Source organism: Bifidobacterium thermophilum, from assembly GCF_002846655.1.
Taxonomy (GTDB): domain Bacteria; phylum Actinomycetota; class Actinomycetes; order Actinomycetales; family Bifidobacteriaceae; genus Bifidobacterium; species Bifidobacterium thermophilum.
Genome location: NZ_PCGX01000001.1, coordinates 115,344 through 173,014, shown reverse-complemented (window position 1 = coordinate 173,014; position 57,671 = coordinate 115,344). Strand labels below are relative to the sequence as shown.

The window sequence follows — 57,671 nt, the reverse complement described above, 5'->3', positions numbered from 1 at the left end:
TGGTGTTCACACTAAAAGCCGTCGCTGAGTTTTTTCTGAATACGCGCTTGATGTACGGCGCGATGGCTGTTCCAGATACGCGACGGCGGTGTCGCAACGTGCAAAAAACGTTGCGACACCGCCGTTTCTTGGGGTTATGCCGATGGGGTTCTGCGGCGCTACGCCTTCAGCTCAGCGCGTCCCGGTTCCGATCAATCCGAGATACCAGCGCGTCAGCGTGCCAACGCGCAATGCCGACCCGCCAAACTCGCCAGCATGCCAGACTGAAGACCCACCAGCGTGTCAGCCCGCTGGATCGGTCCGCCGCCCGCATCACTTCACACGCGTCACTTCACACGCGTCCACTTCGTCCGCATCACTCGGCGTGAGCGAGCGTACGCATCTGCTCAGGCTCAATGACCTTCTTGTGCTCACGGCCTTCCTTCGCGCCCTCGGAACGTTCGAACGCGTCGATACGCTTCCATCCGGCGAAATCAATCGGCTTGACACCGCGTTCGGCAAGCAGTCGGTCGATAGATTCGGGATCGCGATCCGGGGCGATGCGACCGCCCTCAGCAGCCTTCGACAGATCCTCGAGCATGTTGGTGACGATCATCAGGGCGTCAGACTTCGTGGAGCCGATCAGGCCCACCGGACCGCGCTTCGCCCAGCCGGTCGCGTACAGGCGGTCGCGCACGTCGCCGCCATCAGCCTCGGTGGTGATACGGCCGTCGCCGCCCGCGTTCGCCAGGTGCGCGTGACGCTCGTCATACGCAATACCGGGCGCGGTGGCCGGCTGATAGCCGATGGCATGGTACACGGCCTGCACAGGGTAGTCGGTGAACTCGCCGGTGCGGTGCATCACGCCGTCGGCACCGGTTTCCGTGCGTTCCACGCGAATCGCCTTGACCTTGCCGTCCTCGCCGAGCACCTCGGTCGGCGCAGAATTGAAGTGTACGTAGTACTTGCGGTCCGCCGGGTTGCCTTCGAAATCGACGTCACCGTCATCTTCCATGTCTTCGGCCATTTCGCGGATCGCGTACAGCTCCTCGACCATCTGACGGGTCAGCTTGTTCTTGCCGGCTTCCTCGATGGTGTCGTCGTCAAGTTCGAAATCGTCCTCGTTGATAATCAGCTGGACGCCCGGCAGCTTCTCCATCTCGCGCAACTCCTGCACGGAGAACTTCGCCTGCGCGACGCCACGACGGATGAACAGGTGCAGTTCGCGCGCCTTGTTGTTCTTGATGCCTTCGTACACGTTGTCGGGGATGTCGGTGCGAGCCTTGAGATCGTCGGCGTTACGCATGAGCTCGCGGGCGACGTCCATGGCCACATTGCCGCCGCCGATGACGGCGACCTGCTGCGCATCCAGCGGCCACGTGCGGGCGCCGGTGGGATAGCCATCGTACCATTCGACGAATTTTGCGGCGCCATACACGCCGTCCAGGTCTGCGCCAGGCAGATTCAGCGGTTTGTCCTTGACCGCGCCAGTCGCGAACAGCACGGCATCATAGCGATGCAGCAGATCGTCCAGCGTCACGTCCTTGCCAAACTCCACATCGCAATACAGGTGGATGTCAGGATTATCGAGGGTTTTCTCCAGCGCGTCTGCAATGAATTTGATGCTCGGATGGTCCGGGGCCACACCGTAGCGCACCAGGCCGAAAGGCACCGGAAGCTTCTCGAACAGGTCGATGCGGGCGTCTGTGCCCACGCCGAGCTTCTCGCCTTCCTTGCGCAGCTGGCGCAGGAAGATATCCGACGAGTAGACGCCTGCCGGGCCGGCGCCGATCACTGCAATCCGCAGTCCGTTCTTGTCATCATGTTGGTCAACCATGCGTTCCAGCCTAACGCAACCTCAGTAATTGCGGAAGATGTACGAGCGCCGCGCGACCAACCAATCGCACCGCGCGCCGAAAGGATGCGAAAAGGAAACCCGAACCCAGTCCACCGCCGTGTATGCCCAGATCAGAAACGACAGCCACGCCCTGGCCAACCGGGCAGGATCCGATGCCATGCCCTGCGAAATCACACAGTGACCATGCATTAGCGCCTGCGGCAAAGCGATCCGTCATTGCATGAAATTCTTCACCTGCATCACAAACGCTTGCACATTAGATGAGTAGTTCGGGTAGGCGAGTTTCAGCTGGTCAGGGTTCCGCGCATAGACAAGAACCACGTTGTCAAATGGAGCCGACCCATCATTGTTGCCGGCATTCTCAGCGTTCTGATACGCAAGGACGGCAGTATCAAGCGCATCCGAGGCATCTGCGGGAAACGCGCGCATGTTGAGGATCTGTTCAGTCCGGGAGAACTCCAAGAGATACAGTCCGGCCCCTTCAGCACGCACAGCGTCTGCCCACGATACGGGGAAAACCGTGTCATCCGACGCTTCAAGATCGTCCAGCAACGTCTCGAAGTCAGATGAAGAGCGGACTGCTTTTGCAAGCTGCGCCTCGTCCGTGCCTTTGAACTGTATCGGCATCGGCGTCCCCTCTTTCATGGCGAAAATGGCAGACGCAACACGAAGGGAGTCACGTATGCGCCTCTCCTTTTCTTCGGAACAATCCTCCTCGGGTTTCGGGGTTTTGAGGTCGAGATTGTATATTTCTCCTGCTGCTTCCACGGTCGTCGACCAGTAGTGCTGAAGCTTGGTGCGAATCTGTATCTCGACACGGTAGAGAAGAGATCTCTTCCCTTCGCCGACGCGCATTTGAACAACGTCATGGTAGCTTCGATATCCGCTGGATTCCGGGCGTTCAATGTAGTTCTTGGGCGGCTTTGCTTCCGGGAACAGGTCACGCATCCGTCGGCAGGCTTCTTCAACTTGCCGCATGTCATCAACGATAAGCCGGCAGCCTCCGATATCGTCGATCGCGCCGAGCTCAAAATCGTTGCCGCGGCGAGTCAGCTTGGCAAGGATCGACGACTGGCGTTTCAAACGGTACGTTGCCACACTCCCCGGAATTTCCTTGGAAATCTCGAGAAGCCGCCGGAAACTCTCTTGGGTCGGAACGATGTGCTGCTCTCTCCATTGGAGCATGACCGTTATCGCGTCTTGGTATTCTTGCGATTCCGGCGGGCAGTTGCGCAAAACATGTCCCGCGGCTGTCGCCTTCCTGCGGCTGACGTTCATCGTCACCTCCGATTCCACACATTGCTTTATCCACCCCGGCACGCTATGATGGATGTCCCAAAGATTCCGGATAATGGCAATCGTAACGTACGTAGCGCATCGCAGAAACGCATCGCAGAACAACAACGCAGAGAACAACACAGAGAAAAACATAAGAGGGGAGGATGCATGACAACGATAACCGACGTCGCAGCATACATACTCCAGAATAACGGCACGATGAGCACCATGAAGCTCGAGAAACTGTGCTTCTACTCCCAAGCCCAATCACTGTCCAAACGTGGTACCCCCCTGTTTAACGAAGACTTCCAGGCATGGCGCAATGGGCCGGTGTCGCCAGCGCTGTTCAATCTCCACCGTCATATGTTCCTCATCCACGCTGGCGAGCTTGACCAGTTCCTTCCTGATGGCACACCACGCCTGACGGACGAGGAGAAAACAATCATCGACGTGGTGTGTGGGCAGCTCGCGGCAAAGACCGGAAACCAGCTCAGCGAACGCACACACGCTGAAGCACCTTGGCGGGACGCACGCACTGGGCTTTCGCCGGCCGACCCCTGCAATCGGATAATCGACAAGGATTCCATCGCGCGATTCTATACAGCAAACCCTGTCGTCCGATAGGGTGCGGCACAACGCATTGGTGCCGGGGCACAACGCATTCACGCCGAGCACATCAATGATCAGCGCATTACGCTGAAAATGCTGAAAGCCGGCGGAACAACAGAAACCACGAGAGTACCTGCCCGTGGTGTGACTGGGTAGTCGCACCACGTCAAAGTATCAGCCGCCACAACCGAATTTCATGGTATATCTGGCTGTTGTGCGACCTGGAAATCACACCGCGGGCCGATACCAAGCCAAAGCAAGAGAATTCCCTGGTAACCCGCTCGCCATGCGACCAGACGGTTACACCATGGGCAGGTAGCGACAGCCCAAGCGGGATTACGATGCGAATCTGCCCGCTGCGCGGTCATCCAGTTGCACAGCGGGCAGATTCAGACAGCAGGCCTAGGCGGACTGGGCCGGCCACCAGCCTCCAGCTCCGCCCAGTCCAGCCTCAAACCCAGCAAGAAGGCCGCAACCCCGGGCTCAGCCGCGCGAAGCCCGACCCCCTACTCGCGATCGAGCAGCGCGGTCAGCGCCCACAGGATCGACACCACGTCAATCAGCTCCTGCAAGAACGCGCCAACCACCGCGGGAATCAGATTAAACGCGGCGCACACCATGCCCACAATCGCCAGCGACAAGCCGGCAATCACCGCTTGCAGCATGACGCGCTTGGTCCGCCGTGCAATCGCGATCGCCTTCGGCACGCATGCGATGTCGTCGTTCATGATGACTACTTGCGCGGATTCGGAGGCAGCGGTCGTCGTGCCATCGGTCATCGCCATGCCGATATCGGCAGCCGCGAGAACCGGAGCGTCGTTCACGCCATCGCCAACCATCATCGACACCGGGCGCGTGGTCGACTCGCCGACCAGCTTCTGGATGATGCGATCCCACCACGGCTGTGGAGCAACCTTGTCCTGTGCGGCGGAACGGACGGTATTCACCTTGTCTTCCGGCAGCAACTCGGAATGGACGTCGCTGATACCGACCTCGTCGGCGATGATACGGGCGCTAGGCTCTTTGTCGCCGGTCACCATCGTCAGACGCCCGACACCCAAATCGCGCAGACGCTGCAATGATTCCTTCGCATTCGGCCGCGGAATATCCTTCATCACGATACGAGCCGCAAGCTTGCCGTTCACCGCCACATACGTGGCCATCTCATCAGGGGCGAGACCGCCGTACCGGCTGTCCGGGAAGAAATCAAGCGGTGTAGCCGACTGAGGTTGCAAGCCGGCGTCCACCTGACCTTGCGTGACATATGCGAAACGTCCAACACTGACGTCCAGCCCATTGACAGTACCGGTAATACCCTTGCCGGCATCCTCGTGGATGTTCTTGACGACCGGGTAATCACCGCGGCGATGCCCCGGATCGGTCGCGGGTTGCGCACAGTTGCGGTTGCCCTTGTCGAAGCGGTCATGCAAACGGTCGATTGCCGCCGCCCCCGCCTTCACAATACCTTTCGCGAGGATGTGCACGGAGTAGGTTTCTACAACCCCGGCGAGCATGAGAATATGATCCTTGTCGAGGCGGGCGTGGGCGGAGCCTGCTCCCGTCCCAGCGGCATCGGCTCCCGAGCCTCCAGCGACCCCGGCAGCACCGGCATTCGCGGTAGCACCAGCGGCGTCTCCCGCCGGGCTGCCCACCATGGCGACCGTTCCGGCTTCGGTGACGTGCATCGGGATTCCGGCGCCGGCATCCGGCAGCAAATCAACGCGCACGACCTGCGGCTGCTTGACTGTCAGCGTGCCAGTCTTGTCAAAGAAGATATGTGAAACGCGGCCAAGATTCTCCAAAATATCCTGGGCTTTAATCAAAATCCCAGCCTTCGCCAAGCGACCAGTGCCTGCCATATACGCAACCGGAGCGGCGATGAGCAGCGGGCACGGCGTAGCAAGCACAAGCACCTGCGCAAACCGCGTCGGCACGCCGGACACACCCCACGCCACGCATGCGATGATCAACGAAATCACCGTGAACGGCACAGCAAGGATATCCGCGGTTTTCACGACAGTCGCACGCGAATTCTGCGCAGACGCAACAAGTTCGAGAATGCGCTGGTACTGGGAGTCGTGCGACAACTGGGTGGCGCGCATGGTGAACGCGGTCGAACCGTTGACCGCCCCCGACATGACGCGGGCGCCGGCGAATACCTCACGCGGCACCGGCTCACCGTTGATATTGCTCAAATCAAGGGTTGCCTGTCCGCTCATCAGCACGCCGTCAACAGGGACGGTCTCGCCGGGAAGCACGGTCAGCACGTCATCCAGTTTGACTTCCTCGACGGGAATCGTGCGGAAGTGCACATTGCTGTCATCGGTCGCCGGAGCCGTTGAGGTATGGGAGTCATCGGCGCGGTCGGCACTTGTCGCGTCTGCGGTCTTATGGAAGCCGTTCTCGCTATGCTGCGCCCCGCCTGCCGCCGAGCCAACACCCGGCAGTGCGGCGACATGCGCGGTCTGCGGGGCAGCCTTGATCAGCGCGGTCAGGTTGCTTTCCGCCTTGGATTGCGCGTATTCCTCAATCGCCTCGCCGCTCCAAACCATAAGCACGACAGTCCACGCCGCCCAGTACTCGCCCACGGCGACCGTGGACAGAATCGCGATCACCGCGAGAATATCGACACCGACGTGGCCGTGGCGCAAATCATCCACCATGCCGATAATCGTGTCTACGACGGTATACGCGACCAACGCGATGATGATGTACTGGCCCACTGACGGGTCAAGGGAACCGAGGGAATGGTCCCACGGCCGGAAACCCCACAGCAACGCAATCGGCAGCGCACTGATGATGGTGATTGGAAGAAGCGGTACTCGCTTGCAAAGATCGATGATGCGTCTCATCGTTTCTCCTTACGCTCGTATACGGGGCCGGATGCAAAGTGCTTGCACCCGGTTCTGCAATCACGCCTTGTTAACCCACCGACTGCGTTGTTGGTGCCGGAACTTGAATCCCGGGACAAGCGCCTCCGATACACGGCGTAAAGATGACATATTCAGTTATGAAAATCAGTTATGAAATTCAATTATCGCAACGCGCATGTGCGCGACTTCTGCCATGGTATCAGTTTGCGGACGCTACGCGAGTCAGGCGCATATGGCGTGTCGCGCCGGACGACGGCTGCGGATTGTTCGTCGGGGATCCCGCTGGAAATCGCCTGTCGCAAATCGCCCGCGGCAAGCACAATCCGCCAAAGGCAACCCGCCATGAGCTGCAGCAACGTGCCGCTTCGCTTCGACGGAATTCCGACCGCAGGCGATGACTCTCAGCTAATTCGCAGAGAAACACGGGCGTGTTCAATGACTTGCCCGGTAATATGCAAACTATCAGCGGACATCCGCTGACCGGGCGCAAACCCGATAACTCAATCCCTTCTCTTCTTCTCCCTGACCCGGCGGTTCTCTTCTCCCCGCCGGGTTTCTCTTTTCTCTTTTTGCGCAGGCGGCCCCACAGTGCGGCACACCACAATCAACCGCGGAAGCCCCTCCCCCCGAACCAGTTACGGCAAAAGGTCAGTCAACACAACCGTTTTGGGATGCACGCCAACCATAGCGGCTCAGTACCACCGAGCCCACTGCGCGCAACCAGTTCGGAAAGAGGAATCGCAATCAGCGTCAGTGCCCGTCACTCATCCGCAGGCGCAACCGTAGTGACCATGTACCGCATCAAATCGGAACGGCTGATCACACCGACCACCTGCTTGCCATCCTCACCACCGGTAACCGGGAGCTTCTTGATGCGATTGCCGGCAAGCATTTCGCACACGCGGCGGATCGTGGCATGTTCATTCACCGTGACCACACGATGCGTGCAGATCTCCATCACATTGGTCTGGCGCAAACCAGCCACGCGCTGCGTGAACTTGTCGCCCTGCACCCACAGCGCATAGACATACGCCATCGACGCCTTGTCATTCGTGTCGCCAATCAGCGTGCGCATAATATCGCCATCCGTCACGAATCCGACAGCATGATGATGCTCATCAAGCACCGGAATGCCCGTCGTGCCGTTTCTCACAATCACCACAAGCGCATCGTAAGCGCTGTCAGCGGCGGTGACAGCATACACATCACGCTTCATCGCATCAGCAAGCGACGGCTCGCCAGCATGCTCCAAATCCTGTTCGCGCGATTCGGAAGCCTCAACGCCGGCAGCCACGGTCGCCTTCGCCTTAGCCTCAACCCGAGCAAGCGCAAGCGCAGCAATAAAGCCCAACACATCCACCACGAACGCGACACGGCACGCGATATCGAAGCCCGCAGCCGTACCGACCGCAACAGACTCGCCAGACGCCTCATGAGCGGCGGACACCGCAGACAGGATCCCAACAAACACCGACGAACCCACACAACCAGCAATCTGGAAAGTCGTGGACACAATCGTCACGCCATGCGGATACATCCGGCGGTCAAGACTGGACAGCGCATACGACTGCGCAGGCCCCATCACGCAAGCACAACCGGCAATCGCAGGCGCGTAAAGCAGCACAATCCGCATGCTGGTCGTCGAACCGCCAGTAAACGACAACGCCAGCACGAAGCACGCAATCACCGCCATACCGACACTCACCAGCCAGCCCACACCGAAACGGTCGAACACCTTGCCCGCCACCGGCGACAGCACACACGACACAAGGCACGCCGGCAGCAGTGTAAGCGCCGCCTGCAACGGAGTGAAACCAAGCGCACTCTCCATAAACAGCGGCAGCAGAATATTCATCGAAAAGACCGTCATCAGCGCGGCGATCACCAGCAGCACACCCAGCACAAACGCGCGGTTGCCGAACGGCTCCAGATTCAGGAACGGCTCAGGAATACGACGCTGGCGCAACACGAAAACAACAAGCGCCACCACGCCGATAACCAGCGCGACAACAGCGGCAACCAGCTGACCGGAGAACACCGTAGACACGCCGTACAGCAGGCCGATCAAACCGATGGCGGCGAGCACCACCGACAACGCATCCATATGTGGGTGCGTCAGCTGCGCGATATCACCGACCCACAGGACCGAACACACCAAGCAGATCGCAGACAAGGCGGCGAGCGCGAAAAACAGCGTATGCCACGTGCCATGCGCCAGCAGCGCGCCTGCCACAATCGGGCCGAACGCCGGGCCAAGTGTGGTCATCGCGCCGATGATGCCCATGTAAACGCCGATCTTGTTCTTCGGCGCGACAGCGAGCGTCAGATTCATACCGACCGGCACGATCATACCGGTGCCAAGCGCCTGCACTACGCGCGCGGCGACAAGCATCGCGAAATTCGGGGCGAAACCACCGACGATGCTGCCCGCGAACAGCAGGATAAGGGACAGCGCCATCAGGCGTGACGTGCGGATTTTCTTGTACAGGAATCCGGCGACCGGGACCATCACGGCGGCGGCGAGCATGTATGCCGTCGTCACCCATTGCACAACGCCGGCGTTCACCGACATGTCCCGCATGATGGGATTCAATGCCACGTTGAGGAATGTTTCGTTGAATGTGGCAAGGAATGTGGCGAATCCAGCCACGAAAAGAACACGGCCAGGTCTGATGGTCGAAGTCACGTGTTGTCCTTTCTTCTCTTTCAGCTCTTGACGCTGCTCGTTGTTTGCTGCGTTTTGCTTCTTTGTTGTTTCTTGTTCATCGTTTCGGCACGATCGCCGGGTTTGCGCGCATGAACGCCGCATTTGCCGCGCGAGGTCGTTGCCGAAACGGGCGTGAATGCAGACAGCGAGGCCCGGACCGGGTGATCCCGAATCCGTTGATTTTCCTCGACATGCCTGCGAACGAAATGCGTGAGCCGCATCGATGAAAGGCGAAATCTACAAAAATAGCCGCAGTGTCTCGTGACACGCATCGTTCAACATAACCGAAAATCCGCGGCTTCGTAAGCGGGCGGGCGTGTCGGGCTGGCAGCGGGGCAGATGGAGGAGAGGAGAGGCGGGGGCGGCGGGAAGCAGGAGAAGCGGGGCGTGAGCGGGAGCGTAAGCGGGGAAGCGGGGCGGCAAGGTGTGAGCGAATCCTCACAAAGTCACCCTCCAGCCTGCCAATCCAACCAAACCGAGCCGCCGCAACCCCACCGTGCGAGCACATCCTCACACGGTGACACCCGCAAGCAGCCGGACACCGGCACAGTACTGCGAAACCAGTCACCGTGCGAGCCAATCCTCACACACCGGCCCTCCAGAACAGACATACCGGCCAACTCAACCAACTCAAGCCCCACCGTGTGAGCACATCCTCACACAATGTCATCCCCGTCAGCTCACACACCGGTCCGGCACCACGAAACCCGCCACCGTGTGAGCACATCCTCACAAAGTCACCTCCCACCCTGCAAAATCAGCGAATTCCAGACGCTTCCACCCCACAGTGCGAGCACATCCTCACACAATGACACCCACACCCATCCAGACACCCGCGCAGTACTGCGAAAACCCTCCACAGTGCGAGCCAATCCTCACACACCGGCCCTCCAGAACAGACATACCGGCCAACCCAACCAACTCAAGCCCCACCGTGTGAGCACATCCTCACACAATGTCATCCCCGTCAGCTCACACACCGGTCCGGCACCACGAAACCCGCCACCGTGCGAGCCAATCCTCACAAAGTCACCTCCCACCCTGCAAAATCAGCAAATTTCAGCCACCGCAACCCCACACCCAACCAATCCAATCACGAATTGGCTGGGTCACAAAATCGCGGATTGGACCGATTCCGTAATGGATTTCAAACAATCAGCCCGCCATAATGATGCGTAATCACTCATGACGGGCGAGAAAACCGCGGAAAATCGCAGATTCGCAACATTCGCGAGCGCGCGACACCGGCGGCAGCCCCCGCCCGCCCGAACCGGAAAGGATCGACATGGCCGAAGAAAACCGTGCGGAACTCAACAGGAACCTCGCCCAGATGCTCAAGGGCGGCGTCATCATGGACGTCACCACCCCGGAACAGGCGAAAATCGCCCAAGATGCCGGCGCGTGCGCGGTGATGGCGCTCGAGCGCATCCCCGCGGACATCCGTGCGGCGGGCGGTGTGAGCCGTATGAGCGACCCGGCCATGATCAAGGGCATCCAGGAAGCTGTCACCATCCCGGTCATGGCGAAAGTGCGCATCGGCCATATCGCCGAGGCGCGCATTCTGCAGGCCATCGACATCGACTACATCGATGAGTCCGAGGTCCTCTCCCCCGCCGACGACGTCTACCATATCGACAAAACCCAGTTCAAAGTGCCGTTCGTGTGCGGCGCGAAGAACCTGGGCGAGGCGTTGCGCCGCATCGCCGAAGGCGCCGCGATGATCCGCACCAAGGGCGAGCCCGGCACCGGCGATGTCATCCAGGCCGTACGCCACATGCGCACGATGAACCGGCAGATTCACGAACTGCAGGCGTTGCGCGACGACGAAATCTTCGAAGCCGCCAAGAAGCTGGAAGTTCCTTACGATCTGGCCAAGTACGTGCACGATAACGGCCGTCTGCCCGTCGTGAACTTCGCCGCCGGCGGCGTGGCGACCCCGGCCGATGCGGCGCTCATGATGGAGCTGGGCGCTGAAGGCGTGTTCGTCGGCTCCGGCATCTTCAAGTCCGGCGACCCGGCCAAGCGCGCCGCCGCCATTGTGCAGGCGACCGCCAACTGGCAGGACGCGGACCTGCTCGCCCGCCTGAGCGAAAACCTGGGCGAGGCCATGGTCGGCATCAACGAGGACGAAATCAAGACCATCATGGCTGCTCGCGGAGAGTGATCCGGGCGTAGTACGGGCCGGCGCCGACGCGCTTCGCCTGTGTCGGCCCGCAGCCGGGTGAGACACGGGCTGGCGCGACAACGGCGCGACAACGGCGCGACAAGATACGCGCTCAGAGATGCCGAAGAGAGCATGAAAGAGAGGAGGACCCTATGGTTGTAGCGGTCCAGTACATCGAAAAGGAGCAGGGCGGCGACCAGACGCACGACGTCACCGGTATCCTCGCCGTCCAGGGGGCGTTCGCCGAACATGCGGCAACCCTTGACAAACTGGGCGCATCCTGGCGTCTACTCAGGGCGGCCGAGGATTTCGACGACTCCATCAGCCGCGTGATCCTGCCCGGCGGGGAAAGCACCACGCAAGGCAAGCTGCTGCACTCGACCGGGTTGTTTGAACCGATCAAACAGCATATCGACGCAGGCAAGCCGGTGCTCGGAACGTGCGCGGGCATGATTCTGCTCGCCAGCAAACTCGACAACGACGACAACGTCTACTTCGGCGAGCTTGATGCGGTTGTGCATCGCAACGCGTACGGCCGACAGCTGGGCAGCTTCCAGACTGTCGGCTCGTTCGGGGACATCCACGACCTGCCGCTCGTGTTCATCCGCGGTCCGTATGTCGCGCATGTTGGCCCGAAAGCCACTGTCGAGACGGAAGTGGACGGGCATGTGGTCGGTCTGCGGCAAGGCAACATTCTCGCCACCGCGTTCCACCCGGAACTCACCGACGACACGCGTGTGCACGAGTTGTTCCTGTCGCTATAGGGCTGCGGGGCGCTGGGGCATATAGGAGTCAGGCTGCCGCTTCTTCCGCGCCTTCCGTCTGCTTATGTATGCGATGACATACGCAACCGGACGGAAGGCATGGGAGAACAGCGGAATCTCCCGGTATCTGTCGGCTTGCGTATGTCCAGACATACGCAACATTGCGTCGGCAGAATCACGGATTAATGAGCGCATCATCCTGTGCAACATCACACACAAACCGCCACGCTGTCACTCCGCGGCCCCACCATCGGATGCGCCATCGGATGCGCGATCGCGGCCAGCGACCACGGCACCGGCTGTACCAGTTGTGCCAAGGGCGGCAGCCGCATCAAGCGCCGCATCTACATCATCGTTCCCGACATCAGCCGCCCGTCGCGCGGTATCCACCGCCTCCCGGGTTTCGGCCTCGCCACGCGCTGCAGCGTCTCGGATTTCCGCAATCAGCGTCTCGCCGGCCTGCAGCCCGCCCATGGCAAGCCGTTCGAAGTCCGCGGCCGCCTGGTCAATCATCCTCTCGACAGGCTCGGCTTTCGCTGTCAGTTCGAGCTTCGCGCCTTTGCGCGTGAGACTGGAGTCCACGTATCCTTTCAGCGCCAAGGTCTCGGCAAGACGTGTCACCGACACGCGCCCGGCGTCGAGATAATCCTGCAAGGCCTTGAAATCAGCGGTATCACCGCCATAATGCAGGAACACGATGACCCGCACTTCGCCAAGATCCATACCGAACTGCGTAGCGATACGTTCCAAATATCGGTCCAGTATCCGAGATGCCAGATGTGCCGCGATGAAAGGATTGTCACGCATGCCATCGGGCACAATCAAGGGAAGCCGCTCCTCGCCAAGCCGCTTGGTGCTGGGCAGAGCGGGATTCGCCGAACCGTCCGACGCCCACGCGATCAGATACCGGTAGATGCTGGCCCGCTTGCGCGCGAACGTGTCCTCGTCGTACACCTGACGGAAGAACTCGGTGTAATAGTCGAACACATAGCGCTTGATCCGCACGGTTTCCGACAGTTTCATCGCATGGTTGACGAGCGACCCCTCGGTTTTCACGTAGTAGTACATCGGCACGTGAACCGGGTACACGCTCGCCGCATACACCATGTAGTCGAGGTTGAAAATGAAATCCTCGCACCAGCTGACACTCGTGTCCATACTCACCTGATGGCCACGGATGATGTCACGCCGGTACAGTTTGTTCCACAGCACCCCGAAGTAGAAATCCGCGGGATCCTTGAGCAGTTCGTCCGCATACTCCTCGCGCGAAATCACGCGGTCGATGCCCGTCAGTCCGCCCTTGCGGGACGTGCCCTCGCCGACCACACGGTAGAAATCGGCGATGACCATGTCGGCCCCGCTGTGTTCCGCGGCGCGCACCAGCAGTTTGGTGGCGTCTTCGGTGATCCAGTCGTCGGCGTCAAGGAACTGGATGTAGGTGCCGCGGGCGAGCGCCATGCCCTGGTTGCGTGTGTCGGATACGCCGCTGTTGGGCTTGTGGATGACGCGGACGCGCGGGTCTTTGGCGGCGTATTCGTCGAGGATCGCGGGCGAATCGTCATGACTGCCGTCATCGAGCGCAATGAGCTCGAAATCGCGGTATTCCTGCCCAAGGATGCTGTCGATGCAGCGTCGCAGCGCGGTGGCGGCGTTGTAGACCGGCACGATGATGCTGACGGTTGGGGCGGCTGGGGCGATAGTTCTGGTTGAGGCTGATATCCGGCTGTCGCTGCCGGTCTGCGGTTCGGTATTCGATTCGATGCGTTGTTCTGTCTGCTGTTCCGCCATCTTGCCCGTCCTTGGCCGATTCGCCGGTTGTTGAGTTTCGTCAATCGCTGATATCGCCTATTATCGCGCGTTTTCGCGACGACTTGTGTATTACAGTGAGGAAAAAGACAGGAGCCTGCGATGAAGCGATTATCTCTGCAACGGTTACCTCTGCCTTGGCGCACCGCTACTGCGGACACAGGTGCCGAGCCTGGCGGCCTCACCCCGATTCGCGGCGTGAATCTCGGCAACTGGCTGGTCCTGGAAAAGTGGATGGAGCCGGCGTTGTTCGAAGGCTACCGGGCCGAAGACGAAGACACGCTCGCGACGGTCGCCCCGAAAGACCAACTCGCACAACGCATCCGGCATCATCGCGACACGTACATCACCGAACGGGATTTCCGCGAAATCGCCGCCTGCGGCATGAACCTGGTGCGTCTGCCGGTGCCGTACACCGTGTTCGAATCCGAGCCCCCGCTGGGTGGCGCATGGCGCTATGTGGACAAAGCGATGAGATGGGCACGCACGTACCATTTGCGCGTGCTGCTCGACCTGCATACCGCGCCGGGCGGGCAGAACGGCTTCGACAGTTCCGGGCTGATAGGCGCGGTCACGTGGCATAAGAAACCGCAGAACGTGGAGAAAGCCATCACCGTGCTGGAAGGGCTCGCCCGCCGCTACGGGCATGATCCCGCCCTATTCGGCATCGAGGTCATCAACGAGCCGGTCAGCTGGCCGGTGTTCTTCTCCAACCGCAAGAAACTGGTGGCGCGCAATCCGAAAGACAAGCGGTACTCCAGCTACGTACCGATGAGTTTCCTGCGGCAGTATTACCGCGCGACCTACAAGCGATTGCGGCGCTACCTGCCGGACGATAAGGCGATCGTGTTCCACGACGGGTTCCGTTTCGGCTTGTGGCGTGATTTCTTCAAACGTAACCAGATGACGAACGTGTACGTGGACGCGCATGTGTACTTGTCGGCGGCAGAGCGGATCGCCCGGGTGCACAGTCCGTGGGCGTACCGGCTGTTCCTGCGCTGGCAGCGGCGGCGGATCCGCGGCATGCAGCGCGTGGTGCCGGTGCTGGTCGGCGAATGGTGCGTGGAGAACGAGTGGGCGAAGAACCTTGACCCCGGCGAAATGGACCTTGACCAGTTCGATGACGCGCAACGCCGCCGGTTCGCGCATGTCACGCGCATGCAGCTCGACTGTTTCGGGCAGGCCGCGGGGTGGATGTACTGGTCGTGGAAGCTGGAACCGTCGCTGCACACCGCGCCCGACGCGCTGTGGAAGGAATGCTGGGATTTCCGGCGGTGCCTGATGCACGGGTGGCTGCCGTCCCTCCGCCGTCCGCCTGCCGTTCACGCGGCACCGCACACGGCCAGTCCCAGCTAAAATGTCGCGCAAGACATCACGCCGGGAACTGGCAGCCAACAAACCAAGAGCCAGAACCCGACAACCGGAAGGGGGTCGCCGCCGATGCCAATCACACTGAACCGCCACAGCAGCGTCCCACTGTACCGGCAGTTGGTCAACGCCCTGCGTGAGGACATCGTTTCCGGCGCGCTCGCCGCGAACTACAAGCTCCCGCCCGAACGCGAGCTCGCTGAACGGCTCGGCGTCAACCGCGCGACCGTCCTGCAGGCCTACCAACAACTGAAATCAGAAGGCCTGATCGCCTCGCACGTGGGGCGCGGCACTTTCGTGTGCGCGAGCGATGACCGGCAAGGCGGCGCGCCGCCGTGGCAGATTCTGTTCAGCGATTATTCGAACCGCTTCACCTATCATGACATCGCCGCCGCCGATCAGGCACAGCAAGCGCCCGACGCCATCGATTTCGCGACCGGCTCGCAAAATCCGGCGGATATCCCCGATGATCTGCTGCGCAGCGTCAGCATTCGCGCGTTTGAATCGGCGGATTTCCACAGCACGCAGGAATCCCCCATCGAAGGGTTCCCCCAGCTGCGCGAACTGCTCGCCGACCACATGACGCAACGCGGCGTGCGTTGCGACGCCGACAACGTGATGGTGCTGTCCGGCGCCGAGCAGGGGCTGGATTTGTGTGTGCGCGCATTCGTGAACCCCGGCGACTGCGTACTGGTCGAACAATCCACGTTTTTCCCCGCGTTGCAAGCTTTCCGATCCGCGGACGCGCGGGTGATCGGTGTGCCGATCGACGAACACGGCATGCGCACCGACCTGCTCGACGGGTATTGCAAACGATTCCATCCGAAACTGATCTTCACCATTCCGACCTTCCAGAACCCGAGCGGCGCGACCATGCCGTTGCGTCGACGGCGCGAAATCGTCGAAACCGCGATGCGCTACCAATGCCTGGTCATCGAGGATGACCCGTATGGCGAACTGTGCTACAGCGGGCGCACCGACGGGATCGGCAGCATCGGCAATGCCGGGAACGCCGGCATCACAAGCATCCCCGGCAACGCGAGCGGCGCAGGCAAAGCAAGCGGCGCGCCCTCCCAGCGTCCCCGCGAGCTGACACCGCTCAAAGGCATGGAAAACGCGGGATACGTGATCTACCTGTCAACGTTCTCAAAGACAGTGACACCGGGGCTGCGAACCGGCTGGCTGGTGGCTGACAGCCATGTCATCGCGCGGATTGCAGCACTGCGGCGGATGATCGACCAGCACACGAGCTCGTCATCGCAGCTGATCTGCATGGAGCTGCTCAGCAGTGGGCGTATCGGGCGGCATATCGGGCGATTGCGCGAAATCTACGGGCATCGGCGCGACCTGATGCTCGATGCCTTGCGCCGGTACGCACCGGACGGGATGCGCTGGAACACGCCGCTGGGCGGTTACTACCTGTGGGCACGGCTGCCGGATGGCTTACGTGCCGCACGGCTGCTGGATGACGCGCGGCACGCGGGCGTGACGTTCATGCCCGGTGACATGTTCGCGGTCGACGAGGATGACAGCAGTCATATCCGGCTGAATTTTGTGCGGCCTGATTCTCGGCAGATCGCGCCGGGGATCCGGTTACTGTGCGACACAATCGCCGAGGCGGCGCAAGGCACGGATGGACGCGGCGGCGAGCGCTAGACATCACATATCCGGACAGGTACGCATGCCAAGACATACGCAACCGGCAAGATAGACAGACGACACTAGGACCACCGGAGGCATCCGGGAAGTTACGCATGCCAAGACATACGTGGCAGGCGGCATCGCAGCGCTTAGCCACTGCGTCATCACTGATTTGACGGCCTGCGTACGTCTCGGCATACGCAAACCGACAGACTTCCCAGCCCAAGCCGCAGGCTCCCCGACATCTGTCATCTTGTGCATGTCGGAACATACACAATCAGCATCGTCGCCCGCTTGTGAAACGGCCGAGCGAGGGTGATGTGAGCGAATCCTCACACGATGACGCCCGCAACCTGCCAGACACCAGCTCGGGACCATGAAACCGGTCATTGTGCGAGCCAGAACTCACACAATCACCCTCCGACGCAGCAACACAGCAGGTTCCAGCCGCCCCAAACCCCATTGTGCGAGCCAATCCTCACACGATGGTCTGTGGCCGACCGAAATCGGGCTGGGTGGGACGGAATGGGCGTCACTGTGCGAGCTAATCCTCACACAGTGACATTTGAAACCGGCGAACGGGGTGATTGCAAACGTTCCGGGCGCCACCGTGCGAGCCAGAACTCACACAGTGGCGGTCAGATCTGTCGGCGGTATTGATTCAGGTGGCTTCGTCGGCCGTTGTGCGAGCCAATCCTCACAAACAGAGGATCTGCTTCAGAGATCTGCCTCACCCACGGCACCCACGGCCAGCCCGCGGGAAACCCGCCAATCCAAAGGGCATATCCCCAGCTGCAACGCCTCACAGCAGTTCAGTCGCCGAGTCCACCCCGACCGGCCACAGCGCTCACACAACACTCGCGCTCACAACACCCACGCTCACAGCAGTTCGGTCGCCGAGTCCACGCTCGTCGTCGCGGTGAACAGCGTCCGCCCGTCGCGCACGGACCGCAGCACGTCGCAGCGCTCGTACACGGCGTTGAACACACTGTCCGCATCCAGCACCACGAAGTTCGCGGGCTTGCCGACTTCCACACCGTACGAGTCGAGCATGCCGAGCGTGGTCGCGCCGTTGACGGTGAGGAACTTCATCGCGTCATCGATTTCGGGGAAGCTCATCATCTGGGCCACGTGCAGCACGTAGTCGAGAATGATCATCATGTTGCCGTTGCCGAGCGGATACCACGGGTCTTGCATGGAATCCTGACCGAGCGACACGTTGACGCCGGCGTCGGTGAGTTCCTTGACACGCGTGATGCCGCGGCGCTTGGGGAAGGTGTCCTGCCGGCCCTGCAGGTAGAGGTTTTCGGTCGGGGCGCACGCGAAGTTGATGTGCGCAGCCTTGAGCAGCTTGGTCAGGTGGAAGAAGTACGCATTGTCGGCCGATCCCAGGGAGCACGTGTGACTCGCGGTGGTACGGGGGCCGATGCCCGCACGGTAGGCGAGCGCGCTGAGCAGTTCCACGTAGCGTGAGTTCGGGTCGTCGGTCTCGTCGCAGTGTACGTCGATGAGCTTGTCATACTTGGAGGCCAGCTCGACCACCGTGTGCATGGAGCGCTCGCCGAATTCGCGGCACTGTTCGAAATGCGGGATGCCGCCCACGCAGTCGGCGCCCATGCGCAGACCTTCTTCCACAAGGTCCGCGCCGCTTTCGCCGTTCGGTCCCTCGTAGGAGTACATGCCTTCCTGCGGGAAGGAGACAATCTGGATGGTCACCGTGTCTTTGAGCTCTTCCTTGAGTTCAAGGAGCGCTTTGAGCGAGGTGAGATTCGGGTCGGTGACGTCCGCGTGGGAGCGGATGTACTGGACGCCGTGACGCAGCTCCATGCCAATGGCCTTGCGGGCGCGTGCCTTGATTTCGTCGATGGTGAGGTCGGATTTCGTGTCGCTCCAGCGTTGGATGCCTTCGAACAAGGTGCCGCTTTCGTTGACGGCGCCGGGCTTGCGTGCGGTGAACACGTAGTCGAGGTGCAGGTGAGTGTCGCAGAACGGCGGGGTGACGAGCTTGCCGCCGAGGTCCACGGTTTCCACGCCGGTCATGTCGTAGCCTTGCGCGGGAAGGCTTGCGGCGAGGCCTTCGCCGATGGCGGCGAAACGGCCGTCTTCGACGAGGATGTCCTGGAGCGGGGCGGTCTGGGCTGCGGTGCTGCCGGGCTGTCCGGTGGCTATGTGGGCGTTGGTGAACAGGGTTCTGGTGGTCATGGTGTGCTCCTTCCTGCTGCCGTGCCGTCGTCTGCCAGTTTGCGCCGGCCGGTACGACGAATCGGGTTCGTAATGTATGTCGCCTATTGTGGGCGCGATGATGCGCGTTGCCGTAACGTGGAGGTGACGTCGCGAAGCCGAGAAATGGACAGTTTGTATGACGCTGACGATGCATGACGTGATGACGGACCCGATGTTCGCTCGTACCGATCCGACAATCGAGGCGGGAGAAGCAGGCATGGACCGCACGGTCCGTTGGGCGTACACGAATGAGCGGTACGATATCGCTTCGTTCCTGTCCGGCGGCGAACTGGTGATTATCGAAGGCAGCGCACTGCTCGGTCATATGGGCGACGACGAGGTCATCCGATATGTGGACACGTTGGTGGACGCCGGCGTAGCAGGTCTTGCCATCGAACTCGTGGAGGGCGTGCGCACCGTGCCAAAGGCGATGATTGCTCGCGCGGACGAGCGCGGCCTGCCCGTCATCGGTATGCATCGGCGCATGCCGTTCGTCGACTTGTGCCAGTCCATCAACACCTCAATCGTCAAGGATCAGCTGCTGGTGCAGGTGCGCACCGACACACTCGCCACGACGATGCGCACCCGGCTCGCCACGGCCCGCTCCGCGCAGGATGTCGCGAAAATCCTCAATGAGATTTTCGGCGAATCCGTGGCGATTTTTGATTCCGACGGCCTGGTGATCGCGCATTGCGGACCGTCGATTCGCCCGGCGGACGCCGATCATCCCGCGGAACGGACCCTGGTGCTGGACGTGCGCAAGAACGGCGGCCCGCTCGCAAGCATCGAAATCACCCAGCGCAATCGTCTCGCAGACGGAAGAATCGCAGACCGCGTCGATGAAGTGATCAAGCAGGTACTGCCCGCATTCGTGCAGACGCAGCCTCGCAACGCGATGCTTGCCCACGTGCTGCAGGGGCCAACGAACGGCTATCGGGCGGGAGAACAGGAGATCAACGATGCAGCCACCATGTTGCAGGCGATTGGCCTGAGCGACGTGAAACACCTGATTCCGTTTGCTATCGGCATGGATTCGGTTTCGTCGTCAATCGACGCCGTCTCCCGGTGCCTGTCCGGCGACGAAGAGGAGGATGCTTCAGACGAGGACACCATCGCGGATGTGCTAGAGGGGAACATGCTGTTCGGGCTGTATGCGGCGGCTGACGGCGGCGATGACAAGGGGCCCGGTTCGGACTTGGATACGGGCACGAATCCGGGCTCGGCCTCAGATGCAAATCCGGGCCCTGCCCAAGGCGGCGGTACTGGCAAGGCCGGCAATCGCGGCGACGCGGTAATGCGACTCAAACGGCGGCTCGCAGATGTGGCCGCGCTACCTGGAACATGGTGCATATACGGCAGGGCGGTGCCGAGCGTCGGCATGCTGCTTGATGAATGCGGTCTGCTGCAGTTCGCCGCGCACGATGCCGCAGGCCTGCCCGGCACCGGTACGGTGACGAATCTGTTGACCGCCGCGCCGCAACGACTGCTCGGCATCGGACACACGAGGGACGCCGCCGGCGCGTTGCAGTCACTGATGCTGGGAGACGCGCTGCCGAATCAGGAATCGCTGATACGCACTTTGGAAGCCTGTTTTGACGCAGGCGGCAATATTTCCAAGGCGTGCGAACTGCTGAGGATTCATCGTCAGACGCTGTACAACCGGCTGGCAAAAATCACCGAATTGACCGGCATCAGCAAAGAGGACAGCGTGGCTTGGCCGCTGCTGCTGTGCGCCGCGAAACTCAAAGTCGCAGAACTCCAAGCCACGGAATTTCAAGCCGTGGAGCCGGCGGACGGCGGGCAACAACCGGCGCGCTCCGCGTAATGGCGAGCCGAGACAACGGGCATGAGCACGGCAACGCGCAATCGCTGCACCAGCCAATCGCCTGGAAGCCCGCGATGGTCGCGGCCCCAGCAATAATCGCGGGCCCAACAACCGACGCACACGCATCAGTCAAGGTGCCCAGCAAACCACCGGTCCGAATCAATCAGCACGCTTCACCCACGCTCAACAACTAGACAATTTGTCCATTTGTCGTTCCGACACCGTAATCACCGGTTCACCATCGCGCAAATCACTCCGGCGATAGTACGAGGCAACGCAAACATCGCAGGTGCATAGCCAATCAAGTACAGCACCGCAATCGAGAAAGGTCCCGTCATGAGCGCTGCCACGGAATACCAGGTGATGAACACCTGGGAACGCCCACAGGACGATGAGCAACGGACCATGGTCCGCAAAGTCGCCGTTTCCTCCTTCATGGGCAACTTTATTGAATGGTTTGATTACGCCTCCTACTCCTACTTTGCCACTGTCATCGCGACCGTGTTCTTCCCCTCCTCAGATCGCACCGTCGCGCTGATGCAGACGTTCGGCGTGTTCGCCCTCTCATTCATCCTCCGGCCGATCGGGGCATTGTTCTGGGGCGCCTTTGGGGATAAGCGCGGCCGTAAAAGCGCCCTGTCTCTGTCCATCATCCTGATGAGCGGCGCATCCTTCCTCATCGGATGCTTGCCATCCTATGAGGCCATCGGCCTTGCGGCGCCAGGCTTGCTGCTGTTGCTGCGCATGGTCCAGGGATTCTCTGCCTCCGGTGAATACGCCGGAGCCGCAACATTCCTCGGCGAGTACGCACCGTCTTCCAAGCGCGGCATCTACTGCTCGCTTATTCCCGCCTCCACCGCAATCGGTCTGCTTGCCGGTTCGACGCTCGCGACTGTGATGACATCAAATCTCAACACTGTCGCCTTGTCCGGCTGGGGCTGGCGCATCCCGTTCCTGCTCGCCGGCCCGCTCGGGCTCATCGTGCACTATATCCGCACCCAGCTTGCTGACTCCCCGGTGTACGAAGAAATGACCAAGGCGCTGGAAAACAAGGAGAAGACCGCAGCCGATGGTGCGTCACCGCTCAAGGTGCTGTTCCGAGACCATCTGCGTGAATTGGTCATCAGTTTTGGTGCAAGCGTGCTCAATGCCGTGGGCTTCTATACCGTGCTGACCTACCTGCCCACGTATCTTTCCGAAACCGTGGGCATGGACGCCACCCAATCCTCCACCATCACCACCATCTGCCTCGTCCTGTATGTGCTGCTCGTGTTCGGCATGGGGCATATCTCTGATCGATTCGGCCGCAAGAAGGTCCTTATCGGCGCATGCGTCGCGTTCATCGTACTCACTGTTCCGGCTTTCGCAATCCTGAATACCGGATTGTTCTGGCCGGTACTGCTGGTCGAACTCGCCTTGTGCGCCACCCTCACTGCGAACGACGGCACCCTGTCCAGTTACCTGACTGAGACGTTCCCAACCAACGTGCGTTTCACTGGGTTTGCATTCAGCTTCAACCTCGCCAACGCACTCTTCGGCGGTACGGCACCGTTCATCGCCACTTGGCTGATCTACACGACCAAATCGACGATGTCTCCGGCATGGTACATGGTCGGCATCGCATGCATCGCACTGGTGGCAATGATCCTGTCGCACGAGAATACAGACAAGGACCTCGCTTCTATCTGACGGCGGCCTACCTGGCACGCAACGGCCCCACACGCAACAGACAACACAGAAAGGATCACCATGAGCTATCGCATGGCGGAAATGACCTGGCCGCAATTCGCGGCACGCAAGGACAAGCCGGTAATCGTCCCCATCGGCTCAACAGAGCAGCACAGCCAGCACCTACCTCTCAGCACGGACGCCATCATCGCCGGCCGTATCTCCCTCGACCTTGCCAAGGCGCTTGATGGCACGGTCATGCCGACACTCTCCTACGGATACAAGTCAAAGCCCCTGTCCGGCGGCGGCCCGCTGTTCCCGGGTACCATCGATATGAACGGCACGACGGTCATCAATCAGATGCACGATATCCTGCATGAACTCATCGATGACGGTTTCACCAAAATCGTCGTTATGAACGCCCACTTCGAGAACGAGGCGTTCATCGTGGAAGCCATCGATCTGGTAACCCGCGAGACCGGTGGGAAAGCGACCATCGTCGAATCGAATTGGTGGGACCCGCTGCCGGAAGAGGTAAACCGCCAAGTGTTCGATGGCATCGAATTCCCTGGTTGGGCCCTTGAGCACGCCGCTGTGACGGAAACCTCGCTTCTATTGCATTACGCTCCGGAGCTGGTGCACATGGACCGCGTCGTGTTCACCGGCAACGCCGAAGCGAAACCGTATGTGCGCTATCCAGTTCGTCAAGGCGACGTTCCTGATTATGGTGGGCTGGCCGATCCACGCGGAGCTACAGCCGAACGCGGCAAGCTCATTGCGGATGCCTGCGTCGCCGAGATGACGCGCATCTGCGAGCGCGAGTTTGGGGAGTGACCTTTACTCGCAAGTTCCTTCTTTCCCCTCTATGACCACCACTATGGCCGGCCCGCGCTGGGTGATTACTCGGCGTGGGCCGGCCGTTGTGTGAGCCGGGACTCGCATTGCCACCTGCAGGCAGAGCAATACGGCGGATTCCAGCCGACCCGGACCCCATTGTGTGAACGAATCCTCACACGACGACGCCCGCTACGATCCACACACCAGCCCGGAACGATAACACGGGTGACTATGCGAGCCAATCCTCACATAGTGACACCCGCAACCTGCCAGGCACCAGCTCGAGACCATGGAACCGGTCATTGTGCGAGCCAGAACTCACACAATCACCTTCTGACGCAGCAACACAGCAGATCACGGCCAGCCAGACAGTCATTGTGTGAGCCAATCCTCACACAAACACCCCTCACGACGGGAAATCAACGGATTTCAGTCGACTTGACTGCCACCATGCGAGCCAATCCTCACACAATGACGCCCAACGCCACTCGCTGGAAGGAATCGGAGCACGCCAACCGGCATCGTGCAAGTCAATCCTCACAAAGTCACGGCTCGAGCCTCTCAAAAGTGGCTGGCACAACAGCGACGACCCCAGCCGCCCAGCATCTGTCCAATCACGTATGTCTGGCCATACGCGGGACGGCGGACCTGCCAATCGAGCTGGAGTATCAGCTGACATCTAGTGTCTTGCGCGTCCCGTGATATGCGTAACCAGCCAATTGCCGGGCATCCCCGCCGCATCGACCCACATCCATCAACTTACGTATGCCCACACATACGCACGATGACAGACCCACCGTCCGGGCTGAGGCATCTCCCGGCATCTGTCACCTCGCGTATGTCCACGCACACTCACAACGACAAACCCACCGCCCGAGCCGAGATATCAGTCAATATCCGTCGACTTACGTATGCCGGAACACACACGACCCGCGCATCACTCCCGAAATTCCCCGCGACACACCCCCGCCTTCCGCCGCCGACAGAAGCCCCCGCACCGGCGTGTCGTCTGGTATGCTAAATCGACCGTCCCCAGCGATACGAATTACTTATAGCAAGCGCGAGACCGCCGCCATACCGCCGCACATCGCGCGTGCCGGTAATTTCCTCGTTATGCGAGACAGGAATACTTTGGAAAGCGCACACATCCTGCATGCAGAACAGCGCTTCGAGCGAACAGGCACAAGACACGGGAGAACAGATACGATTATGGGTCACACACTCCGCTCCGGCCGCATCAATCGGTCGACATTCGCAATATTCATCGCGGCCATCGCCGCCTTCACCCTCACGCTCGCCGGCTGCGGCTCCAGCACCGCCAAATCGTCGGGCGACCCCAACACGCTGACGGTCGCCATCTCATCGGCGGTCAGCACCCTGAGCGTCAATCAGGAGGCCGGCAGCGCGAACTACCAGCTGGCGGCCCTCTATCAGGAGGGTCTCACCGGCGTCGATGGCACGGGCAAGGTCATCCCGGCGCTCGCCACATCCTGGAAGTCCAGCGACAACAAGTCGTGGGTGTTCACGTTGCGCAAGAACGTGAAGCTGCACGACGGCAGCACGCTGACCGCCGACGACATCGTGTATGCAATCAACGTGGCCCGCGATTCGAAGAAATCACCGGGCCTGTCGGTGTATTGGCCTGATTATGTGCAGTCCGCCGAAAAGACCGGCGACAACCAGATCACCATCACCCTGTCCAGCCCGCACAGCGATTTCCCGATCCAGGTATCCAATGTGGCCGGCCTGTTCGTCACATCGAAGAAGTTCTTTGATTCGGCGGGCTCGAATTACGGCTCATCCAAGAAGCTCATCGTCGGCACCGGCCCGTACAAAGTCACCGAATTCGACCCGTCCAGCCATGTGACGCTCACGAAGTTCAAGGATTATTGGGGCAAGAACAATGGTCCGCAGACGGTCCGCATCGATTTCGTGACCGAGGATTCAACCCGCCAGCTGGCGTTCACCAGCGGCAAGGTTGACGTGTCGTTCAACGTGCCGGTGACGAGCGTCGCCCAGTGGAAGACGAACGGCGGCTCGACCACCGCGTATTCCGACCGCTCCTATTACGGCCTGACTTTCGACCCGAACGTCGCTCCGTTCAACGACATCCACGTGCGTAAGGCCGTCTCGTACGCGGTGGATAAGAAGTCCATTGTTTCCGGCATTCTCAAGGGCTACGGCGAGGTCGCCACGGGCATCGATTCCCCGGAGCAGCTCGCCGGTTGGACCGACAACGATGCGAGCAAGGCATCCAAACAGACGGCCAAGCTTCCCGCCATCAGCTACGACCTGAAGAAAGCGAAGTCCGAACTCAAGCAGTCCTCCAAGCCGAACGGCTTCACTACGACGCTCACCTACCCGACCGGCTACGCGCAGGTCGGCAAGGCGTCGCTCGCCATCGCGCAGAATCTCAAGAGTCTCGGCATTACGCTCAACGTGAAGGAAATCCCGCTTGAGCAGTGGCTGAGCGAAATCGGCAACGGCAAGCAGGGCGTCGGCTGGATGATTTACAACCCGACCACCCCACAGCCGAACGAAATCACGTCCTGGCTGCTCGCGGCGGGTGGTTCCGGCACGAACCCGGCAAACTGGAACAACGCCGAAGTCGCCGCGGAAACCGAGAAGGTCGGCACGCTGGACCAGGAGTCCGACAAGCTGGCGCTCGTGCTCAAGAGCACCACCACCGCGCTGGACGAGGACATCTACTCGCCGATTTACTGGGGCAAGTCGGTGGTCGCCACGGCAAAGGGCGTGAAGCTCGCGAAAATCGGCACGTATTGGCTCGGCACGAATTGGGCAGCGGATTTCAGCAAGAACGCGTAGCCTGATACTGGCATCCGCATCCGCAGGCCCCTGCGATTGAGCAGTCCGGCGATTGACGGCTTGTTTCCCGTGGCGGATTCCGTCGCGGGCGACAAGCCGTTCGCATCGCACCGGCATACCGGCGCTTCGGCGGGCCCAGCCCAGATGCGTATATAACGAAAGGCGGATTTGTGAAAGTCGCGAAGTTCATAGGCAGACGCCTCGCCAATCTGGTGATTCTGCTATTCGTGCTGTCGCTGGTCACGTTCGGCCTGCTGTACCTGACGAACAGCGACCCGGCACGCACATTGGCCGGCGCGAAAAAAGTCAGCGCTGCGCAGCTTGCGGCGATCCGCCACCAGTATCACCTTGACGAACCGTTGTGGAAGCAGTACATGATTTGGCTCAGCAACGCGGTTCACGGGGATTTCGGCACATCAATCCGCACGCAACTGCCGGTGTCTCAGATGATAGGGCAGCGCGCATGGGTCACGTTGACGTTGGCCTTGCTGGCTCTCGCGATTGCGCTGCTCATCGGTTTGCCACTTGGTGTGGTCGCCGCAAAACGGCATGGCACATGGCGTGACGGGCTGATCACCGCGCTGGCCGTCGTCGGGCTGAGCGCACCGAGTTTCGCTGTCGGCCTGCTGTTGCTGTACGTGTTCGCGGTCAAGCTGGGCTGGTTCCCCGTGTACGGGCTGGGCGACGGGAGTTTCGCCGACGCCTTGCCACATCTGCTGTTACCGGCGATCACGCTTGCGGTCGGCTTATTCGCCGCGGTAATCAAGGTGTCGCGCGCTTCGCTGCTCGAACAGGTGGAGTCGGATTACACGTTGTTCGCCCAGTCGCGCGGCGTTCCCCGCGGCACGATTACCCGCTGGCAGTTGCGCAATGCGGCGTTGCCGATTATGACGTCGTCGGGCTTGCTGATCGCCTCGCTGATTTCCGGCACGGTGATTGTGGAAACGACCTTCTCGATTGGCGGGTTGGGCACGTTGCTGCAGGAATCGGTGACGTTCAAGGATATTCCGGTCGTGCAGGCGGTGACGCTGCTGCTGGCGACCGTCATCTGTGTGACGACGGCAATCATCGACGCGTTGTATGCGCTGGCTGATCCACGGTTGCGTCCGAATGGCGGACACCGTAATTCCGCAGACACGCCGACGAACAAGGAAGGTGAGGCGTGATGTCCGATACGACACAAACTTCGGCACCGGGTCAAACCCCGCAGGACTCGCAGGTGTCAGCGCCTCAACCGGCATCCCTGCCCGCCGCGTCCCAGCCCGCCACGACGCAACCGAGCGCGCAGCACCACGCCGCGTCACCACAGCCGAATGCACCACAGCCGAACACACCCCAGCCCGCAACACTGCAACCCGCCACAACACCACGGCACCCGCGACTGCTACCGCTGCCCGCCCGCATCCGCCGCGCGATGAGCGGCTCGTGGGCCATGCTGATCGCCACACTGATTCTTCTGGCCACCGCTGTTATCGGCTTGATTCCATCGTTCAATTCGCAGGCGTTGAAGCAGGATATCGTGCTTGGCGCCGTTCCTGCCGGCACGGATGGCCACATATGGGGTACTGACGCGCTGGGCCGTGACGTATTCATGCTGACCATCGCCGGCGCCCGCACAGCCATCGCCGGCCCGGTAGCGATTGCGGTCGGCGCGATGGCGATCGGCCTCGTATTCGGTCTGCTTGCCGCATATACGGGCGGCTGGGTGGATTGGCTGATCTCCCGCGTAGTGGAACTCATGCTTTCCCTACCGACGCTGTTGCTCGCCATTGTGCTCGCCGGTCTGATTGGCGGCGGCTACTGGGTGAACGTACTCGTGTTCATGCTGCTGTACGCACCCTACGAAATCCGCCTGGTGCGGTCCGCCGCACTCTCGCACCTGCACGACCCGTTCCTCGATGCCGCGCGACTGTTGGAACTCAGCCCGGCGCATATCCTCGCACGCCACGTATTCCCGGTGATCCGGCCGGTGGTCGGGGCAGCCATGTTCCTCGACATGAGCAATGCGCTGGTATCGTTGTCGTCGCTGTCGTTCCTCGGCCTCGGCATCTCCCCACAGGCCGCCGATTGGGGCCGGCAGCTTTCGGATGCGCGCGACCAGCTGTTCAACAACCCGATGACCGCGATCGCACCGGGCATCGCAATCATCGTGGTCTCGGTAGCAATGAACATCGTGGGTGACTGGATCACCGCTCGTGCGGATAGAGGTGAACGATGAGCATCATGAACAACAGCCTGCAATCGACCTCGAAGCAAGGCCAGAATCCGCAGAACCCCGCCATTACGCTTCGTGGTCTTAAGGTGCGCATCGGCGACACTGAACTGTTGCACGGCGTCGATCTGGATATTCCGCGCGGCGACACCACAGCAATCGTCGGCGAATCCGGCTCGGGCAAATCGTTGACCGCGAAAGCCCTCGCCGGCCTGCTGCCGCGATATGCGACTGTACAGGGTTTATACAGCCTACTTGATGACACCGTAGATTTGGCCGGCGGCGAGCGCTCATGGCGTGCGTTGCGCGGCGGCGCAATCGTGTGGCTTCCACAGGACCCGTTCTCCTCGCTTGACCCGCTGCATACGTGCGGAACTCAGATTGCCGCCGGTATGCGTAGCGGCTCCCGTGCCGAGCGTCGCAATCGCGCGCGTCAGCTGCTGACGGATGTAGGGCTTGACGCTGGTATCGCCGACCGCTACCCGCATGAGCTGTCAGGCGGTATGCGCCAGCGTGTGGCGATCGCCGCCGCACTTGCGCCGAAACCCCAAGTCCTGATCGCCGACGAGCCGACCACCGCGTTGGACGCGCAGATGCAAAGCGGCGTCTTGGATTTGCTGGGCCGTTTACGCGATGAACGCCAGCTGACGCTTGTGCTAATCACGCATGATCTGGCGCTTGCCGCACAGCGCGCCGACCATCTGGTGGTGTTCCGCGACGGCAGGGTGGTCGAAACGGGGAGTCGCGATGACATCATCCGGCACCCGCGAACCGCGTATACGCGCGAACTGCTTGCCGCCCACGCCGGCATCGGCGAAACAGCACGTCCAGCCATCGGCAAGACCGTGGTCCGGGCCGAACATCTGGTGAAGCGTTTCGCCGGCACTCCCCGACCCGCGGTCGACGACGTTTCATTCGAGGTGCATGCCGGCGAAATCCTCGGTCTGGTGGGCGCCTCCGGTTCCGGCAAGTCCACGGTCGCGCGCTGCCTGGTCCATCTGGAACGCCCGGATTCCGGCGATGTGCGGTATGCGGACGGCAAGGGCGGCACGACCGGCTGGTCGATGCATGTGGCGCAACTCGTATTCCAGAACCCGTATCAGTCGTTGAATCCGACGATGACAGTCCGACAGACGCTTGCCGAGGCGCTGCGCGCGTCCGGGGAGACAGCCGATGACACGCATATCCGCCGGCTATTGGATGTTGTCGGGCTGGAGACCGAGTATCTGGACCGCAAACCGGGTACCTTGTCCGGCGGGCAATGCCAGCGTGTGGCCATCGCGCGCGCCCTTGCGCCGCAGCCGAAACTGCTGGTGGCCGATGAAGCGGTGACCGCGCTGGACGCGAATGTGCAACGGCATGTGCTCGAAACCCTGCTTTCGCTGCGGGAACACACAGATCTGGCGATTCTGTTCATTTCGCATGACCTTGATACCGTTCGTCGTATCGCTGACCGGATCGCGGTCATGGTCGACGGCCGGATCATCGAAGAGGGCGCCACCGCCGAAGTCATGGATCATCCGAAACACGAATACACACGCAAGCTCATCGCCTCAGTACCGCGGGCGCTGTCCGCGACCCCTACGACACAGGAACGTCAATGATAAGCGCCGAAGAGAACGCACAAAGCGCACAGAACATGCGAGAAGTCCTGTACCGCGCGATTGCCGTCCCACAATCGGTAAGCGGCCGGACGCAAGATATTCCCCGCGAAGCCGAACACATGGGCACAATCTGCGCTGTCGGCCCCAAGGCGTGTGACGATATCCGCTCGATCTATCTCAAACTGCCGGAAACCACGCGCGCCGCACTGGTCCAGGCGCAGGGCGCGCTGGAGCGCACGGTGTACATGGCGAACGACGGCCACGACACCGCATTCCTGCTGGGGTATCACCGCCCTCACACCGCCCAAGAGAAGCTGTGCGCGTTCAGCGGTTGCGAACGTCTGCGGAATGGACTTGTCGAATATGCAGCACTGCACGCGATTCATGATTCGCACACGATCACAGTCAAAACAGAGCCGGGAGTCTATGCCGAACAGGCAATGACGACATACGACGGGCGATCCTGGCGTGTGCTGGGCGAGCATGACCACTACCGCCAGACCACGGAATTCACCTGCGGTCCGGTTTCGCTGCTCAACGCGATGCACCGGCTGCATCCGCAGATGGCGGCGAACCGAGTGGACGAGCTGCATATCTGGCGCGAGGCGACGATTGCCGTGGCATGCGAACCATATGGCCTGGCATTGAGTGCGGCGAAACGTGGCGAGAATCCACGCATCGTCGTTTCCAAAACCGGGCCGGTGCTCAATCCGGCGCATGGCGCGATGGGTATGATCGATGCCGCAATGTCACGCGATGTGCAGGAGCATTTCGCAACTGAGGCGCGGAAAATAGGCGTTCCCATCAATATCACGTCGTTCACCGCAGCGAATGTCGCGCGGCGGCTGGATGGCGGGCATGTGGCACTGGTGCTGATTGACGAGCATGTCATGCACGGGGTAACCTGCCCGCATTGGGTGACTGTGACCGGCGAACTTGCCGACGGCACGCTGCTGGTCGACGACCCGTGGATTGACGAGCCCTACGGCGAAACGCTGGTGGACACCTACCAGCTGCCAATCCGACAGGCTGATTTCGATCTGATGATCCACTACGACGAGCCGGCGAGCGCCCAAGCAATGGTCATTCTGTAGTCCACTCCCAGTCCCCTCACAAACCAGTTATGCTCACACGCCTCCCAGCGTAACCAGTTTGGGTAACCACTAACCCGGTTACGGCGGGAGTACGAGCGCGCGCACCAGCACAACCCACAAACACACCGGTACAACCCGCAGACACACGCGCAAACGAAAGGCCCGGCAGGACTCGTGAGTCCATACCGGGTCTTCGTTATCCGGAGCGCCTAGTCAGCGGGTTTTCCGCAGTCAGCAGCTTTCCGCAGACCGTGGGATTTACCACAGGCCGAACGGATCGAACACGCCGCCGCCGTCATCGTTGGAACCGTTGCCGCTTCCATCGCTGCCGCTGCCGTCGCCGTTCCCGCTGTTCCCGCTATTGCCGCTATTGCCGTTGCTGCTTCCGGAACCGTTCGAGCTATTGGAGCTCGTAGCGGTTTCAGCCTGGTCGAGGGTCACGTCCACATCCATCGTCTTGCCGTCGCGCACGATGGTGAGCGTCACTTTCTCGTTCAGTGTCGCGGCCCGCACGTAGCCGAGCAAGGAGTAGCTGTTGGTCACCGCGTTGCCGTTGAAGGCGACGATGGTGTCACCAGACTTCAAGCCGGCCTTGTCCGCCGCGCTGCCGGAGGTGACTGCGGAGCTGGTTCCGGAGGAGGTGATCTCGGCGCCGCCGCGGGTCACGCCGTCGGCTTCCACGGTCGCACTCTTGACGGTCACGCCGAGTACAACGTGCGTCGCCTTGCCATCCTTGATGATTTCATCGGAGATGGTCTTAACCACGTTGGACGGGATGGCGAAGCCGATGCCGATCGAACCGCTGGAATCGGAGCTCGAGGAGCTGGAGGACGCCGTGGCGATCGAGGAGTTGATGCCGATGACCTCACCGGCCGCGTTGAAGGTCGGGCCGCCGGAGTTGCCGGGGTTGATGGCCGCGTCAATCTGCACCGCGTTGGTGACGACCTCGTTGTTATTGTCGTCGGTCACGGAGACCGGGCGATTCACAGCGGACACGATGCCGGTGGTGGCGGTGTTCTCATAGCCAAGCGGGTTGCCAATCGCCATGATGGACTCGCCGACCGCCAGCTTGTCGGAATCGGCGAACGTCACCGCGGTCAGGTCGCTTGGCGGGTTGCTGAGCTTGATGACCGCCAGATCAGTGGTGCTGTCGGTGCCGACGACCGTCGCAGAGTAGATATCCCCGTTGGCGAGGGTTACCTGGATGTCGGAAGCGCCGGAAATCACGTGGTTATTGGTGACGATATAGCCCTTGGTATCCACAATCGCACCGGAGCCCTTAGCTACTCCACCGCTGATGGTCGCCTGGATGGACACCACGGATTCCGAGACCTTCTTCTCGACCGTGGTCCAGTCAGTGCTGGTGGTCTTGCTGTTGGTGCTGCCGGAGCCGGATGTGTTCGAGGACACACCGCTGAGCGAGCTGGTGGTCGGGACTTTCACCCAACCGTTGGTGATGGCCGCATACCCGAATCCGAGGCACAGAACCGCCGCGACCAGGGCCGCGACGACGGCGACGACCACGTTATTCGCGGTCTTGTGCGCTGCCGGGCGTCCATTCGGGCCCACCGGAGGGATGGCACCCGGACCCTGCGAACGATTCGGATCTTGTGGGCCTTGCGGCGGGAACGCCGGGGCCTGCGGACCGTTGGCCTGCGGCGCGTTCGGTGCTTCGCCGTTCACAGGCGAGCCGACGGGCTGCTGGGCGTTCGCATTGTTGACGTTGTTCGCATTGTCACCGTAATACCCTCCGTAGTAGGCACCGTACGGATTCTGCTGGTGTTGCGGCGGCATCTGCTGGGTCTCCGGCGTCTGCTGGGCGGGCTGCGTTGGGACCGGGCCGTATGCTCCGTATTCCGGCGCCGGGGTGTACACCGTCGGCTGCTCATCGCTATGCTGCGCGGTATCCGCCGCGTTCTGATCCGCGTTCCAGCCCGTTCCGTTGTCTGTCGTATGGTCGGTCGGGGGCAGCGGCGCAGTCCGCTGGACGTCGTCCTGCGGCTGGTCGGCCTGGTTTTCCCAACCATTATTGGTATCAGCCATAATCACTCCTTGCCTGACTCACGGCCGGCCCCATATGGCATGTCCGGCCTTTTCACTAGTTATGAGTAAAGCCGCAGCTTCTCCACGTTTCCTGAATGTTTTTTGGAAATGGATTCAAAATTGTCCCCGGATATCCAAAAAACGCGAAAAATCAGGGATATCAGCTGATTCATCGCGGCCTTATCCACCATACGAATCAGCTGAGAGCGATGGGCGCACGTGCCCGTCACGCCGACGGCACACGTCACACCACCCCGCATCAACCCGCGACGCACAGCAGAACACCGCGTCATAGCAAGTCAATCAAGCGGTCCACCGATTCGGCGGTCGTCGCCCAGCTGGTGCAGATTCGCATCACAGTATGATCGTCGTCATACCGCTCCATGAAGCCCATACGGACCTCACGTTCCAGCCGGTCGATGGTCGCATGGTCAAGAACCACAAAAATCTGGTTGGTCGTGTTCTCGTACACCATCCGGTAGCCCTTGGCGCGCAAGGCCTCGCGGATATGGTCGGCCATCTCGTCCGCATTGCGGGCGATTCGCGTGTACAGCCCGTCGGTGAACAGCGTGTCGAATTGCAAGCCCAGCAGCCAGCCTTTCGCCATTAACGCGCCGTGCTGCTTGATACGCGTGGTGAAATGCTTGGGCATGTTGTCTTTGGTGAACACCACGGCCTCACCGAACAGCGCGCCCACTTTTGTGCCGCCGATATAGAACACGTCCGCGATCCGCGCGATATCCGGTAGCGTCACGTCAGCGCCGGATGCCACCAGCCCATAACCAAGACGGGCGCCGTCGATGAACAGCGGCATGTCATAGTCGTGGCAGACTTCCGCGATGGCTTCGAGCTGCGCCTTTGTGTACAACGTGCCGTATTCGGTGGGGTGCGAGATGTACACCATGCCGGGGAAGACCATATGTTCATGGTTGCCGTCGGCGTAGAAGGTCTCGCAATACTCGCGTAGCTCGCCGGCATCAATCAGCCCGTCGTGCTGCGGGAGGGTGAGCACCTTGTGCCCGGTCGCCTCGATCGCGCCAGCCTCATGCACGTTCACGTGGCCGGAATCTGCGGCGATCACGCCTTCGTACGGTTGAAGCATCGTGTCAATGACCAGCTGATTGGTCTGCGTGCCACCGGAGATGAAGCGGACCTGCGCCTGCGGGCAATCGCACGCCTGGCGGATCTTCTCCTGGGCGGCCTCGCAATAATGGTCGGTGCCGTAGCCCGGCAGCTGCTCCATATTCGTCTCGGCGAGACGTTTCAGGATCGCGGGATGAGCGCCCTCACTGTAATCGTTCTGGAACACGAGCATGGATACGCCTCGAATCGTAAGTAGGACAACGGCTGAATAACAGTGACATCCTATCATTGGGGCCCTGCGCACAGCGAGCGCTCGGCACGACGAATCTGTCTTGTGCAAGCCGTATGAATCCGCGAGATATCGGCACTGACACCGGCGACACGGGAGATTACGACGCAATAGCCCATATCCACGCAATCTCCTACCGCCGACGCGGGAGATTACGCGCACATCGGCCGCTCGCATGCAAAGTCCCATGTTTTCATGGGAGTTTATCGCCGATGTACAGATTCGGCGTTGTTCTCCCGGTCCCGCGCCCCGAGGCGATTTTCAAGAATCGCGGATTTCCAACGTTTCCGTTGGGAGTTCTGTTGCGAGAATCCCGAATTCCGACAAACTCCCACACCGCACACGGGAGAACTGACCCGAATCACGGAAATCTGTCATTTCTTCCACACCGACCATGAGTCGTCAGCCTGTCCAGCCTCTCTGCCTCCGCCGACACCGAGACACTCCTTGGCATTAGTAGACGGTCGAAAATTCACACGGGCAACAGCCGAAAAACAAAAAAACCGGAGCCGAAGCTCCGGTTTTGTTCGTGCGAGCGGAGGGAGTTGAACCCTCACGAGCATTCGCTCACTGCCACCTGAAGACAGCGCGTCTACCATTCCGCCACGCTCGCAGACAAATAGACAAGATACCATGATTGACCATCTGTTGCAAGCTAGCATCATCGGCGTGTCGCGAGCATAGATGCCAGCCGACTACTGTCAACACGCAGAAGGGCGCCGCGAAGCAACCATAATGAGGCGCCCCCAAAAAGCACCCGCCGGCCGGCGTTGCTCCTGTCGTCATACGCAGCATCACCAATCAGCATCAACGCCAACGCCGTCTCCAGCGTCACCAACGCAGATATCAGCAGGCTGCCGGCTTGAGGCGTCATCAGGTCACCACGCGGCCCACTCAATCGCCCGCGCGGCTAGCTCGCCCGCGCACCCAGATGCTCACCCGCGCGACCCGTTCGCATAGAATCGCGCCAGCGTCTCGTCGCGGAACTCGTCGAAATACCCACCGTCAATCGACGCGCGAATATCGTCGAGCAGCTTCACGAAGAAATGCTCGTTGTGAATCGTCGCCAGTGTGAAGCCGTTGAGCTCCCTCGCGCGCAGCAGATGGTCGACATACGCCCGCGAATAATGCGTGCACGTGTAGCAGTCGCAGCCCTGTTCGAGCGGTTCGAAATCGAACTTGTTGGCGGCGCGCTTGATGTTGTACCGTCCGTCGCGAGTGAAGATGGCGCCGTTTCGCCCGCAACGCGCGGGGGCCACGCAGTCGAAGGTGTCGCCGCCGTTTTCCACGCATGCGAAGATGTCATCCACCGCCGCGATGCCAAGCACGTGACGCGGCCGATTCTCCGGCATTGCGTCGCAGATCCACGCGCACGTGTCGCCGATAATCCGTTTCTCGATCGCGCCTCCGATACCGACGCCGTCGAAGTCCAGCGAGGCGATTTCCTCGGCCGCATGCCGCCGCAAATCCTCGTAATTCGCGCCTTGGACCACGCCATATAGCGCCTGGTACGGCTTGCCGAGCCGCTCCCGGGTGAGCCGCTCATGCTCGGCGACGCACCGCTTCGCCCACCGGAACGTGCGTTCCACCGAGCGTTCCTGATATCCGCGCGTATTCATGAGCGTGGTCAGCTCGTCGAACGCGAACATAATGTCGGCGCCGATCTTGTGCTGGATTCCCATGCTGATTTCCGCGCTGAACCGGTGTTTTGCGCCGTTGAGCGGCGATTTGAACGTCACGCCGTCCTCGTCCACGAAAGCAAGGCGCTGCTTGCCTTCGGCGATCACGTCGTCCGACTTCATGCCGGTCACGTCCATGGCGAGCGTCTTCTTGAAGCCCGCGCCCAACGACAACACTTGGAATCCGCCGGAATCCGTGAAGGTCGGGCCGTCCCAGTTCATGAACTTCGCCAGCCCGCCGGCCGCATCAAGCACATCCTCACCCGGGCGTTCGAACAGGTGGAACGCGTTCGACAGCAGGCATTGCGCGCCAAGCTGCTTCATGGATTCAGGCAGAACGGCTTTCATCGCTCCCTGCGTGGCAACCGGCACGAACGCGGGCGTATGGATGTCGCCGTGCGGGGTGTGGATGATGCCGGTGCGCCCGTACCGCGCGCCGCCACGCCCTTTGCCGTTCGCGGCATCCGGCAGACGGGTGATGGTTTCGAACCAGAACGCGCTACGGTCACCGGGTTTGCCGGGCTCGGCGCCACGGGGGTGTTCAAGCAGACTAGTCATAGCCGCTACTTTAGGCGGAACCTAGGGAAAAGGCAGTTCGCGGCAGAATTCGCGCGCTGTCCGTTCGCACGCATATGTCCCGATGATGCCCCGATAACACCCTGACGATGCCCGGCGTCCCGTCGCATGACTGCGCGGAACTTTACGCTCATAAGGGCCGTCAGCGAGTAACTTCCCGGATTTTACGGGAGTTTATGCGAGATTCCATGATTCGCGGATAAACTCCCACGCAGAACCCGGGAGTTTGACGCGATTCCTCGACACGGACGATAACCTCCCAATCAAAACGTTGGAATTCCGCGATTCAGAAAAATCGGCCTCGAAGCCTTCAGCGGGAGTTTATTCACCAAACGCAGTATCCGCGATAATCTCCCACGCAAATCCGGGAGTTCATCCGCTGGCGGGCGGTTCCGGCACAAAGTCCCGCCCACAACACAATTGACCGCGCCCGGCATATCAACCGGACGCGGTCAGATCACGTAGTGCTGAGCTGGTGTATCGCCGCCAGCCTTCTGGCTCGGCTCACAGCACCGGCACAATCGCAAGCAACCGCCAGAACCACCAGCGGCCGCTGCCAGCTACCGATGCAGTAACAGCTACTTCGCCGCCGACTCGTCGCTCGGATGCGGCTTCGGCTTCATAGCGCTCGGCAGCGGCATGTGAATCGGCTTATGCGGCTTGACCGGCGTATGCTGTGCCGGTGGCTCGTCGCTCGCGGCCTTCGCCGCCGCTTCCGCCGCCCACTTGGCGTATTCATCTAGATCGTCATCAACTGGTGATGACTCGCTCTTTGTGCCCTCGCCCGACTCATGCGCATACTGCTCTTCGACGTCGGCGAACGGATCGAACGAACCGGTACCCGGCTCCTGGGAATTGAGCTCCTTGGCGAGCTCATCGTAGTCGGTATCGGTAGTCAGGTACTTGAGCTTACGGGCTATTTTCTGCTGTTTTGCCTTCTGACGTCCGCGGCCCATCTGACCCCCTGCAATACTTATAGTTGTTGAATCATCATATAAGAGAGTACCACTTATTATGCACGTGGTGGTTGTCTGCTGAGACTTTTACGATAAAAGCAAGTTTTACTTGGGCTTTCAAGGCAAAGGAATGGTCATGGCAGATGAGCAAGTGACTGCTGTAGGCAACGAGATGAGCGCGAGTTTCCTCGCCGCGAAGAAGCGTTCGGACGAGACGCAGGCTGCGCTCAAAGAGAATCCGGGCAAGTTCACCATGCTGACCGGCGACCGGCCGACCGGACGACTGCACCTTGGCCATTACTTCGGCTCGATTCGCGAGCGTGTCGCCATGCAGAACATGGGCGTGAACACGAATATCATCATCGCTGATTATCAGGTGATCACCGACCGCGACACCACCGAGCATATTCAGGACAACGTGCTCAACCTGGTGCTTGACTATGTGGCCGCCGGCATCGACCCGAACAAGACCATGATTTACACGCACTCCGCGGTTCCGGCGGAGAACCAGCTCATGCTGCCGTTCCTGTCGCTGGTCACCGAGGCGGAGCTGCACCGCAACCCGACCGTGAAGTCCGAAATGGAGGCTTCCGGCCACGCGCTGACCGGTCTGCTGCTCACCTACCCGGTGCATCAGGCGTGCGACATCCTGTTCTGCAAGGCCAATGTGGTGCCGATCGGCAAGGACAATCTGCCGCATGTGGAGATCACGCGCACCATCGCCCGCAGGTTCAACGAGCGGTATGCGAAGAAGCACCCGGTGTTCCCCGAGCCGAGCGCGATTCTGTCCGAAGCCCCTGAAATCCCAGGTCTTGACGGCCGCAAGATGAGCAAGTCCTACGGCAATTCGATTATGCTGGGCGCCACCGCTGAGGAGACCGCGAAGCTCATCAAGAAGAGCCGCACCGATTCCGAGCGCAAGGTGACGTATGACCCGGTGAACCGTCCGGAAGTGTCCGCGCTGCTGACCACCGCCGGCCTTGTGACTGGCCGCGACCCGAAGGATATCGCCGAGGAGATCGGCGATGCCGGCGCCGGCGCCCTGAAGGCGTATGTCACCAAGTCGGTCAACGAGTTCCTCGCACCGCACCGTGAGCGTCGCGCCGAACTCGCCAAGGACATGGATTCGATCCGCGACATTCTGCACGACGGCAACAAGCGCGCCAACGAAATCGCCGAACAGACCCTGGACGAAGTCCGCGAGGCCATGGGCATGAAGTACTGACCCGGGGTCAGGTAGCTCTCGCTGCCCCTCACAAACTGGCTACGCTAAGAAGGCCCTTAGCGTAGCCAGTTTGCGTATGGCGAGCAGAGGAAGGTCTTAGCGTGAGCGTATTGCGAACCGATCGCGAGTATCACACAATAGCACTGTAGCTTCGCGCGCAATTCTCACGCACGCACGCTCAGACGAGCGGTAGTAGGCCGCTCAGATCGTCACGTTCGCCGACTGCGCTGATGCGGCCGGCCTGCTTCTCCTCGGCCCACGTAGTAATGCCGCATGCCAGACGCAGCCACACGTCCGGCTTGAGTTCAATCACATCAGGCGGCGTGAGATTATGCGGGTCAGACGCCGGTCCGTCCAGGATCTTGATGGCGCCCCACGGTGCCACGCGCACTTCGACGCCCTCCCCCGGCGCCTTGCGCTCCAACAGATACAGTGAGTACCGCACGGCCCACGCCCACACCGGACGCGGCAGATTGTTCGGGGACACGGTCAGACGCCCTGTCTCACTGTCATCCTGCGCGGCGAGCTCCCGCGCCTTGTCGCGCCACTGTTGCAGCCCGTCACGGCCTTTATCAATATCCTGTTCCCTGATTACCGGCATACCCCCATTGTGCCACGGCAGGCCCGTAACATGGCGTGGTACATGGCGTATGGGCGGTTCGAATGTGCTGTGCTGCACCGCGTATGTTCGGGCATTCGTCACACGACGGATGGAAGCGTCCCGCCCTGCCTGGAAACCATAATGCCGACATACGTATGCCACGACATACGCAAACTGCAGAACACGGACCGGCGCAGGCACGCTTCGGCTAAATCTGATTCGTTGCGCATACCGCGGCATACGTCACGCAACGGATGGGAGACGTTCCGCCCCGCATGGGAACCGAAATGCAGACTTACGTATGCCACGACATACAGGACGGACATGGAAACCAATACAGCAATCCAGACTCCCCCACGCCCACCCGGACACGCATATTCGCCGATAACGCAAGAGGCGGAAGCCCGCACCGCACATTACACATGCAGTGCAAAGCTTCCGCCTCTTTGGTCGACCGGCGTCTACCGGTCTTAGCCTACCGATTCAGGCGTTCACGCCCATACCGGCCGGTACTGGCGCTTACTTGAGGGCGCCGGTGTGCCAGATACGCTCGAGGTAGTCCTCGATGGAGCGATCGGAGCTGAAGTAGCCGGAGTTGGCCACGTTGAGCACAGCCATACGAGCCCACTTCATCGGATCGCGGTAGGTCTCCTCGATCTCGGCCTGGATGTCCATGTACGCGCGGAAGTCCGCGAGCGTCATGAAGTAATCCTTGTTCAGCCAGTCGTTGACGAGGTCCTTATAGGTGTCCTTGTCGCCGTCGGAGAAGGTGCCGTCCGCAACCATGTCGATGGCCTGCTTGAGCTGCGGATCCTTCTCGTAGTACTCGCGGGACAGGCCCTTGGTGTCGTAGCCCTTGGCGTACAGGGCGGAGACTTCCGGCTCGGTCATGCCGAAGAGGAAGAAGTTCTCAGCACCGACGCGCTCACGGATCTCGACGTTCGCACCGTCGAGCGTGCCGACGGTCAGGGCGCCGTTGAGGGCGAACTTCATGTTGCCGGTGCCGGAAGCTTCCTTGCCGGCCTGCGAGATCTGCTCGTCGAGGTCGGTGGCCGGGATGAGGTTCTGGGCCAGCTCGATGTTGTAGTTCCACGGGAAGTAGACGTGCAGCTTGCCCTTGGTGGCCGGGTCGTTGTTGATGACGCGGGCCGCATTGTTGATCAGCTGGATGGTCTGCTTGGCCAGGTAGTAACCCGGGGCAGCCTTCGCGCCGAAGAACACGGTGCGCGGAACCAGGGTGTCCGGATCAACCTTGCCGGACTTGATGTCGGCGTAGGTGGCGATGACCGCGAGGATCTTCAGGGCCTGGCGCTTGTACTCGTGCAGACGCTTGATCATCGTGTTGAACATGGTGTTCGGGTCGATGTCGAAGCCGTACTTGCGCTTGGCGAACGCAGCGAAGTCGTTCTTGTTGGCCTGCTTGACGGCGGCGAACTTCTTGACGAACTCCGGATCGTCAGCCAGCGGGATGAGGCCCTTGAGCTGCTCGAGGTCGGACAGCCACGCGTCGGTGCCCAGGCCCTCGGTGATGAGGTCGGACATGCGCGGGTTGGCGAGCTTGATGAAGCGGCGAGGAGTGACGCCGTTGGTAACGTTGGTGAACTTGTCCGGGTACACGGAGGAGAAGTCCTTGAGGGTGACGTCCTTGAGCAGCTCGGAGTGCAGCTCGGCCACACCGTTGACGTAGGAGCCGCCGTAGGTGGCGAGGTACGCCATGCGGACGGAAGCATCCTTGCCGTCGGTGTAGATGCGCATGCGCTCGATCTGATCGTCGGCGACGCCCTTGGCCTTCAGCTCGGACATGAACTGCTCGTTGATCTTCTTGATGATCTCAAGGTGACGCGGCAGCAGCTCACCGATCAGGGAGGCCGGCCACACTTCCAGAGCTTCCGGAAGCAGGGTGTGGCAGGTGTAGTTGAAGGTCTTGTTGGTGATGGACCAAGCGGTATCCCAGTCGTAGCCGTACTCGTCAATCAGGACGCGCATGAGCTCCGGGATGCCGATCACCGGGTGGGTGTCGTTGAGCTGGAACACGATCTTGTTCGGCAGCGTGGTCAGGTCAGGGTTCTTCTCGCCCGGGTAGAACACGCGGATCGCGTCGTGGATGGATGCAGAGACGAAGAAGTACTGCTGCTCGAGGCGCAGCTTCTTGCCCTGCGGGGTGGAATCCTCCGGGTAGAGGATCTTGGAGATGTTCTCAGCCTCAACCTTCGGGATCACGGCGTCGAGGTAATCGCTCTTGTTGAAGGTGAGCAGGTCGAACTCGTCGTAGGACTTCGCGGTCCACAGGCGCAGCGTGTTCACACGGCCGGACTTGTAACCCGGAACCATGTAGTCGCACGGGACGGCGCGGACAGCCCACGCCGGCTTCCACACGCGCTTGCCGTTCTCCTCGACGACTTCGCCGCCGAAGTTCACGCGCTGGTCGCGGTTGTAATCGACGTGGCCCCACGGCTCCTCGTTGACGAGCCAGTAGTCAGGGGTCTCAATCTGCTTGCCGTTCTCGTCGAACTCCTGCTTGAAGATGCCATACTGGTAGCGGATGCCGTAGCCGAAGGCCGGCACGCCGATGGAGGCGAGAGAATCGATGTAGCAGGCGGCGAGACGGCCAAGACCGCCGTTGCCCAGGCCCGGCTCGTACTCGGCGTCGATGACGTCCTTGGTGTCGAAGCCCAGCTCCTTCATGGCGCCTTCGAACTGCTCGGTCAGGCCGGCGTTCAGCAGCGCGTTCTCCAGCTGCTTGCCCATGAGGAACTCAGCGCTCAGGTACCCAACGGCCTTGGTGTCGCCGTTGACCATGTCGTGCTGGGTCTTCATCCAGGAATCCACGAGGTGGCGGCGCACGGCAGCAGCGGTGGCCACATACACATCAGCGGCAGTCGCCTGCTCCGGCGTCACGCCCTGGGTGTACTTGAGCTGCTCGCGAATCTCGTCGGTGAACTCACCGGAAGTAAGCGAAGACTTCGGTGCAGTGATTTCGGTCATTATCTGACTCCCTTTGACGGAACCTATTCCAAGAACCATTATGCCTGAAAGTCTCGGCATTGGCACGGCCTGACAAGCGCGGTGCGCCCCTTTCTGCATACGTTCTCAGAGGTTGATATTAACATCACCCCCTCAACCACGCGCAATCGCCCTGCATCAGGGAGCCGAGCCATCTTTGTCTTTACTGAATTAATCAATGCATGAAACCCATTCTCGTGCGGTTCACGCGCAGGCCGACAAGATGAAAGCAATCGTTTGCAAAAGCGACACGCCCATCATGTGACCGCCATCGTGCGACCGCGAAGAGCGCCGCTACCGGAGCGCTTTTCTTGATTCTGTCCTCATCGGTATATGCAACGACGACAGACAATACGTCATCCCGAGAGGCAGAGATTACTAAGCAAACGATTAATCACCCCACGATACGACTACTCCCGCAATGGCTCAGTCACACCATTAGCACCACGATTTTTCCGATACGCCCACTTTCCGAAGCCATCGGAAACAAACCGTGGCATATAGGAACCAAAGTTATTGCTTATCATCCCCGCAGGCGTTGTGGCCGTAAGCGTGCTGGGGCATCGGACTTGCTTCCCCACGCCTTGCCCGGCCTCAAAGGACACAATCAAGCTTGCCGTGCGGCCCGGGGAGTTGTCAATCGCGTATGCCCGGACATGCACTGCGCGCGGAAAGCAAGCATCCGGCAGCCCTGATACGCCGATAACGCGTCGTTGTGTATGCCCGGACATACACAAGCCGGCAGACGCCAAGCGATTGTATCGTTCCGCTGCGCCTTCCATCTGGTTACGTATGACACCGCATACGCAACCAGATGGAACGTCAAAAGCAATACCTTTGGTTATGCTCAGTCCTCAATAACGCAAACAGGGGCGCCCCGAACGGGACGTCCCTGTACAGTGCGGCACGCTCAAAGCATGCGGAATCCTTGATGGATGACGGTGACGGTGAGGTTGGATACGTCAATCCGCCAAAATATAGAAGGCGACGAATGCGCCAGACGAATGCTCCGAATGAATGGGCGGCAGCCGATCAGGCCTGCTCAGGCTCGGCGGCGTCATCCGCCTCGCCTTCAGCCTCGTCGTCATCCTTGTTCAGGCCCAAATCAACCGGCGAGGAGCTGTTCTCCCACGGCTCCTCCCACGGATCGTAATCCGGGTTCTGCTGCTTGTAGATGTACATACCCGCTACAGCGGCGAGCAGCGCTCCGAAAAGCAGCGCAAAGAACTTCCAACCGTTAGAAGACTTCTGCTCCATGACGGCTCCTTTCAGGTACCAGGTGACCTGCCCATCCAAGTCAACTCTAGCTACCATAGTACGGCCTCGATTGTGACGATTGAGTGGAAGAGCGGCAAGAGCCCACCTGCCAGGGGCGTATTCCCGCCGACAGTGCGCCGGCGGGCGTTACAGTGGGACCATGCGAATTGGCAGCTTTACCCTCGATCGTCGGTCCGTGACAGCTCAGTGGCGTGGCGGAGGACCTGTCGTCACCGCGGCGATTTGTGTGGTCTGCGTCATCGTGTGGCTGCTGGAGGTCCTGCTTCAGCACGTGTCCCCCAGCTTGTTCACGGCGATGCTGGGGCAGGGGATGTTCATGCCCATCGCGGCAGTGGAGCATCCGTGGACTTGGCTGACCTCGATGTTTCTGCATTCCCCATCCTTCCTGCATGTCGCGTTCAACATGATGGCGCTGTGGTCGGTAGGGCCGGTATTGGAGCGGATGTTCGGCCATTGGCAGTATCTGGCGTTCTACTTGATCTGCGGATTGGGCGGCGCCACCGCACTCACCCTGTGGTGCCGGGTGACCGGGAATTGGCTGATGGCGGCATACGGGGCATCCGGCGCGATATTCGGTCTGTTCGCAGCGCTGCTGGTGGTCTTTATGAAAAGTGGCGCCGATCTTCGATCGATGCTGGTGTGTATGGTCATCAACTTCGCGCTGCCGGTGATCATGCCGAATGTCGCATGGCAGGCGCATGTCGGCGGTTTCGTGGTCGGCGGTCTGCTGACGTGGCTGCTGGTGGACGGGGTGCCTGCGCTGCGGGGGCAATCCGCCAGTCGTCGAATGTGGATATATGGCTCGGCTGTGACGGTTGTGCTTGTGGCTGCGTTGATCTTGTGCGTGCCGCCGATTGGGCAGGTCGCGTAAACGGTTGCTGGACAGCTGACGGATTCCGGCCGGCGTGATGGCTGGCAGCGGGTGGCAGCTGCCGTATCTCGCCGCAGTGCGATTTCGCGGTCGCATGCCACGGAGATACCACCAACCAGAAGCGTTCAGCGACCGGCACCAAGCCGCGGTGCGATAGCCGTGTCACATGACAGACGGTTTGCCGCCGATTCACAGGGTGATACGACCGACATCAGGCCGCAGTGCGACAGCTGTGCTGCATATGGGCAGTTGGGCCAATATGGGAATCCCACATCCGTCGATTGCTGATTCTCAGGCTTGTGCCGCAGCGACATAACAGTGCGCGATAGTCACAAAACGGAATTACACCGGTGTAGTTTTCCACATCTGTGGACAAGACGGTGGATAACTTGGGTATAAGTGGGGTATAAGTCGTGGAAAACTGTGCAAGTTATCCACATACATATCCACAAATTGTGCATTTCCAAGGATTTTCAGGTGTGGACGATGTGCACAAATAGTTATCCACAATTTCAAAATCTATCGATATTCGATAGATTTCTCTAGTGGTCCCCCAACGCCAAGACCCCTAGATGTGGTGTTGCCCACAGATTATCCACCGAGTTGTCCACTTATCCACATTTGGTGGATAATCGCCCGCCCTCCCCGACTAATGCCAACCAGCCCACCCCAACCGTCACCGTCACAACAACCATCCGCCGTGTCACCCACGTATGATGGCGGCATGGATATCAACGAGCAGACACGACGCTTCATCGCCGCCCACCGCACAGAGCAGGTGCGTGATATCGCGCTTCACGCGCATCCCGAGGACGGAACCGACCTCGCCGTCGCGCTCGACTGCATCGAAGGCTGGCAACGCGCGCGCACCAAACTCCCACAATGGGCGGCATGCGAGGACATCATCTATCCCCCGCATCTGGCCATGGAACAATGCTCATCCCAGTCCACCGCACAATACAAGACAGACCTCGCGCAACGCCTCTCATCCGGGGCGCCGCACCCCACCACACTGATTGATATCACCGGCGGATTCGGCGTTGATTTCTCATACATGTCCCGCGTATTCGACCGCGCCGTCTACATCGAACGTCAACAGCACCTGTGTGAGCTCGCAGAACACAACATGCGTGCGCTCGGCATCGGCAACGCCAGGATCGTGAACGCCGATGCGGCCGCAATCTTAGACGAACTGCCCCCGGCCACGCTCATCATGGCGGATCCCGCCCGCCGGGACGCCCACGGCTCCCGAACCTACGCAATCGCGGATTGCACACCCAACATGCTTGCGATACTGCCGAAACTGGCCGGCATCGCGCCCACCATCATCATCAAACTCTCCCCGATGCTGGATTGGCATCAAGCCGCTCAGGACTGCAATCGCGCGCTCGACGACGCGGCGACGCCAGCCGCGGCATCAGAAATCCACATCGTCTCCGTGCACAACGAGTGCAAGGAGCTGCTGCTCGTCATCACCCGACACGGCGCTGAAGACGGCGAAACCGACACCTTCCCGCTAGTCACCTGCGTCGACGACGACACCGTATTCAGCTTCCACGCCCAAGACACAGCCGGCACAAAGGCCCAGGAACGCAAACAGCTGCGACACAACACCCAGCCGACGACCTTAGACCAGCCTGCATACCTCTACGAGCCGAACGCATCGCTGATGAAAGCCAGCTGCTTTGACCTACTCGCGCAGCGTTTCGGTGTCACGCAAATCGACAGTAACAGCCACTTGTTCGTGTCGGACAAGCAGGTTGATGCGTTCCCGGGACGAGCATTCGCCATCAACGCATATGGACCGGTCAAACACACGCTGCGCGGCATCAAGCAAGCGAATATCGCGGTACGGAATTATCCCGCGAGCGTGGCGCAGGTGCGCAAACGTTATCACATCGCGGATGGGGGAGATACTTTCGTATTTCTGACGACCATGTCAGGGAAGAAAACGGCATTCGTGTGCGTGAAAGCGTAGATAATCTGCCGTAACTGCTGTAGATAATCTCTGAGTTGGCGATTGTCCCTCGACTGCCCCATTGCACCACGCCGCCTGTCTGCCCACACTCCGGCGCGGGAGGCGGGATTGCGGCGTTCGCCGACTACGCATGTCTCTCGGCGGCCACCGCTGTGCGTTACGCGCTACGCGACGGCCACCGAGAAACCATAAGCGGTCAGTGCCACCCCATGGTCATCAGGAAGCCGATCATGATCAGCGCGCCGCCGACAGCGAGATTCCACATGCCGATGGCGGGAATCGGATACTTGCCAGTCAGGTAGTACACCACCGCCCAAACCAGGCCGATAATCATCAGCGCGCAGAACAGCGGCACGAACCAACGCGGGTTCGACTTGGTGCTCTTGATGCTTTCCTCGACGCGCTTTGTGTTCTCAGCCTGACGCTTCATCATGCGCTGCATCTGCGGAGTCATCGATGATTTGTCGGCGGTGGCATTCAGCACGGCTTCGACTTCATCCATCGGGATGCCGTAATCGTCGTCGCTCGCTCCATCATTGGACGCGGTGGCGTCCGACACGTTGTCGACCGACTGCTCGTCGGTTTCGTGCAGCTCTTCGTCAGCCATGTGCATAGTCTCCATTCGAATAGGCTAAAAAGTCATCATAGCGGCTACACTCGAAAGCAGCGAACACGGCGGAGGCGAAATGAGCAGACACACCGGAAAACATGGGGTCAAACACTCCATGCTGGGCGGCATTGCCGTGTTCGTCGTCGTCGCCCTCACCGGGTTCCTGCTCGCCACCAACATCCGCGTGAATCGCACCGCAACCGTCACCTCCGATACGGCGCAGATGGTTGAACAGCGCGTCGAACAAGCCAACAAACTGCGCAGTGAAGTCAGCAAACTCAACTCGCAGATCAACACGTTGAACAAACTCGCTGGCACGGGCAGCAGCGACTCCTCCAACAGCGAGGACGCCGGCTCAAGCACCGTCCTTCCTGCCGTTCAGGGGCCGGGCGTCACCGTCACGCTTGACGATTCGCCGTTGTGGAAAACGATGGTGAACAGCTCGGGTTCTGCTTCGAATATCAACGATTATGTGATTCATCAGCAGGATATCGAGGCGGTGGTCAACGCGCTCTGGGCCGGTGGGGCAGAGGCGATGATGATTCAGGATCAGCGCGTGTTGTTCAACTCCGCTGTGATTTGCGTCGGCAATGTCCTGATGTTGCAAGGCAAGCAGTATTCGCCGCCGTACACGATTTCCGCAATCGGGCCGACCGAGGACATGATCGACGCGCTGGCGGACTCCCAGGCCGTGCAGGTGTATCAAGAATATGTGAGTGCTTTCGGGCTCGGCTGGAATGTCGAAACGAAAGATACGCTGAAATTCCCGGAATCGCCGCTGGCGATGCAGCCACTGAAATACGCCACAGCGACCGGCAATGGGAATGCCGAGACTGAGAATTCCGGCGGTTCCAGCTCCGGTTCCGAAGGAGCCGGCACCGGCAGTTCCGAAGGCGCATCGGGCGATTCGTCCGATGCCGGAGCAAGCAGCAACAACGCAACAGGTAACAATACAAGCAACTCCGGTAATCCCGACGCCTCTGGTTCCACCGGAACGACCACGTCAAGCCCATCTTCGGCCAGCACACAAGGGGACTGACCGCATGACACCCAATTCCACCATCACCCATTAGGACAATCAATCATGAGCGACCCGACATCACCGTCATACGAATCCGCACAGCCGCGTCAGCACAACGCCGCGCCGGCACAAGCTGATGCCGATTACACCGCACAATCAGTGCCTGACGCCGCGCAATCCGGGCAGGCTCTACGCTCCAGGCGTGCCGCGCAATCCGAATCTTCCTCACAATCCAATCGCACAGCTCATTCCGAGCCTGCCAAGCGCCTCGGCATCGGCTGGCAAATTATCGGTATCATCGCAGAACTCCTCATCACCGCGGCGGTTATTTGCGCGCTGTACATCGTATGGCTGTTCTGGTGGACCGGCGTGCAATCAGAACACACCCAGGCTGAAACCCGCGAATCGACCACCAGCACGTGGACACAGCCCGCAACAAACGAATCTGGCACGGCAATCACCAAAGAACAGGCGGGCGACCCTCCAGTACAGCCGGCCAGCGCAAACGAGGGCGAGCTCGTCGCGGAAGTCTACATTCCGCGGTTCGGCAACCAATGGGTGCGCAACATTGTGCAGGGAACCAGTCTCGAACAGCTCAACAAGCATGGTATGGGGCATTACGACAACAGCCAGATGCCGGGCGCAATCGGCAATTTCGCGTTCGCGGGCCACCGCGCCGGCTACGGATCGCCGCTGGCAGACATCGATAAACTGCAGACGGGCGACGCCATCATCATCCGCACCCAAGATTACTGGTACGTGTACCGGTACACCAAGCATCTTGTCGTGCTACCGACCGAAACACAAGTGGTCGCCGCCAACCCGGAGCAGCCCGGCAGCGCGCCCGCCAAGCGCATGCTCACCATGACGACATGCACACCGCGGTATTCCACGCCGACACATCGCTGGATTGCCTACGCCGAATTCGCGTACTGGGCGAAAGTCTCCGACGGCGTCCCCGCAGAACTCGCTTCGGACGCTTCCGGGGCAGTCAGCTTCTCCAGCACGCCGACACCATCAGCGGCTTCGAAGCTCGATTCCCTCACGCCGGTTGTACAGTGGGCGCTCATTATCTACGCCGTACTGTTCATCGCAGCCGCCATCGTGTGGCGTTGGCCGGTGCTCAAAGCCATCCGCGAGGGGCGTCGACAGCGGCCGGATGCAAGCATTTACGGCACGATTCTTCGGCTTCAGCCGGGCGTGTTGCCGATTCGTATCTTGCTGATGGCATTACTCGCCGTCGCCGCGGCCGCCGCCCTGCTTCAATGGGTGTACCCGTGGGCGGCGTCCACAATCCCGATACTCCAGCAGATGTCGAACTATGTCGCTGTGTAATATGGCTTGCAATACTGGCGGCTTGCTGCTGGCTGATGACGTGCCTTCTGACACAACACAGTTGACACAACACAGTCGACACAGAACGGTAAAGGAGAGGCAATGACGGATTCAGCGCATATCCTGGTCATCGACAACTACGATTCCTTCGTCTACACGATTGTGGGGTATCTGCGCACCTTGGGCGCCACCGTGGATGTCGTGCGCAATGACGCCATCGACCCGTCGACGCCGGGTGTCACCGACGGATACGATGGCGTGCTCATCTCGCCGGGGCCGGGGACCCCGTCGGAATCCGGGGCGAGCGAAGGCATGATTCTACTGTGCGCGGCCACCGGCAAGCCGATGTTCGGGGTCTGCCTTGGATTGCAAGCACTTGCCGAGACTTTCGGGGCCACCGTAGACCATGCGCCGACCATCATGCACGGCAAAACCAGCCAGGTCGAGCATATCGACGATGAAATCTTCGCCGGTGTCGCAAACCCGATGACCGCGACCCGCTACCACTCGCTCGCCATTGAGCCAGATTCGCTGCCGGACGAGCTGGTTGTCACCGCGCGTGCGCTCGACGATCACACGATTCAGGGCATCAAGCACCGCGAACTGCCGATGTATGCCGTGCAGTTCCATCCCGAATCAGTCATGACGCAGGATGGTTACCGGCTGCTGGCGAACTGGCTCGCCGTGTGCGGACAGACGAACGCCGTGGACAAGGCTCAGGGGCGTCAACCGAAAATCATGAAGACCCGCTGATTTCTTCGCGTACCTGTGGGGTCGCGGCAGGACGCTATCGGCGCGGCGGGCGCGGTAGTCGCGGTGCATATAGGCGAGTGCGATTCGCGCGTACGTGCGATATGAGACACGCGCAGAAGGGCGAAACGGCAGTTATCAGCGGGCTCACCACAATCCCCACCCCCTCCTCAGCAGGAGACTCGTACAGAAGCGCGAAGTTCAGTTATCAGCCGCAGTCAAGGCAAGCACGCGCCGAGAGAGCCATGCTCCCGCAAACTGGTTACGCTGGTTAAGCTGAGGCGGCTGATCATGCCGGTCGCGCCGGTTACGTTGAGCGCGGCGCCAGTGCGACCAGATTGAGTGGTCGAGAGCGGCGGGAACGACTGTTCCTCAGCGTGTTCTGTTCATTTGAGTTGTTCGGTGTCATCACTTTTTCTGGACGGTTTCGTCGTTCAATCTGAACGGGTTGAGTGGCGGGGTTGTTCGAGGATCAATCCAGGGGAGTGGGATTTCGGCGGATGACCGAGCACTCCGGCACTGAATCCGAAAACGGCAGGCTGAATCGGAATCAGTCTTTGCATCCCATAGTGCCTAGCATCAGGGATTTGCCATGGCAACACCACAGAACCGCGAAATTCCAATGATTTGCCCGTACCATGCACGGGTGGATGACGCCAGACCATGTGTCCAAGTCGACCGGACCACGGACCGAATCAGAAAACGACAACCGAAACCCAATCCAGTCCACAACATGCCCGCCAGTCGCGTTCCCACCGACCACGGCACCACCGCGAAACCGCTGAATACCAAGGAACCCACCAACACCTCAAAACCAGCCACCGGCACACCTGCCTCGCAGCGACCCGAACCTGCGGACCAAATCCGAAATTGAGAGCCGAAGACCGATCCAGTCCACACCGACACCGGGCTACCAACCACAGCACCACCACAAAACCGCGGAATACCAACAATCTCATAAACACACGGAGAACAGCCACCGGCACACCGGCCACACAACCGACCAAATCCGCGGACCGAACTGCGAATCACACCACAACATCGGAACCAGCCCACACCGACGCCCACCAACACCGGGCCACCAACCACAACACCCCCACGAAACCACGGAATACCAATAATCCGCACACACCACGATAATTAATCATTGCCAAGCGAGCCGCTTGAACCACCCGAACCACGGACCAAATCGGATAACGACGCCCGAAACCCGATCCAGTCCGCACCGGCACCGGACTGTACCCGGCCCGCCAGCGTAACCGGCTGGGCACAGAAGCAGGAGACCCACAACGGTTAACGCAACACCCACAACAACGTGATGGCCCGGAACACCACCGATGCAGTGTTCCGGGCCATCACGCGTTTGCTAGCAGATAGCTATCAGCCGTTATTGCCACTCTGACCGCTTCCCTGCTGGTTATCCGTTCCCTGCGACGTCGAGCCCGCGGATGAGGACGTTGACGCCGACGACGATGACGACGCAGACTTGGTGGTCAGCGTAATCGAGGCGCCCTTATCCGCCTGCGTTCCGGCAGCCGGGTTCTGCGCGGTCACCAGATCAGTGTCCTTCGCACCCTGCGTGGAGTTGGACACCGTGAAGCCGAGGCCTTCGAGCGTAGACTTCGCCGACGCATACGTTGCCCCGACAACCGAGGGGACAGTCACCTGCTCCTTGCCCTTGGACACATACACGTTAATCGTGGACCCCTGCTCGATCGAGGTTCCAGGCACCGGGTCGAGGCGCGTCACCGCACCGGAAGGTACCGTGTCGGAGTTCTCCTCTTCGACGGACGTGTTGAATCCACGCTCCTGCAAAGTCTTGAGGACCGTATCCTTCGACTGGCCGACCAAGCCATCAGGCACCTTGGTCATGCCCGAGGAGATGTACAGCAGAATCGTCGTGCCCTTCGACTGCTTGGACCCGGCTGCCGGGCTCGTACGCGTCACATTGTCCTTGGCCACCGTGTCGCTGTCCTCGGTCTGCGTGCTCGCGGCCACCTTGAATCCAGCCGCCTCCAGCGCCGAACGCGCGTCATCCTGCGATTTGCCGCTCACATCAGGAACCGTTCCCGTTGACGGGCCGGCCGAGAACCACACTTTGACCGTCGAGCCGGCGGCCACCTTCTTGCCGCCCGCCGGGGACTGCTTGGTGAACGTGCCCTTCGGCTCGGTGGAATTCGTATCTGTTTCCACCTTGATCTTCAGCCCTGCCGCCTCAAGCTTCGCCTCGGCACCCGCTTCGGTGGTGGAGGAGGAGAAGGTCGGGACCGTGACCATCTGCGTTTTCTTGGAATGCATAAGAGCGAACACGATACCGCAGATTGCGGCAATCGCGACGATGGCACAAACCACAGCGATGATGATGCGCTTCTTCTTGCGCTGCTGTTCCGCCTCACGCTGCTGCGCACGCGTTTCACCATCTCCCGTCTCCACGAAAGGATTCGTGGTCACCGGCATCACCGGATTGGTCTGCGTGGTGACTTGCGGAGGGGTCATCACCTGGGTCGCAGTCTCGCCGCCGCGCGCCACGGGGTTCGCCAAATCGGTCAACTGGTTGAACGTCGCCGCAATCGGCACGCCGCCGTTCATGAAGGTCAGAATGTCGTTCTTGAACTCGGTCGCGGTCGCATACCGGTTCTGACGGTCCTTCGCCATGGCTTTCGCGCAGATGTTGTCCCACATCTTCGGCAGGCCTGGAATCACCGCGCTCGGGGGCGTCGCAGCCTCGGAGACGTGCTGGTAGGCGATGGCGACCGCGGAATCGCCGGTGAACGGCGGACGGCCAGTCAGCATCTCATACAGCACGCAGCCGGCGGAATACAGGTCGGAGCGCATATCTACGGTCTCACCACGCGCCTGCTCGGGGGAGAGGTACTGCGCGGTGCCGACCACACCCTGCGACTGGGTCATCGTGGCGGCGGAATCGTCCAAGGCACGCGCGATGCCGAAATCCATGACCTTGACGACACCCTGGTCGGAAATCATGATGTTGCCGGGCTTGATATCGCGGTGGATGATACCCATGCGGTGCGAGTATTCGAGCGCGTTGAGCACCCCAAGCATCACCTGCTCGGCGTCACGCTGGCTGAGCGGACCGTTGGCTTTGATGATGTCGCGCAGGGTCTGCCCCTTGACGTATTCCATCACCAGATACGGCACCCGCTCGGTCTGTCCGCTGTCGTTGACGATGGTCTCCTCGCCCGAATCGTAGATGTTCACGATGTTCGGGTTGTTCATCTGCGCAACTGAATGGGCCTCACGGCGGAACCTCGTGAGGAAGATCTCGTCATTGGCGAGATCGGAGCGCATGATCTTGATGGCGACAGTACGCCCCAGACGCTTGTCGAGCGCCACACGCACCTCCGCCATGCCGCCCCGGCCAACGAGCTGACCGAGCTGATATCGGCCGTTCGCCAACGAAGTGGGTACACTGCTGCTCATTGCTGCTCCTTCCATTGCGGGCGGAATGTCGAACTCACTGTACGCGGCTCCGCAGTCCCGCTAATGAATACTTGTTTCGGCTGCTGCCCGTCCGGCACACCTGCCGTGGCCGCCGCGCCGACATGCGGCGTACTGCTCACCCTTCGGGGCAGACGCCCGTGGGACGGCACGATGGTCGTGTCATCGCTCAGTTTGGTTTCCTGGTCCATCAGCCGCCGATCAATACGTGACAGCGTGCGCGACACCACGAGAGCGTCTTTCGGACGATCCCGCGGGTCCTTGGCCAGCATGGACATCACAAATTGCCGCAACTGCAAATCAACCGTGTCAGGCAACGGAGGAACAGCCTCGTTCACATGGGCTGCCGCAATATCAACCGGGGTCGCTCCCGTAAACGGGCGATGCCCGCACAACCCCTCGTACGCCACGACTCCCAGCGAATAAATGTCCGATTGGGCCGTCGCCTGCTTACCCTGTGCCTGCTCGGGGGAAATGTATTGTGCTGTACCGACCACCATGCCATCTTGGGTGATTTGTTCCTGATTTGTGGAGTACGACACGCCGAAATCCGTAATTTTCACTTCTCCATCATCGGAAACCATGATGTTCGCCGGTTTGACGTCGCGGTGAATCACGCCATGCGAATGCGCCACGAATAGTCCGCGCGCCACCTGAATCAGGATCGGCAGCAACTCGGTGGGATCCATCGCACCCTTTTCATGATAGATATCCGCCAAGGATTTGCTCGGCACGTATTCCATGATAAGGAAGCCGATACCGTCATGCTCGTAGTATTCGAACAGCGCGGCGATATTGGGGTGGGCGAGGTTCGCGGAATTATGGGCCTCGGCACGCAAACGACGCAGCTTCGCCTCGCTGTTGGCCGCGTCGCTTCGCAGCGCCTTGATGGCGACAGGGCGCCCAAGCTGGATATCGTAGCCCTTCCAGACTTCGCCCATACCACCTTGCGCAAGTCTGCGGTCCAGGCGATAGCGGCGATGAATCAGCTGTCCTTCAATCAGTTTCACTGCTTCAACGCCTCCTCCATCACCTGCTTCATAATCGGCCCGGCAGCGGTAACACCGAATGTATTGACATTATGTACCACAACAGCGACCGCAATCTGCGGGTTGTCTGCGGGAGCGAAGCCCATCACCCACGCGTCAGTCGATTGGTTGCCTGCGCCAATCTGCGCGGTGCCGGTTTTCGCGGCCACTTTGACGCCGTCGATGGCGAGCGTCGGGCTTTCCTTGGTGACCACGTCCTCCATCATGCCGGTCAGAGCGGAAGCGGTGTTCGAGCTCATGGTTTGGGACATGACCGTAGGGCTGGTTTCCGAGATGGTCGACAAATCGCTGGCACGCACACGGTCGACCAACGTCGGCTGCATCAGGGTGCCGCCATTGGCGATGGCCGCCGCGATCATCGCATTCTGCAGCGGGGTTTCGAGCGTATCACCCTGGCCGATAGACGCGAGGGCGAGCTTGTCCGAAGGCAGATTCGATGGGAAGGTGGAGGCGACTGCCTTCATCGGGCTGCCGGTGGAAGCGGAACCATCTACGGTGATTGACTGGCCGAATCCGAATTTCTTCGCCTGCTCGGCGATGGCGTCCCCACCGAGTGCGACCCCGAGCTGGGCGAATGCGGTGTTGGACGAGTAGGCGAGGGCGTCGGACAGGGTCAACTGCCCATTGGTGCCGTTCGCCGCCGGGGTGGCGTTCGTCAGCTGGGTAACCGTGTTCGGCAAGGTATACGCACTGCCGGCGGGAATCTGCGTGTCCGCCTGATATTTACCGCTTTCCAACGCCGCCGCCGCGACGACCGTCTTGAACGTGGACCCGGGCGGATACAGTTCGGAAGTCGCGCGGTTGAGCATTGGATTGGTTGAGTTCGATGTCAGCTGGGCGTAAGCGTTGTTAACTTTCGTCGTATCATGCTGCGCGAGCACGTTCGGATTGTAACTGGGCGTACTCACCATCGCGACGATTCTGCCCGTCTTCGGCACGATGGCGACGACCGCGCCGTCATAGCCTTGGCTGGAGAGCGCCTGATAGGCGGCATCCTGAAGTTTTGTGCTGATGGATGTCTCGATGGATGCGCCCTTGTTTTCGGTTCCGGTGAGTAGCGCCTTGAATTTCTGTACCGCCAGCGCGTTTGACGTACCGCTGAGCAACGCGGCCCTCGACGCTTCGATGCCGCGGTCGGCATTCTGGCTGATGGAGAAGAAGCCGGTGACGGGCGCGTATTCCTCACCGCTCGAGTAGGAACGCTGGTAGGAGAACGCGTCGTTCGACGGGTCGGACTTCGCGAGGACGGTACCGTCGGATGCGAGAATCGACCCTCGCGGGGCGCCGAACTGGTAGTACAGCGCACGACGGTTACGCGGATCGGAATTCAGTTCGTTCGCGCGGAATGCGGTGAATACCGTGGTGGAGCACCCCAGAATCACGAACAATATGACAACGATGGTGAAAATCTGCCTGAGGCTCTTGTTCATCGGGCTCCTCCTTTCACCGTTCGTGGCGTGGATTGCGGCGGCGCCGGCGGAGTCGGGGGAGTGCCGGCGTTCCCGTCTTGCGCGGCTTGGTTCTGTGCGTCTTCGACCTGTTCGGCGTGGGCCCCGCGCGTCGGCCAATGGCTGGTCGTCGTAGCCGGGGAATCATCATCGGCGGCGAAATCACGCCAATCGGCCCAATCGCCTTGTTCATCGTGATCGTCTTGTTCTTCGGCATCATACAGCCCTTCCGGCTGCGATGCGTCGTCAACCATGATGGTCGGGGCATCCTCGATTTGGGTTGCCTGCACGGCGTCTTCGGCGTCTTCGGCGTGGGCCGCATGGCTTGCGTGAGCACCGTGCCGAGGCTGATTTTCATCGTCCTTGGCAGTCTGCGCGGCTGATTTTGCGCGTTCCTTGAGCTCATGGTCGCGCAGCACGGCCAAAGCCTCATACTGGAAGGTGTCAGAAGTCAGTTCGGGTTCGGGCTTGTTCGCAGCATTCGAAATGATCAGCAGCAAGGTGATCAGAATGTAATTCGCAATCAGTGAAGAACCGCCGGCGGCCATGAACGGCATGGTCAGACCGGTCAGCGGAATCACCAATGTAATACCGCCCACGACGGTGAACACCTGCACGGCCATCGTGAACACCAGTCCCGAGGCGAGCAGCTTGCCGAATCCATCCTTGATTTTCATCGCGGTAATCAAACCGGAGGCGATGATCACCAGATACAGGGCGAGCACGGCCAGCAAACCGGTCAAACCGAGTTCCTCGCCCACGGACGAGTAGATGAAATCGGAATTCGCCAGTGGTGTCAGGCTCGGATGCCCCTGCCCGAGCCCGGTGCCCATCAAACCGCCGGACGCAAGGCCGAACAGGCCGGTCACCAACTGCTCGGAGCCGCCCTGGCGGTTGTACACCTTCGCGTCGAAGGGGTGCAGCCAAGCGTCGATACGGTTGTCCACATGCGCGAACATGCGGCTGGCGATGACCGCACCCACAGCGAATGCAAGAATGCCGATGACGATCCAGCTCTTCCGGCCGGTCGCCACATACAGCATGCACACGAACATCGCGAAGAACATGAGCGACGTACCCA

General features: G+C 60.6%; 38 protein-coding genes, 1 tRNA gene and 1 pseudogene (2 of these 40 cut by a window edge). 19 read left to right on the top strand and 21 right to left on the bottom strand.

Annotated features, from left to right (window positions below):
- From htpX to CQR48_RS00595, 3 genes are all read right to left on the bottom strand, one after another.
- Nucleotide 1 carries a 1-nt sliver of a zinc metalloprotease HtpX gene (gene htpX / locus CQR48_RS00605; protein WP_101451689.1) on the bottom strand. The gene continues 974 nt to the left of window position 1, outside the view, so just 1 of its 975 coding nucleotides falls inside the window; its start codon straddles the left edge of the window (only 1 of its three bases is visible, at nt 1); its stop codon lies off the left edge, out of view.
- A 354-nt stretch (nt 2-355) separates the two neighbouring features.
- The gene (locus CQR48_RS00600; protein ID WP_101451612.1) at nt 356-1,816 is read right to left on the bottom strand and encodes an FAD-dependent oxidoreductase; all 1,461 of its coding nucleotides are present in this window, start codon (nt 1,814-1,816) and stop codon (nt 356-358) included.
- A 234-nt stretch (nt 1,817-2,050) separates the two neighbouring features.
- A complete protein-coding gene (locus CQR48_RS00595) occupies nt 2,051-3,133 on the bottom strand; it encodes a RelA/SpoT domain-containing protein (protein ID WP_180334475.1) in 1,083 nt (360 codons plus the stop codon).
- A gap of 150 nt (nt 3,134-3,283) precedes the next feature.
- Here CQR48_RS00595 and CQR48_RS00590 point away from each other — a divergent pair, with 150 nt between their 5' ends.
- Entirely contained in the window at nt 3,284-3,739 is a 456-nt protein-coding gene (locus CQR48_RS00590) for a Panacea domain-containing protein (protein ID WP_101451610.1), read from the top strand.
- A 491-nt stretch (nt 3,740-4,230) separates the two neighbouring features.
- On the opposite strand, the gene CQR48_RS00585 is transcribed toward CQR48_RS00590, so the two are convergent.
- The 3 genes from CQR48_RS00585 to CQR48_RS09050 form a co-directional block, all read right to left on the bottom strand.
- A complete protein-coding gene (locus CQR48_RS00585) occupies nt 4,231-6,576 on the bottom strand; it encodes an HAD-IC family P-type ATPase (protein WP_101451609.1) in 2,346 nt (781 codons plus the stop codon).
- A 781-nt stretch (nt 6,577-7,357) separates the two neighbouring features.
- Nucleotides 7,358-9,283 carry a DHA2 family efflux MFS transporter permease subunit gene (locus CQR48_RS00580; protein ID WP_180334474.1) on the bottom strand — a complete coding sequence of 642 codons (1,926 nt, stop codon included), beginning with the start codon at nt 9,281-9,283 and terminating at the stop codon, nt 7,358-7,360.
- Nucleotides 9,284-9,303: 20 nt separating this feature from the next.
- Nucleotides 9,304-9,525 (bottom strand): hypothetical protein, encoded by a 222-nt coding sequence (locus CQR48_RS09050; RefSeq protein WP_180334473.1) that lies wholly within the window; start codon nt 9,523-9,525, stop codon nt 9,304-9,306.
- Between the two features lie 1,064 nt (nt 9,526-10,589).
- Here CQR48_RS09050 and pdxS point away from each other — a divergent pair.
- Together pdxS and pdxT are read left to right on the top strand one after the other, a co-directional pair.
- Complete coding sequence (gene pdxS, locus CQR48_RS00575; protein WP_015449602.1) at nt 10,590-11,468, top strand: pyridoxal 5'-phosphate synthase lyase subunit PdxS; 879 nt, start codon at nt 10,590-10,592, stop codon at nt 11,466-11,468.
- Between the two features lie 152 nt (nt 11,469-11,620).
- Nucleotides 11,621-12,232, top strand: a complete 612-nt coding sequence (gene pdxT / locus CQR48_RS00570; protein WP_101451607.1) for a pyridoxal 5'-phosphate synthase glutaminase subunit PdxT — start codon at nt 11,621-11,623, stop codon at nt 12,230-12,232.
- A 231-nt stretch (nt 12,233-12,463) separates the two neighbouring features.
- On the opposite strand, the gene CQR48_RS00565 is transcribed toward pdxT, so the two are convergent.
- Entirely contained in the window at nt 12,464-14,020 is a 1,557-nt protein-coding gene (locus tag CQR48_RS00565; RefSeq protein ID WP_101451606.1) for a glycosyltransferase family 2 protein, read from the bottom strand.
- Between the two features lie 120 nt (nt 14,021-14,140).
- Here CQR48_RS00565 and CQR48_RS00560 point away from each other — a divergent pair, with 120 nt between their 5' ends.
- Both CQR48_RS00560 and CQR48_RS00555 read left to right on the top strand, forming a co-directional pair.
- Nucleotides 14,141-15,394, top strand: coding sequence for a glycoside hydrolase family 5 protein (locus CQR48_RS00560; RefSeq protein WP_101451605.1), 1,254 nt, complete (start codon nt 14,141-14,143; stop codon nt 15,392-15,394).
- 84 nt (nt 15,395-15,478) lie between these two features.
- A complete protein-coding gene (locus CQR48_RS00555) occupies nt 15,479-17,062 on the top strand; it encodes an aminotransferase-like domain-containing protein (RefSeq protein WP_101451604.1) in 1,584 nt (527 codons plus the stop codon).
- 864 nt (nt 17,063-17,926) lie between these two features.
- Here the strand turns inward: CQR48_RS00555 and CQR48_RS00550 are convergent.
- Nucleotides 17,927-19,249: an amidohydrolase family protein gene (locus CQR48_RS00550; protein ID WP_101451603.1), complete on the bottom strand. Its 1,323-nt coding sequence runs from the start codon at nt 19,247-19,249 to the stop codon at nt 17,927-17,929.
- Between the two features lie 157 nt (nt 19,250-19,406).
- Between CQR48_RS00550 and CQR48_RS00545 the strand changes: the two genes are divergently transcribed.
- The 8 genes from CQR48_RS00545 (at nt 19,407) to CQR48_RS00510 (ending at nt 31,336) form a co-directional block, all read left to right on the top strand.
- Nucleotides 19,407-21,095, top strand: coding sequence for a PucR family transcriptional regulator (locus tag CQR48_RS00545; RefSeq protein WP_101451602.1), 1,689 nt, complete (start codon nt 19,407-19,409; stop codon nt 21,093-21,095).
- 336 nt (nt 21,096-21,431) lie between these two features.
- A complete protein-coding gene (locus CQR48_RS00540; protein ID WP_101451601.1) occupies nt 21,432-22,784 on the top strand; it encodes an MFS transporter in 1,353 nt (450 codons plus the stop codon).
- A 72-nt stretch (nt 22,785-22,856) separates the two neighbouring features.
- Entirely contained in the window at nt 22,857-23,597 is a 741-nt protein-coding gene (locus tag CQR48_RS00535) for a creatininase (protein ID WP_371836368.1), read from the top strand.
- Nucleotides 23,598-24,809: 1,212 nt separating this feature from the next.
- Nucleotides 24,810-26,426 (top strand): ABC transporter substrate-binding protein, encoded by a 1,617-nt coding sequence (locus tag CQR48_RS00530; RefSeq protein ID WP_180334472.1) that lies wholly within the window; start codon nt 24,810-24,812, stop codon nt 26,424-26,426.
- Between the two features lie 170 nt (nt 26,427-26,596).
- The gene (locus CQR48_RS00525; RefSeq protein WP_244898857.1) at nt 26,597-27,592 is read left to right on the top strand and encodes an ABC transporter permease; all 996 of its coding nucleotides are present in this window, start codon (nt 26,597-26,599) and stop codon (nt 27,590-27,592) included.
- Nucleotides 27,592-28,644, top strand: a complete 1,053-nt coding sequence (locus CQR48_RS00520) for an ABC transporter permease subunit (protein WP_218971650.1) — start codon at nt 27,592-27,594, stop codon at nt 28,642-28,644. Before CQR48_RS00525 ends, CQR48_RS00520 begins: the two co-directional genes overlap by 1 nt.
- Nucleotides 28,641-30,242, top strand: coding sequence for an ABC transporter ATP-binding protein (locus tag CQR48_RS00515; RefSeq protein WP_218971649.1), 1,602 nt, complete (start codon nt 28,641-28,643; stop codon nt 30,240-30,242). Before CQR48_RS00520 ends, CQR48_RS00515 begins: the two co-directional genes overlap by 4 nt.
- The gene (locus CQR48_RS00510; protein ID WP_101451598.1) at nt 30,239-31,336 is read left to right on the top strand and encodes a peptidase C39 family protein; all 1,098 of its coding nucleotides are present in this window, start codon (nt 30,239-30,241) and stop codon (nt 31,334-31,336) included. The genes CQR48_RS00515 and CQR48_RS00510 overlap by 4 nt, the downstream gene beginning before the upstream one ends.
- Nucleotides 31,337-31,594: 258 nt before the next feature.
- Here CQR48_RS00510 and CQR48_RS00505 read toward each other — a convergent pair whose 3' ends face one another.
- The 5 genes from CQR48_RS00505 to CQR48_RS00480 all read right to left on the bottom strand — a co-directional run bounded on the left by CQR48_RS00505 (nt 31,595) and on the right by CQR48_RS00480 (nt 37,962).
- Nucleotides 31,595-33,379, bottom strand: a complete 1,785-nt coding sequence (locus CQR48_RS00505; RefSeq protein ID WP_101451597.1) for a trypsin-like peptidase domain-containing protein — start codon at nt 33,377-33,379, stop codon at nt 31,595-31,597.
- Between the two features lie 289 nt (nt 33,380-33,668).
- Nucleotides 33,669-34,694, bottom strand: coding sequence for a threonine aldolase family protein (locus tag CQR48_RS00500; RefSeq protein WP_101451596.1), 1,026 nt, complete (start codon nt 34,692-34,694; stop codon nt 33,669-33,671).
- A gap of 587 nt (nt 34,695-35,281) precedes the next feature.
- A tRNA-Leu gene (locus CQR48_RS00495) sits at nt 35,282-35,364 on the bottom strand.
- 322 nt (nt 35,365-35,686) lie between these two features.
- Nucleotides 35,687-36,988 (bottom strand): tRNA guanosine(34) transglycosylase Tgt, encoded by a 1,302-nt coding sequence (gene tgt, locus CQR48_RS00485; protein ID WP_015449586.1) that lies wholly within the window; start codon nt 36,986-36,988, stop codon nt 35,687-35,689.
- 596 nt (nt 36,989-37,584) lie between these two features.
- Nucleotides 37,585-37,962: a DUF3073 domain-containing protein gene (locus CQR48_RS00480; protein WP_015449585.1), complete on the bottom strand. Its 378-nt coding sequence runs from the start codon at nt 37,960-37,962 to the stop codon at nt 37,585-37,587.
- 136 nt (nt 37,963-38,098) lie between these two features.
- Here CQR48_RS00480 and trpS point away from each other — a divergent pair, with 136 nt between their 5' ends.
- Entirely contained in the window at nt 38,099-39,187 is a 1,089-nt protein-coding gene (trpS, locus tag CQR48_RS00475; protein WP_044092729.1) for a tryptophan--tRNA ligase, read from the top strand.
- 178 nt (nt 39,188-39,365) lie between these two features.
- Here trpS and CQR48_RS00470 read toward each other — a convergent pair whose 3' ends face one another.
- The 3 genes from CQR48_RS00470 to CQR48_RS00455 form a co-directional block, all read right to left on the bottom strand.
- The gene (locus CQR48_RS00470; protein WP_026650592.1) at nt 39,366-39,788 is read right to left on the bottom strand and encodes a sterol carrier family protein; all 423 of its coding nucleotides are present in this window, start codon (nt 39,786-39,788) and stop codon (nt 39,366-39,368) included.
- Between the two features lie 519 nt (nt 39,789-40,307).
- Nucleotides 40,308-42,773 (bottom strand): glycogen/starch/alpha-glucan phosphorylase, encoded by a 2,466-nt coding sequence (locus CQR48_RS00460; protein ID WP_101451594.1) that lies wholly within the window; start codon nt 42,771-42,773, stop codon nt 40,308-40,310.
- A gap of 1,050 nt (nt 42,774-43,823) precedes the next feature.
- The gene (locus CQR48_RS00455) at nt 43,824-44,048 is read right to left on the bottom strand and encodes a hypothetical protein (protein ID WP_015449580.1); all 225 of its coding nucleotides are present in this window, start codon (nt 44,046-44,048) and stop codon (nt 43,824-43,826) included.
- Nucleotides 44,049-44,244: 196 nt separating this feature from the next.
- Between CQR48_RS00455 and CQR48_RS00450 the strand changes: the two genes are divergently transcribed.
- Nucleotides 44,245-44,940 carry a rhomboid family intramembrane serine protease gene (locus CQR48_RS00450; protein WP_244898856.1) on the top strand — a complete coding sequence of 232 codons (696 nt, stop codon included), beginning with the start codon at nt 44,245-44,247 and terminating at the stop codon, nt 44,938-44,940.
- Nucleotides 44,941-45,664: 724 nt separating this feature from the next.
- Nucleotides 45,665-46,918: a THUMP-like domain-containing protein gene (locus CQR48_RS00445; RefSeq protein ID WP_101451592.1), complete on the top strand. Its 1,254-nt coding sequence runs from the start codon at nt 45,665-45,667 to the stop codon at nt 46,916-46,918.
- 196 nt (nt 46,919-47,114) lie between these two features.
- Here CQR48_RS00445 and crgA read toward each other — a convergent pair whose 3' ends face one another.
- A complete protein-coding gene (gene crgA / locus CQR48_RS00440; RefSeq protein ID WP_101451591.1) occupies nt 47,115-47,540 on the bottom strand; it encodes a cell division protein CrgA in 426 nt (141 codons plus the stop codon).
- A gap of 64 nt (nt 47,541-47,604) precedes the next feature.
- On the opposite strand from crgA, the pseudogene CQR48_RS00435 reads away from it, so the two are divergent.
- The 3 genes and pseudogenes from CQR48_RS00435 to CQR48_RS00425 all read left to right on the top strand — a co-directional run.
- Nucleotides 47,605-48,360, top strand: a pseudogene (locus CQR48_RS00435) (DUF881 domain-containing protein); the annotation flags it as partial.
- Nucleotides 48,361-48,612: 252 nt separating this feature from the next.
- The gene (locus CQR48_RS00430; RefSeq protein ID WP_101451589.1) at nt 48,613-49,884 is read left to right on the top strand and encodes a class E sortase; all 1,272 of its coding nucleotides are present in this window, start codon (nt 48,613-48,615) and stop codon (nt 49,882-49,884) included.
- 102 nt (nt 49,885-49,986) lie between these two features.
- Nucleotides 49,987-50,637 (top strand): anthranilate synthase component II, encoded by a 651-nt coding sequence (locus CQR48_RS00425; RefSeq protein WP_101451588.1) that lies wholly within the window; start codon nt 49,987-49,989, stop codon nt 50,635-50,637.
- A gap of 1,377 nt (nt 50,638-52,014) precedes the next feature.
- Here the strand turns inward: CQR48_RS00425 and pknB are convergent.
- The 4 genes in view from pknB to CQR48_RS00405 are tightly spaced (each overlapping or abutting the next) and all read right to left on the bottom strand, a layout consistent with a single transcriptional unit that may run on beyond the window.
- Nucleotides 52,015-54,075, bottom strand: coding sequence for a Stk1 family PASTA domain-containing Ser/Thr kinase (pknB, locus tag CQR48_RS00420; RefSeq protein WP_101451587.1), 2,061 nt, complete (start codon nt 54,073-54,075; stop codon nt 52,015-52,017).
- Nucleotides 54,072-55,103, bottom strand: a complete 1,032-nt coding sequence (locus CQR48_RS00415) for a serine/threonine-protein kinase (RefSeq protein ID WP_015449571.1) — start codon at nt 55,101-55,103, stop codon at nt 54,072-54,074. The genes pknB and CQR48_RS00415 overlap by 4 nt, the downstream gene beginning before the upstream one ends.
- A complete protein-coding gene (locus tag CQR48_RS00410) occupies nt 55,100-56,572 on the bottom strand; it encodes a peptidoglycan D,D-transpeptidase FtsI family protein (RefSeq protein WP_101451586.1) in 1,473 nt (490 codons plus the stop codon). The genes CQR48_RS00415 and CQR48_RS00410 overlap by 4 nt, the downstream gene beginning before the upstream one ends.
- On the bottom strand, nt 56,569-57,671 hold the 3' portion of the coding sequence (locus CQR48_RS00405; RefSeq protein WP_244898868.1) for an FtsW/RodA/SpoVE family cell cycle protein. The gene runs 673 nt beyond the window's last position; the window shows 1,103 of its 1,776 coding nt (coding positions 674-1,776); the start codon falls outside the window, past its right edge; it ends in the stop codon at nt 56,569-56,571. Before CQR48_RS00405 ends, CQR48_RS00410 begins: the two co-directional genes overlap by 4 nt.

Excerpts from the sequence above, each read along its gene's own strand:
- tgt (WP_015449586.1), bottom strand. The coding sequence starts at position 36,988 with ATGACTAGTCTGCTTGAACACCCCCGTGGCGCCGAGCCCGGCAAACCC.
- CQR48_RS00425 (WP_101451588.1), top strand. The coding sequence starts at position 49,987 with ATGACGGATTCAGCGCATATCCTGGTCATCGACAACTACGATTCCTTC.
- crgA (WP_101451591.1), bottom strand. The coding sequence starts at position 47,540 with ATGGAGACTATGCACATGGCTGACGAAGAGCTGCACGAAACCGACGAG.
- CQR48_RS00480 (WP_015449585.1), bottom strand. The coding sequence starts at position 37,962 with ATGGGCCGCGGACGTCAGAAGGCAAAACAGCAGAAAATAGCCCGTAAG.
- CQR48_RS09050 (WP_180334473.1), bottom strand. The coding sequence starts at position 9,525 with ATGCGGCTCACGCATTTCGTTCGCAGGCATGTCGAGGAAAATCAACGG.
- CQR48_RS00590 (WP_101451610.1), top strand. The coding sequence starts at position 3,284 with ATGACAACGATAACCGACGTCGCAGCATACATACTCCAGAATAACGGC.
- CQR48_RS00520 (WP_218971650.1), top strand. The coding sequence starts at position 27,592 with ATGTCCGATACGACACAAACTTCGGCACCGGGTCAAACCCCGCAGGAC.
- CQR48_RS00565 (WP_101451606.1), bottom strand. The coding sequence starts at position 14,020 with ATGGCGGAACAGCAGACAGAACAACGCATCGAATCGAATACCGAACCG.
- CQR48_RS00460 (WP_101451594.1), bottom strand. The coding sequence starts at position 42,773 with ATGACCGAAATCACTGCACCGAAGTCTTCGCTTACTTCCGGTGAGTTC.
- CQR48_RS00555 (WP_101451604.1), top strand. The coding sequence starts at position 15,479 with ATGCCAATCACACTGAACCGCCACAGCAGCGTCCCACTGTACCGGCAG.
- CQR48_RS00600 (WP_101451612.1), bottom strand. The coding sequence starts at position 1,816 with ATGGTTGACCAACATGATGACAAGAACGGACTGCGGATTGCAGTGATC.
- CQR48_RS00550 (WP_101451603.1), bottom strand. The coding sequence starts at position 19,249 with ATGACCACCAGAACCCTGTTCACCAACGCCCACATAGCCACCGGACAG.
- CQR48_RS00500 (WP_101451596.1), bottom strand. The coding sequence starts at position 34,694 with ATGCTCGTGTTCCAGAACGATTACAGTGAGGGCGCTCATCCCGCGATC.
- pknB (WP_101451587.1), bottom strand. The coding sequence starts at position 54,075 with ATGAGCAGCAGTGTACCCACTTCGTTGGCGAACGGCCGATATCAGCTC.
- CQR48_RS00530 (WP_180334472.1), top strand. The coding sequence starts at position 24,810 with ATGGGTCACACACTCCGCTCCGGCCGCATCAATCGGTCGACATTCGCA.
- CQR48_RS00455 (WP_015449580.1), bottom strand. The coding sequence starts at position 44,048 with ATGGAGCAGAAGTCTTCTAACGGTTGGAAGTTCTTTGCGCTGCTTTTC.
- CQR48_RS00430 (WP_101451589.1), top strand. The coding sequence starts at position 48,613 with ATGAGCGACCCGACATCACCGTCATACGAATCCGCACAGCCGCGTCAG.
- CQR48_RS00445 (WP_101451592.1), top strand. The coding sequence starts at position 45,665 with ATGGATATCAACGAGCAGACACGACGCTTCATCGCCGCCCACCGCACA.
- pdxS (WP_015449602.1), top strand. The coding sequence starts at position 10,590 with ATGGCCGAAGAAAACCGTGCGGAACTCAACAGGAACCTCGCCCAGATG.
- CQR48_RS00585 (WP_101451609.1), bottom strand. The coding sequence starts at position 6,576 with ATGAGACGCATCATCGATCTTTGCAAGCGAGTACCGCTTCTTCCAATC.
- CQR48_RS00560 (WP_101451605.1), top strand. The coding sequence starts at position 14,141 with ATGAAGCGATTATCTCTGCAACGGTTACCTCTGCCTTGGCGCACCGCT.
- CQR48_RS00535 (WP_371836368.1), top strand. The coding sequence starts at position 22,857 with ATGGCGGAAATGACCTGGCCGCAATTCGCGGCACGCAAGGACAAGCCG.
- CQR48_RS00545 (WP_101451602.1), top strand. The coding sequence starts at position 19,407 with ATGACGCTGACGATGCATGACGTGATGACGGACCCGATGTTCGCTCGT.
- CQR48_RS00540 (WP_101451601.1), top strand. The coding sequence starts at position 21,432 with ATGAGCGCTGCCACGGAATACCAGGTGATGAACACCTGGGAACGCCCA.
- CQR48_RS00410 (WP_101451586.1), bottom strand. The coding sequence starts at position 56,572 with ATGAACAAGAGCCTCAGGCAGATTTTCACCATCGTTGTCATATTGTTC.
- pdxT (WP_101451607.1), top strand. The coding sequence starts at position 11,621 with ATGGTTGTAGCGGTCCAGTACATCGAAAAGGAGCAGGGCGGCGACCAG.
- CQR48_RS00515 (WP_218971649.1), top strand. The coding sequence starts at position 28,641 with ATGAGCATCATGAACAACAGCCTGCAATCGACCTCGAAGCAAGGCCAG.
- CQR48_RS00470 (WP_026650592.1), bottom strand. The coding sequence starts at position 39,788 with ATGCCGGTAATCAGGGAACAGGATATTGATAAAGGCCGTGACGGGCTG.
- trpS (WP_044092729.1), top strand. The coding sequence starts at position 38,099 with ATGGCAGATGAGCAAGTGACTGCTGTAGGCAACGAGATGAGCGCGAGT.
- CQR48_RS00505 (WP_101451597.1), bottom strand. The coding sequence starts at position 33,379 with ATGGCTGATACCAATAATGGTTGGGAAAACCAGGCCGACCAGCCGCAG.
- CQR48_RS00510 (WP_101451598.1), top strand. The coding sequence starts at position 30,239 with ATGATAAGCGCCGAAGAGAACGCACAAAGCGCACAGAACATGCGAGAA.